This window comes from Prevotella sp. P4-67 (assembly GCF_002251325.1).
Classification (GTDB): Bacteria; Bacteroidota; Bacteroidia; order Bacteroidales; family Bacteroidaceae; genus Prevotella.
On record NZ_NPJL01000021.1, the window covers coordinates 1 to 57,671 of the forward strand.

The 57,671-nt window shown below is 54.3% G+C and carries 40 protein-coding genes and 1 pseudogene; 21 read left to right on the forward strand and 20 right to left on the reverse strand.

Features of this window, described 5'->3' with window-relative positions; all coding sequences use genetic code 11:
- Positions 1 to 874 (reverse strand): annotated as a pseudogene (locus CIK92_RS03270) (hypothetical protein); the annotation flags it as partial.
- A 398-nt stretch (positions 875 to 1,272) separates the two neighbouring features.
- Here CIK92_RS03270 and CIK92_RS03275 point away from each other — a divergent pair.
- The 4 genes from CIK92_RS03275 to CIK92_RS03290 all read left to right on the forward strand — a co-directional run bounded on the left by CIK92_RS03275 (position 1,273) and on the right by CIK92_RS03290 (position 3,977).
- Complete coding sequence (locus tag CIK92_RS03275; RefSeq protein WP_094384828.1) at positions 1,273 to 2,397, forward strand: ATP-binding protein; 1,125 nt, start codon at positions 1,273 to 1,275, stop codon at positions 2,395 to 2,397.
- Between the two features lie 80 nt (positions 2,398 to 2,477).
- Positions 2,478 to 2,717, forward strand: a complete 240-nt coding sequence (locus CIK92_RS03280) for a hypothetical protein (protein ID WP_144289319.1) — start codon at positions 2,478 to 2,480, stop codon at positions 2,715 to 2,717.
- A 93-nt stretch (positions 2,718 to 2,810) separates the two neighbouring features.
- Positions 2,811 to 3,161 carry a hypothetical protein gene (locus CIK92_RS03285; protein ID WP_094388159.1) on the forward strand — a complete coding sequence of 117 codons (351 nt, stop codon included), beginning with the start codon at positions 2,811 to 2,813 and terminating at the stop codon, positions 3,159 to 3,161.
- A 3-nt stretch (positions 3,162 to 3,164) separates the two neighbouring features.
- The gene (locus CIK92_RS03290; protein ID WP_094388160.1) at positions 3,165 to 3,977 is read left to right on the forward strand and encodes an agmatine deiminase family protein; all 813 of its coding nucleotides are present in this window, start codon (positions 3,165 to 3,167) and stop codon (positions 3,975 to 3,977) included.
- A gap of 190 nt (positions 3,978 to 4,167) precedes the next feature.
- Here the strand turns inward: CIK92_RS03290 and CIK92_RS03295 are convergent, their stop codons facing one another.
- A complete protein-coding gene (locus tag CIK92_RS03295) occupies positions 4,168 to 6,636 on the reverse strand; it encodes a leucine-rich repeat protein (protein WP_094388161.1) in 2,469 nt (822 codons plus the stop codon).
- A gap of 835 nt (positions 6,637 to 7,471) precedes the next feature.
- Between CIK92_RS03295 and CIK92_RS03300 the strand changes: the two genes are divergently transcribed.
- Complete coding sequence (locus CIK92_RS03300; protein WP_094388162.1) at positions 7,472 to 9,667, forward strand: alpha-galactosidase; 2,196 nt, start codon at positions 7,472 to 7,474, stop codon at positions 9,665 to 9,667.
- Between the two features lie 363 nt (positions 9,668 to 10,030).
- Here the strand turns inward: CIK92_RS03300 and CIK92_RS03305 are convergent, their stop codons facing one another.
- The 5 genes from CIK92_RS03305 to CIK92_RS13665 are packed head-to-tail and all read right to left on the reverse strand — an operon-like array spanning position 10,031 to position 16,232.
- Entirely contained in the window at positions 10,031 to 11,029 is a 999-nt protein-coding gene (locus CIK92_RS03305; RefSeq protein ID WP_022311711.1) for a glycoside hydrolase family 130 protein, read from the reverse strand.
- A gap of 28 nt (positions 11,030 to 11,057) precedes the next feature.
- Positions 11,058 to 12,338, reverse strand: a complete 1,281-nt coding sequence (locus CIK92_RS03310; RefSeq protein ID WP_022311710.1) for an MFS transporter — start codon at positions 12,336 to 12,338, stop codon at positions 11,058 to 11,060.
- Positions 12,339 to 12,353: 15 nt separating this feature from the next.
- Positions 12,354 to 13,847, reverse strand: a complete 1,494-nt coding sequence (locus CIK92_RS03315; RefSeq protein WP_094388163.1) for a glycoside hydrolase family 125 protein — start codon at positions 13,845 to 13,847, stop codon at positions 12,354 to 12,356.
- Between the two features lie 12 nt (positions 13,848 to 13,859).
- Complete coding sequence (locus CIK92_RS03320; protein ID WP_094388164.1) at positions 13,860 to 16,025, reverse strand: GH92 family glycosyl hydrolase; 2,166 nt, start codon at positions 16,023 to 16,025, stop codon at positions 13,860 to 13,862.
- Between the two features lie 48 nt (positions 16,026 to 16,073).
- Positions 16,074 to 16,232 (reverse strand): hypothetical protein, encoded by a 159-nt coding sequence (locus tag CIK92_RS13665; protein WP_022311707.1) that lies wholly within the window; start codon positions 16,230 to 16,232, stop codon positions 16,074 to 16,076.
- Positions 16,233 to 16,325: 93 nt separating this feature from the next.
- On the opposite strand from CIK92_RS13665, the gene CIK92_RS03325 reads away from it, so the two are divergent.
- From CIK92_RS03325 to CIK92_RS03345, 5 genes are all read left to right on the forward strand, one after another.
- A complete protein-coding gene (locus CIK92_RS03325; protein WP_094388165.1) occupies positions 16,326 to 17,141 on the forward strand; it encodes a prolyl oligopeptidase family serine peptidase in 816 nt (271 codons plus the stop codon).
- Between the two features lie 9 nt (positions 17,142 to 17,150).
- Positions 17,151 to 17,939, forward strand: a complete 789-nt coding sequence (locus CIK92_RS03330) for a Cof-type HAD-IIB family hydrolase (protein WP_022311705.1) — start codon at positions 17,151 to 17,153, stop codon at positions 17,937 to 17,939.
- Positions 17,940 to 18,069: 130 nt separating this feature from the next.
- Positions 18,070 to 18,972 (forward strand): YitT family protein, encoded by a 903-nt coding sequence (locus tag CIK92_RS03335; protein WP_022311704.1) that lies wholly within the window; start codon positions 18,070 to 18,072, stop codon positions 18,970 to 18,972.
- Positions 18,973 to 18,985: 13 nt separating this feature from the next.
- Positions 18,986 to 19,618, forward strand: a complete 633-nt coding sequence (locus tag CIK92_RS03340; RefSeq protein WP_094388166.1) for a helix-turn-helix domain-containing protein — start codon at positions 18,986 to 18,988, stop codon at positions 19,616 to 19,618.
- Between the two features lie 149 nt (positions 19,619 to 19,767).
- Positions 19,768 to 21,933, forward strand: a complete 2,166-nt coding sequence (locus CIK92_RS03345) for a M3 family metallopeptidase (protein ID WP_173823798.1) — start codon at positions 19,768 to 19,770, stop codon at positions 21,931 to 21,933.
- Between the two features lie 249 nt (positions 21,934 to 22,182).
- Here the strand turns inward: CIK92_RS03345 and CIK92_RS03355 are convergent, their stop codons facing one another.
- Together CIK92_RS03355 and CIK92_RS03360 are read right to left on the reverse strand one after the other, a co-directional pair.
- Positions 22,183 to 23,193, reverse strand: a complete 1,011-nt coding sequence (locus tag CIK92_RS03355) for a class II fructose-bisphosphate aldolase (RefSeq protein WP_094388169.1) — start codon at positions 23,191 to 23,193, stop codon at positions 22,183 to 22,185.
- A gap of 194 nt (positions 23,194 to 23,387) precedes the next feature.
- Positions 23,388 to 24,617 carry an MFS transporter gene (locus tag CIK92_RS03360; protein ID WP_094388170.1) on the reverse strand — a complete coding sequence of 410 codons (1,230 nt, stop codon included), beginning with the start codon at positions 24,615 to 24,617 and terminating at the stop codon, positions 23,388 to 23,390.
- A gap of 399 nt (positions 24,618 to 25,016) precedes the next feature.
- Here CIK92_RS03360 and CIK92_RS03365 point away from each other — a divergent pair, with 399 nt between their 5' ends.
- Positions 25,017 to 25,799: a ZIP family metal transporter gene (locus CIK92_RS03365; protein WP_094384962.1), complete on the forward strand. Its 783-nt coding sequence runs from the start codon at positions 25,017 to 25,019 to the stop codon at positions 25,797 to 25,799.
- A gap of 175 nt (positions 25,800 to 25,974) precedes the next feature.
- On the opposite strand, the gene cysK is transcribed toward CIK92_RS03365, so the two are convergent.
- From cysK to CIK92_RS03420, 10 genes are all read right to left on the reverse strand, one after another.
- The gene (gene cysK, locus CIK92_RS03370) at positions 25,975 to 26,922 is read right to left on the reverse strand and encodes a cysteine synthase A (protein WP_094384855.1); all 948 of its coding nucleotides are present in this window, start codon (positions 26,920 to 26,922) and stop codon (positions 25,975 to 25,977) included.
- Positions 26,923 to 27,012: 90 nt separating this feature from the next.
- Entirely contained in the window at positions 27,013 to 28,305 is a 1,293-nt protein-coding gene (locus tag CIK92_RS03375; RefSeq protein ID WP_022311697.1) for an O-acetylhomoserine aminocarboxypropyltransferase/cysteine synthase family protein, read from the reverse strand.
- Positions 28,306 to 28,788: 483 nt separating this feature from the next.
- A complete protein-coding gene (gene lpxA / locus CIK92_RS03385) occupies positions 28,789 to 29,571 on the reverse strand; it encodes an acyl-ACP--UDP-N-acetylglucosamine O-acyltransferase (RefSeq protein ID WP_022311696.1) in 783 nt (260 codons plus the stop codon).
- 31 nt (positions 29,572 to 29,602) lie between these two features.
- Positions 29,603 to 30,997 carry an efflux transporter outer membrane subunit gene (locus CIK92_RS03390; protein ID WP_094388171.1) on the reverse strand — a complete coding sequence of 465 codons (1,395 nt, stop codon included), beginning with the start codon at positions 30,995 to 30,997 and terminating at the stop codon, positions 29,603 to 29,605.
- 30 nt (positions 30,998 to 31,027) lie between these two features.
- On the reverse strand, positions 31,028 to 34,297 hold the full coding sequence (locus CIK92_RS03395; protein ID WP_094388172.1) for an efflux RND transporter permease subunit: 3,270 nt from the start codon (positions 34,295 to 34,297) through the stop codon (positions 31,028 to 31,030).
- 37 nt (positions 34,298 to 34,334) lie between these two features.
- Positions 34,335 to 35,546 (reverse strand): efflux RND transporter periplasmic adaptor subunit, encoded by a 1,212-nt coding sequence (locus CIK92_RS03400; protein ID WP_094384861.1) that lies wholly within the window; start codon positions 35,544 to 35,546, stop codon positions 34,335 to 34,337.
- Between the two features lie 435 nt (positions 35,547 to 35,981).
- Positions 35,982 to 37,094, reverse strand: coding sequence for an energy transducer TonB (locus CIK92_RS03405; RefSeq protein WP_094384863.1), 1,113 nt, complete (start codon positions 37,092 to 37,094; stop codon positions 35,982 to 35,984).
- Positions 37,091 to 37,597, reverse strand: a complete 507-nt coding sequence (locus tag CIK92_RS03410; RefSeq protein WP_022311691.1) for a DUF4251 domain-containing protein — start codon at positions 37,595 to 37,597, stop codon at positions 37,091 to 37,093. Before CIK92_RS03410 ends, CIK92_RS03405 begins: the two co-directional genes overlap by 4 nt.
- Before the next feature lie 218 nt (positions 37,598 to 37,815).
- On the reverse strand, positions 37,816 to 40,329 hold the full coding sequence (locus tag CIK92_RS03415) for an outer membrane beta-barrel family protein (protein WP_254045989.1): 2,514 nt from the start codon (positions 40,327 to 40,329) through the stop codon (positions 37,816 to 37,818).
- A 372-nt stretch (positions 40,330 to 40,701) separates the two neighbouring features.
- Positions 40,702 to 41,511 carry a helix-turn-helix domain-containing protein gene (locus CIK92_RS03420; RefSeq protein ID WP_094388174.1) on the reverse strand — a complete coding sequence of 270 codons (810 nt, stop codon included), beginning with the start codon at positions 41,509 to 41,511 and terminating at the stop codon, positions 40,702 to 40,704.
- Positions 41,512 to 41,617: 106 nt separating this feature from the next.
- Between CIK92_RS03420 and CIK92_RS03425 the strand changes: the two genes are divergently transcribed.
- The 3 genes from CIK92_RS03425 (at position 41,618) to CIK92_RS03435 (ending at position 45,671) form a co-directional block, all read left to right on the forward strand.
- Positions 41,618 to 42,928 (forward strand): TolC family protein, encoded by a 1,311-nt coding sequence (locus CIK92_RS03425; protein WP_094388175.1) that lies wholly within the window; start codon positions 41,618 to 41,620, stop codon positions 42,926 to 42,928.
- Positions 42,929 to 42,999: 71 nt separating this feature from the next.
- Entirely contained in the window at positions 43,000 to 44,034 is a 1,035-nt protein-coding gene (locus tag CIK92_RS03430) for an HlyD family secretion protein (RefSeq protein ID WP_371594010.1), read from the forward strand.
- A 20-nt stretch (positions 44,035 to 44,054) separates the two neighbouring features.
- The gene (locus tag CIK92_RS03435; RefSeq protein ID WP_094388177.1) at positions 44,055 to 45,671 is read left to right on the forward strand and encodes a hypothetical protein; all 1,617 of its coding nucleotides are present in this window, start codon (positions 44,055 to 44,057) and stop codon (positions 45,669 to 45,671) included.
- Between the two features lie 284 nt (positions 45,672 to 45,955).
- On the opposite strand, the gene CIK92_RS13670 is transcribed toward CIK92_RS03435, so the two are convergent.
- Entirely contained in the window at positions 45,956 to 46,108 is a 153-nt protein-coding gene (locus tag CIK92_RS13670) for a hypothetical protein (RefSeq protein ID WP_158214726.1), read from the reverse strand.
- Between the two features lie 155 nt (positions 46,109 to 46,263).
- Here CIK92_RS13670 and CIK92_RS03445 point away from each other — a divergent pair, with 155 nt between their 5' ends.
- The 7 genes from CIK92_RS03445 (at position 46,264) to mutL (ending at position 57,556) form a co-directional block, all read left to right on the forward strand.
- Positions 46,264 to 48,798, forward strand: a complete 2,535-nt coding sequence (locus CIK92_RS03445) for an outer membrane beta-barrel family protein (RefSeq protein WP_094388179.1) — start codon at positions 46,264 to 46,266, stop codon at positions 48,796 to 48,798.
- Between the two features lie 513 nt (positions 48,799 to 49,311).
- Positions 49,312 to 50,796: an IMP dehydrogenase gene (guaB, locus tag CIK92_RS03450; RefSeq protein ID WP_022311684.1), complete on the forward strand. Its 1,485-nt coding sequence runs from the start codon at positions 49,312 to 49,314 to the stop codon at positions 50,794 to 50,796.
- Between the two features lie 25 nt (positions 50,797 to 50,821).
- Positions 50,822 to 52,252 (forward strand): peptidylprolyl isomerase, encoded by a 1,431-nt coding sequence (locus CIK92_RS03455; RefSeq protein WP_094388180.1) that lies wholly within the window; start codon positions 50,822 to 50,824, stop codon positions 52,250 to 52,252.
- 3 nt (positions 52,253 to 52,255) lie between these two features.
- Entirely contained in the window at positions 52,256 to 53,704 is a 1,449-nt protein-coding gene (locus tag CIK92_RS03460; RefSeq protein WP_094388181.1) for a peptidylprolyl isomerase, read from the forward strand.
- Positions 53,701 to 55,374, forward strand: a complete 1,674-nt coding sequence (locus CIK92_RS03465; protein WP_022311681.1) for an OstA-like protein — start codon at positions 53,701 to 53,703, stop codon at positions 55,372 to 55,374. The genes CIK92_RS03460 and CIK92_RS03465 overlap by 4 nt, the downstream gene beginning before the upstream one ends.
- Positions 55,358 to 55,732, forward strand: coding sequence for a hypothetical protein (locus tag CIK92_RS03470; RefSeq protein ID WP_094388182.1), 375 nt, complete (start codon positions 55,358 to 55,360; stop codon positions 55,730 to 55,732). Before CIK92_RS03465 ends, CIK92_RS03470 begins: the two co-directional genes overlap by 17 nt.
- Before the next feature lie 12 nt (positions 55,733 to 55,744).
- A complete protein-coding gene (gene mutL, locus CIK92_RS03475; protein WP_094384889.1) occupies positions 55,745 to 57,556 on the forward strand; it encodes a DNA mismatch repair endonuclease MutL in 1,812 nt (603 codons plus the stop codon).
- The last annotated feature ends 115 nt before the right edge of the window (positions 57,557 to 57,671 follow it).

Sequence of the window (57,671 nt, forward strand, 5' to 3'; positions counted from 1 at the left end):
CCTTGTATGCTTGCGAAATCTGTTTTAATGTACTCAACGCGCCCAATATCTTACCATAAGTAGCATCAATATAAACCTTTATGTTTTCTTTCGGAAGACCTAATGTTTTATGACAATACTCAGAAAAGATCTTTGCATCATTGACTGCGAAAGGAACACTCGCAACATTCTGATAATTCTCATTGCCTATTATGAAGGCAAACGTATTCGAAGATTTTACAGAAGAGACAGGAATGTCTTTGTCTATCGTACGGTCTATTATAGCAACAGGCTGAGTTTTCGCTTTTTGTAATGATAGTGGTTTCGTTTGTACTTTATTGTCAGCTACGTCAACCATTATTTCTGGCAAATCTATATTTGCAGACAAATTCTGGTCAGGCACATAGTTGTTAAGCGATTTATATACATTGTTGCCCAGTTTGAATGAGAATGAAACAATAGCGGCTCTATCGTTTACAATATCGTAGTTCGGTGTTATTTTAACATCATTTTTCCATTTTTCCTTAAATGTCGGAGCTTGCGCAATAGGGACTTTTATGAATAACGTATCTACATTTTTGATATACACAGGAAAGGTTTCATTTTCAGGGTCATAGGCAGCAAGAACATATCTCAAATCTGCACGTTTGTTGGTGTTGAGGTATTTTGACTTATTCTCTTTTGTCAGTTCCTTTACCTTTAGATTCTGATTGACGGCGGTTACGCGTTTCTTCCACTCTGACTGTTTCTCAAATTCTGATTTTTTCTGCCAATTCTTTATATCTTCCTCTATTAAGGGTTTGGCATAGTTAAACTTAATTTTTACATGCAACCCAAAGCAGAGATGTGGCACATGAGGAAAGCACCATGAAAATCGGCTATAGACGTAGAGCACATTGGTGCTGACATGAAAAAGGGGAACTCCAGTTGAGACGTACAAGTACAATAATGAATAGACGTAAGCATTGAAATTGCACATCGAGCAAGCATGATTCACGTAACAAGTGGCAAAGTGGAAAAGTGGAGTTGCAATATGCTGCAGCCATATTAAAAAGAGAATAATGTCATCCTGAAGTATAAGACGGTTTTGTTCGCTTTTGCGTTTGGCGAATGGATTGACAGATATGATTATAAAAGGAAGAGGCGACGCGGACAAACAGAGGTGAAATATATGAAGAGGGAGTCTATTTTATGAGATTTTTCAATCAAGTTCACAAAGTTGTGGGCCACAACCTTGTGGACTACTTCTTTTTTCATTACCTTTGTAATCTAATTAAGTAAGGAGTAAAGATTATGGAGAAAGCTTTTGTATATGGTATGTCGGTCGGAGGTAATAACTTTACAGACCGAATTGAAGAAACCAAGCGTATCAAGCTTGACTTTGAAAATGGCGTTAATGTTATTCTTATATCTCCAAGACGCATGGGTAAGACCTCTCTTATAAAAAAGGTGATTTCCGAGATTGACAACCCTATGCTAAAAATCGTCTATATGGATATATATGACTGCAGAAGTGAATATGATTTCTATAACCGATTTGCCGAAACAATCATGAAGTCCACTGGCAAACATTTGGAGCAAGTAATGGAGAACATCAAGCGTTTTTTGGTTAGAATCTCGCCCAAAATTTCATTTAGCCCAGAACCTAACTCTGAGTTTTCTGTATCATTGGGTATAACGCCTAAGGATTATTCTCCAGAGGAAATTTTGAATCTTCCTGAACGTATTGCCAAGGAACAGGGCGTTCGCCTTGTAGTATGTATTGACGAGTTTCAGCAGATAGGAGAGTTCACAGACTCGCTGACTATACAAAAACATCTACGCGGTGTTTGGCAGCATCATCAAAATGTGTCTTATTGTTTCTTTGGCAGTAAGAAGCATCTGATGGAAAATATTTTCCAAAGTCGTCGTATGCCTTTTTATCAGTTTGGGGAGATGCTGCATCTCAAGTGTATTCCTACGGAATATTGGGTCCCCTTCATCTGTTCTCGATTCGAGAAGTACGGCAAGAAGATAACAGAAGAGTATGCTGGCAGAATATGCCAAGTGGTAAAGAATTACTCATCTTATGTGCAGCAACTTGCATGGAACGTTATGGCAGAAACAGAAAAAGAAGTAAACGAGGAGAATTTCGAAGAAGGCTTGAAGGCTCTGTTGGAGCAAAACAGCAGTCTCTTTATACAACAGACAGAGGGGCTTACGACCTATCAGCTCAACTTCATTCGTCTTTTGTGCAAAGGCATACATTCAGGATTTACCACTCAAACGGTTTCTGAAATATATCCTTTGGGTAGTAAGTCAAATATAGACCGTATAAAGAAAAGTTTGGTTGACAAAGAGATTATCACCATTGAGAAAGAGGGTATAGTCCTTGCTGACAGTGTATTTGAACTTTGGTTTAAAAGAGAAATGATGTAGTCTATAGACGACACTATGGTTTTCCCTTCACCAGCTTGACAATTATAATTAATCTGTTTATTAGCCAAAAGACAGAAAATATGAACGAGTATAAAACAATAGACTCTCTTTTGAAGAAATTTGCTGATCCAATAAAAGAGGATTACGAAGCATTGGCAGTTAGTCTGATGAAAAACTTTTCCATCGCTAAATGTGAAAAAGATAGTGAAGGAGTCAGAAACGTGAAGTACCGAATAGCTGATTTGGAAATATATCTATATTCAACAGACGATACTGAAGACGTAGCAACTTTGAGTAGAGACTGTATCGAAGGGCAATGATTCTTTCATCGATTTGGAGTAGATGTCGCATTTCGCACTTTACGTGGAGATAACAATGAACTGATACGGTTTGGCGGTGTGCTGATTCGTGGATTGGAGAAGTACGAAAACGGAAAGCATGTCGGCAATATATCAGGTAGCCAAAGATGTTTGTTTGACATGTTTAATGCGTCAGATGATATGCCTAAACTTATTGAAGACAAACCTTTGGATCATATCGAGATATTCAATACTTATAGAGTAGAGAATCAACCTCTACCTTATCGTTATTTCAAAGGCGGTATTGATTGGCAAATGAAAAGAAAATACGTTTTTCAGACCCAGAAGACAACCAATGGGACGACCGAATATCACATATGGCACGACTATAAGGATTTGCCAAAGAATATGTATGAAAACATTCCTAAAGATTTTGATGTAATAAAGAAAATATATCCAAGATAAATCATGATTACTGATGATCAAACAAACAAAGTATACTTTTCTGAATATCTGAGGGCTTACAAATGTTGGAAAAGCATCAAAGAAGCGTTGCTTGAACATGAAATAAACTTCGAAATGCTGCCCAGTACAAAAGATATATGGGTAAGAGATTTCATGCCGATTCAAAAGGATGTAAAATCTTTCATCGGGTATGAATATAATCCAGATTATCTCAAAGAAGAACAACAGTACATCACACATGATGTGCAAAATTGCTTTGAATTCACGCACAACAATCTAATGATAATGGACGTCATCGTAGATGGCGGCAATGTGATAAAGTGTAATGACAAAGTAATCATGACAGACAAGGTCTTCGTCGAGAACAAGGAGAAAAACCGTGAGTTCTTAAAGACGATTCTCGAAGAAAGTTTTGGCTGTGAAGTTGTTTTCATTCCATGGGACAAGGCTGAGAAATGCGGACATTCAGATGGAATGGTACGCTATGTTGAACCAGGGCATATTGTAATAAACAATTATGCAGATATAGATGAGCAACTTCGCGAAGAATTATTGAAGGTTTTGCGTCTACACTTTTCGAAAATAAGCGAGTTACAATATGGCAAGTATGCGCAAATGAATAGTTGGGTGCATATTAATTTTCTTCGTGTTGGCAATTTCTTGCTTGTACCGCAAATAGGTATTGCCAGTGATACCGTGGCTATTGAACAATTGAAGGAGATATATCGAGACTGTGAAGTCGTGCCTTGTGAAGCAAAAGGCATTGTTGCTAAAGGTGGCGCTTTCAATTGTGTATCATGGAATATAAAAGAATAGCTGAGGTATATAAAAAGGATATAAAGAGGTTATGAAGCCCAGTTTGAAACTTTAGCAAAATGTTCCGACTTGTTTGTTATAATTGAGCCCCTTCTTTAAGGGGCTCAATTATTGATTTGATTTTTTCACCTTATATTATATATGGCATATCCAGAAAGAGGACGCAACCTGCATAACGGATAATCATATTTTATTTCCTAAACAGTTTCATCGTGCGCCATACATCCTGCATTTGGGCAGATGATGAAATGGTAGGAGTCTGTGATTTGTTGTTCACAACTATTGACTTTTGCGATACATTGGTCTTAACGTAATCTGCCAAATCGCCAAGAGTTACATTTCCACGTGACTCCTTTAACTTTTTAAGCAGGAAATACGTAAACAAGCCATGTCCTTTCTCTTTATATGGATAAGCTGTTTCGCTCCCATCTGCAGCAGAAAAGACTACTACATTACCAGTCACTATGTCTTTCTTTGGCTTGATAGCTACACCTCGTGCAGAAACAATCATACCGTTTTCTCTACGGCTACCACTGAAACAGGCATCCATAAAAACTATGACTTGCTTGGCATCGATGCTTCCGATTGAAGAATACAGACTACTTAATGGTAAACATGCCTCCAACATAGATGGTGTAGCATCTGCTGGCAGCAGATAGGCTTCATTGTTCTTTTCATTTGGCACTCCATGACCGGCATAGTAAAAAATAACATTTATATCACCCTTGTATGCTTGCGAAATCTGTTTTAATGTACTCAACGCACCCAATATCTTACCATAAGTAGCATCAATATAAACCTTTATGTTTTCTTTCGGAAGACCTAATGTTTTATGACAATACTCAGAAAAAATCTTTGCATCATTGACTGCGAAAGGAACACTCGCAACATTCTGATAATTCTCATTGCCTATTATGAAGGCAAACGTGTTCGAAGAGTTGACAGAAGAGACAGGAATGTCTTTGTCTATCGTACGGTCTATTATAGCAACAGGCTGAGTTTTCGCTTTTTGTAATGATTGCGGTGTCGTTTGTACTTTATTGTCAGCTACGTCAACTATTATTTCTGGCAAATCTATATTTGCAGACAAATTCTGGTCAGGCACATAGTTGTTAAGCGATTTATATACATTGTTACCCAGTTTGAACGAGAATGAAACAATAGCGGCTCTATCGTTAACAATATCGTAGTTCGGTGTTATTTTAACATCATTTTTCCATTTTTCCTTAAATGTCGGAGCTTGCGCAATAGGGACTTTTATGAATAACGTATCTACATTTTTGATATACACAGGAAAAGTTTCATTTTCAGGGTCATAGGCAGCAAGAAAATATCTCAAGTCCACACGTTTGTTGGTGTTGAGGTATTTTGACTTATACTCTTTTGTCAGTTCCTTTACCTTTAGATTCTGATTGACGGCGGTTACGCGTTTCTTCCACTCTGACTGTTTCTCAAATTCTGATTTTTTCTGCCAATTCTTTATATCTTCCTCTATTAAGGGTTTGGCATATTCGCTAAATGTCTTAAAGAGGCCACCATACTCAAAGTTGTTGGCTTTTAATGTATAAAATGCAGAACTAAATGGCGTATAACCCCAGCTGTCAAACACCCCGTTATGAATTGTAATTTTGGAAGTGAGTCCATAAATTTCAGTTAGTTTATAACAAAATGCAAAAGCCATATCTCCTATATAGGTCACTTTAGATGGAATAACAATCTTTGACAGACTATGGCAATTATCGAAAGCATAATTACCTATATATTCCAATTGTTTTGGCAGTTCGATAGAAGGAAGTGACATACATCCACTAAAGGCACCATCCTCTATTCGTTTAGTACCTTCGAAACGGACTTTTCGAAGTCTTGTGCAATCACGCACCATGTTTTTTTCTATCACGGTTCTATAACCCAAATCCAGAGTGTCAAGATAGTTATCCTTATAGTCCCCAAAGATTTGTTTCATGGTCACTCCATGTACATTAACATACGCATAAGTAAGAGATTTGCAGTTGGAGAAAGCGCCATTTCCTATTTTCATGTTCTCATTAAACAAATATATCTTGTTTAGTTTATCACAGTATTTAAATGCAGCGGTTCCTATTTTCTTTATTGATTCAGGTAAATGAATATATTCCAGGTTTGGTAATTGATAAAAGGCGAAATTTCCAATTTCTTCTACTCCATCTTCGAAATCAACGGATACTAAAGACGTATATTTGGTAAAACTATGGTCGCCAATACGTAATGTTTTAGGTATCGTAAGGTAACGAATATTCTTGGCGACATCACTATTAAGGGAGCAAAACAATATAGGATAACTCTTACCTTTATAAGATACATAGGCAGGTATATCTAAGCAAGTAGGGTCTTTCATTTGTTCCGGGTACAAATTATCCACGGAACCATATAGAATACCTACGCTTGTGGTAAGACTATATTCAATACCCTGTATAATGACACGTTTCTCCTTCTTCGCCTCTATTTGGGAGGTGATTCCCCACAAAAAGACAAACAACATCAAATAGCGAAATAAAATCTTTTTTTGTAACATATCATGATAGTGATAGTACGTCCATACTTTGAGAAATTTGGTAGTTTGAGCAGCCACATTTGTTACTAAACAAAAAAGGGAAACCGTAAATGCAAATAATTTTTTCATTGTGATAATCGTTAGTTATTAAATGTTTTTAGTACAATACACCTTAAATGGAAAGTTCTATAAGTATCAGGACAACAACAGCCTGTCCATGATATGCTCATGCCAGACATTTCGCTTGTCTTAGTGTTACACTAAAGATGACCAAAACCTGACTATTGGCAAAAATACAAATTAAATCTGAATAGCCCGCCTCTTTTGATGCTTTTTTTGCAAATATAGTACATTTTTTTGCAATCATGGTTCAACTTGGTATTCTTTTATTCTAAATCACCGCCCCAACCTTAGACTTGCTAACTACCTTTGGTGCATGAATAAAATATCTAACCGCAGTTGCGGGCTCGTATCAATAGTTACGTGGTTGCGTGTCGTAAGTCACGAGCCCACGTATCGTAAGTCACGGGCTCTCGTGACTATTGATACGAGCCGACAACTGTGGTCAGAGGCGCGGCCGGCGTAGTTGCTGCGGTGGCTGGCTTAGTCGCTGCAGTGGCTGGCGTAGTTGCTGCGGTGGTCGGCATGGTCGGCGTAGTAGTGGCGATGGACTCTAAAGAAACCATGATAATTGACAATCATCATGGATGGAGTGAAAATAATCGCCCTTTTCTTTTGCCATGCACCAACCTTTGGCTAACTTTGTAGAAAGTTAGGTCCCTGCGCCCTGCCCCGATGGCTGCCCTGGTCGCAGACACGATGAGCGCTCGGGCCATACCTTATTAATATATCGGTGAACACTATCTGTATATAGGTGAACACCATCTGTATATAGGTGAAAAATATCAGTATATCGGCGAACACTATTAATATATATAAGTGAACAATAACCCAAAAACTTATAATGATGAGAAAAATCTTTGTGATGCTGTCGTTGCTGGCAGCGGCTGTGACCCACGCCGCCGAACAGCCCCAGCGCGTGTCGGTGGAGACTCCCCACATGTCGTTAGTCCTGGAAGTGTCGAAAGACATGCAGCCCCGCTATGTCTACCTTGGCGAGCGTCTCGGCAAGCATGACCTCGACAACGCCGTACCTCTGGCGCGCACCCCCATCTATCCCACCTACGGGTCGGAACTGGTGCATGAACCCGCACTCGCCATAACCCACGCCGACGGGGCTATGGCCACCGACCTGCGCTATACAGACACCAAGGTGGTGGCAGAGCCCAAAGCCACGGTGACCATCGTGCGCATGCAGGACAAGGTGTACCCCGTGGTGGTAAACATCTGCTATCGCGCCTATAGCGACGTGGATATCATCGAGACATGGACCGAGATAGAAAACTATGAGAAACGCCCCATCACCCTCAACCGCTTTGCCAGCGCCATGCTGCCCATACGCCGCGGCGATGTGTGGATGACACGCTTCCACGGAGCATGGGGCAACGAGGCAAGGCTCGTAGAACATCCGCTGCAGCGTGGATTTGTGACCGTAAAGAACAAGAACGGTGTGCGCAACTCGCAGACAGAGCATGCCGAGGTGATGTTCTCGCTCGACGGCAAGCCCGCCGAAAACCACGGACGCACCATCGGGGCAGCCCTCTGCTATACCGGCAACTACCGTCTGCAGGTGGAGACCTACAACACCGACTACCATTATCTGCTGGCTGGCATCGACGAGGAGTGCTCTGCTTACCATCTGGCTCGGGGCGAACGCTTTGTCACCCCCGTGCTGGCGCTCACCTACAGCAATGAGGGCAAGGGCGGTGTGAGCCGCACGTTCCACCGCTGGGGCCGCGAGTACAAACTCTGCCATGGCAACCAGGTGCGCGACATCCTACTCAACAGCTGGGAGGGCGTGTATATGAATGTCGAAGAGAAGAAGATGGACCAGATGATGGCCGATTTCAAGGCCCTCGGCGGCGAGCTCTTCGTGATGGACGACGGATGGTTTGGCGGCAAGTATCAGCGCACCGACGACGCTGCTCTGGGCGACTGGGTGGCCGACACCCGTAAACTGCCCGGTGGCATTGAGGCTCTGCTCGACGACGCCAAGCGCCACGACATCAAGTTTGGCATCTGGATTGAGCCCGAGATGACCAACGAGCGGAGTGAACTCTACGAGCGTCACCCCGACTGGATCATCAATGCCAAGAACCGTCCGCTCGTGGGCGGACGCGGCGGCAACCAGCTGGTGCTCGACATGGGCAATCCCAAGGTGCAGGACTTCGTCTTCGGCGTGGTCGACAATCTGCTTACCCGCTATCCGCAGATAGCCTATATCAAGTGGGACGCCAACATGTCTATCATGTCTCACGGTTCGCAGACGCTCTCTGCCGCCAACCAGAGTCACCTCTATATCGCCTATCACGCGGGCCTGAAGAAGGTGCTCGAGCGCATACGTGCCAAGTATCCCGACGTGGTGATGCAGAGCTGTGCCAGCGGTGGCGGCCGCGTCAACTGGGGCATACTGCCCTACTTTGACGAGTGGTGGGTGAGCGACAACACCGACGCCCTGCAGCGCATCTACATGCAGTGGGGTACCAGTCACTTCTTCCCCGCCATCGGCATGGCTTCGCACGTGAGCGCATCGCCCAACCACCAGACCATGCGCCGTCTGCCCATCAAGTATCGCTTTGATGTGGCTATGACAGGCCGTCTCGGCATGGAGATGCAGCCCTGCGATATGACCGACGCCGAGCGCGACTTTGCCAAGCGTGCCATCGCCGACTACAAGACCATACGGCCTGTGGTGCAGATGGGCGACCTCTACCGCCTGGTGAGCCCCTACGACGACCAGCACATCGCTTCGCTCATGTATGTGACTGAGGCCAAGGACAAGGCTGTGTTCTACTGGTGGAAGATGGCCAACTTCGTAGACGACCATCTGCCCCGCGTGTGCATGGCTGGTCTCGACCCGCAGCGCATGTATCGCGTGCACGAGTTGACCCGCATCGACAAGGACCCCCTCTTCTGCGAGGGCCGTCTCTATAGCGGCGCCTTCCTCATGAACCACGGCCTCGACTTCCCCTACAATCACAAGACCGACGTAGAGACCAACGGATGGTCAAGCCGTGTGCTCTATCTCACAGCCGAGTGATCCCTGGGCGCACAGCCCGTGACAGATAACTTACAAATACATAGATTGCAACGCATTGCGCGTTGCAATTTATGTATATGGCAGCAGGAAATAATCTTTTCGTGCTATGATTTCATTGTCTCTAACCGTTACTTGATCTTAATTTAGGCTATTTCCGGTTTTGAGCAGATTGGCTCTGGTCTGGGTGAAGCCATAGCGAGTTATGCCTCCATCAGTATGGCATGAATATGAGTCAGAAGACCTGTCGGGGTTAGACCGTTTGGTGCTAATGCGCAAAAAAAGAGGATGACGGCGCTGTGCCGACATCCTCTCGTAAGAGTTGTGATGACGGCTCCGCAGAGGAAGCCGACATAATGGGTGCTATCAGATGATACTGTTCTTGCGGGTCCACTCGATAATCTCGGGGATGTAGCCGAAGGCCAGTCCGGTGACGGTGTCTGCACAACCGTAGTAAACGGCTACGCGTCCGGTCTCGGGGTCGTGAAGCTCGGCACAGGGGAAACATACGTTTGGCACGTCGCCGGTGAGCTCATACTGCTTCTGCGGAGAGATGAGGTAGGGACCGCTGCGGTAGATGGGCTTCCAGGGCTGCTCGAGGTCGAGCAGAGCCGAACCGAAGCTGTATACATAACCATTGCAAGAGTGGAGCACGCCGTGATAGAACAGCAGCCAGCCCTCGCTGGTCTCGATTGGGATAGGTCCGGCACCAATCTTCATGCACTGCCATGCGCTCTGCTCGAATGGAGCGGGAGCCATCACGTGGCGGTGCTTGCCCCAGAAGCACATATCGGGCGACTCGCTATAGAAGATGTCGCCGAAGGGAGTGTGGCCAGTGTCAGAAGGACGAGAGAGCATGGCGAAGTTGCCATTGATCTTCTTGGGGAACAACACGCCGTTGCGGTTGTAAGGCAGGAAGGCGTTCTCCAGCTGGTGGAAGGTCTTGAAGTCGGTGGTCCATGCCACGCCGATGGTTGGGCCGTAGTAGCCGTTGCACCATGTGACATAGTACTTGTCCTCTATCTTGCACACACGTGGGTCGTAGCCATACACCCACTGTCCCACTTCCTCGTTGTCGCACTGGAAACGGAGCGGTTCTTCATTGATGTTCCACTTCTTGCCATCCTCAGAGAAGCCTACGTGAAGCACCATGCGGCGGTTGGTATCATCGCAGCGGAAAACGCCAGCGAAACCATTGCCGAAGGGTACTACGGCACTGTTGAAGATACTGTTGCTGGTGGGCAGCAGGTCGCGGGGGATGATGGGGTTGTCGCTGCAACGCCACATTACATTCTTGCAGTCTTGCGGACGCTCTTCCCAAGGCATGTTGGGCAGGGCCTGTCCTTCAATAATCAGTTTGCTCATAATCGTGATGATTTTGGTTGTATCAATATTATTGTTTCTTGTCTGGATAGGTGAATGGCACAAACCAGGTGATAAGCAGTGCGGGTATGATGAATATCAGCACAAAGAGGAAGAAGCCCTCATAGCCCAACAGCGTGGTGAGCTTGCCGCTCGACATACCGGTGACCATCACGCTGAGGTTCATGATACCCGAGGCGATGGCATAGTGGGACATCTGGTTCTTGCCGGGAGCTATCTGGTGCATCATAAACATGGTGAGGCCCACGAAGCCAAATCCGTAGCCGAAATACTCTATCACGATGCCGCCGCCGATGAGCCAGAGGCTGCTGGGCTGGTAGATGGCGAGGAAGGTGTAGACCAGGAAGGGCAGGTTGAAGATAAGGGCGAGGACAAACAGCACCCGCTTCAGACCGAAGCGTGCGATGACGTTGCCGCCGAGGATAGAGCCCACCACGAAGGCTGCGGCTCCGAAGGTGCCATAGTAGGTGCCAATCTGCTCATTGCTCAGTCCGAGTCCACCCTGGGAAACGGGGTCGTGGAGGAAGAGGGGCACCACCTTCATCACAAATCCCTCGGCGAGGCGATAGATGATGATGAAGAGGATGTAGTAGATGATGTGTGCCTTCTGGACAAACTCCTTGAGCACATCCCACAGTTCCTTCAGCGTCTCGCTGGCACTCTTCTTGTCGTCGTTGTGCTTGCCGTCGGTGGGCAGGATGAAGTAGTGGTAGATACCCAGCGCGGTCATCACCACGCAGAGGAAGACGAGGATGGCGGTCCAGGCATTGAGCACTCCCACCATGGGGGTGATGATGCCGGCTATCCATACCAGCAGTCCGGTGGCAAAAATCTTGGCGATATTGTAGAACGCACCTTGCCAGCCTATCCACCGGGCTTGGTCCTCCTTGGACAGCACGCCCATATAGGTGCCGTCGGCAGCAATGTCGTGGGTGGCACCACTCAGTGCAACTACGGCAAAGAGGGCTATAGAGATGGCGAAGAAGTCGGGGAGGTGGAGCGAGATGGCTGCCAGACCGAAGACGACGCCACTGACTACCTGGGTGAGGACTACGAAGAACTTCTTGGTCTTGTAGAGCTCAAGCAGGGGGCTCCACAGGAACTTCAGGGTCCAGGGCAGCATGATGAGGCCGGTCCAGAAGGTAATCTCTGCATTGCCTATGCCCAGGTCCTTGTACAGGAGAGACAGTACCATATTGAGCACCACAAAGGGCATGCCCATGGCAAAATAGAGGGTGGGCACCCAGGCTACGGGGCTCACCTTCTTATTGGCTAAATTGATTTCTTTCATTGTTGTTATCAGGTTCTATTTCTTGCATGAGATAAGCAGGTCGGTCTTGCCGTCCTTGACGAGCTTCAGGATAAGCTCGCCGAAGAGAGTGTTCTGCCAGGCAAACCAGGGACGGGTGTAGTGCATCGAGTCCTTGATGTCGAACGACTCGTGGATGACTCCCGTGTTGGCGTCGGTGTCCATAAGCATCTGCACACACTCCTTGATCTCCTTGTCGTCACGGCTGGTCATGGCGCGCATGATGAGGCTCATAGGCCAAGCCATGTCGTAGCCCATGTGGGGACCACCGATGCCTTCGCCAGCCTTGCCGCGGAAGAAGTAGGGGTTGTCTTCGCTCCACACGAAGCGGCGGGTGTTCTGGTAGATGGGGTCATCTATGTCGACATCACCCAGATAGGGCATGGCGAGCAGACTGGGCACGTTGGCGTCGTCCATGAGCATGTGGTTGCCCATACCGTCGACCTCGTAGGCGTAAATCTTGCCATACTTGGGATGGTCGTAGACGGCATACTTCTGCAGCGCGGCCTTCACCTCGTTGGCCAGGTCTGTGCACTGGCTGGCCATCTGGCTGTTGCCGTTGACACGGGTCAGCACGTCGGCCATCTTGTTGAGGGTGGTCACTGCCATGAAGTTGGAGGGAATAAGGAAGAGGAAAGTGGTGGCATCGTCGGATGGACGGAAGACCGATGCGATGAGTCCGACAGGACGCACGGGGGCTCCAAGGCCCACGTTGCAGACGGTGTCGAGCTGTCGGTCGGTGACGCGCAGGAACCTATAGGAGCCAGGGCCATTCTTGCGCTGCTGCTCGTGGAAGGTGGCAAGGATATTCTTGACCACATCCTGCCAGAGCTGACCCTCGAAGATAGAGGCGTCGCCGGTGACGAGCCAGTACTCGTAAGCCAGACGCAGCGGATAGCACAAGCTGTCTATCTCATACTTACGCTCGTGCAGTCCGGGCTTCATGCCGCTGTCGTCGCTCATCCAGCGGCTCTTCTCGGCGAAGTCGCGGTGGAACGCATTGGCGTAAGGGTCGTACTGGATGTTCTTGAACTGACGCAGGATGACACCCTTAATCATCTGCTGGATATTCTTGTCCTTCTTGGCAAACTGGAGATAGGGCCATACCTGGGCTGCAGAGTCGCGGCCCCACATGGCGTGGATGTCGCCGGTATAGACAAAGGTGTCGGGGTTGCCGTCGGCGTCTTCCTCGTAGTGCACGGTGGTGTCGAGGGTGTTGGGGAAACAGTTCTCAAACATCCAGGCGAGATAGGGCGAGTCCTTCAGACGCTTCTTCATGTCCTTGATGCACTGCTCGATGACCTTGGAACGGAAGAGGCGTTCCTCGACAGCCGGGCGCTTGGACACGTAGGGTGTGGCGACGGCTATGGCGTCGATATACTCCTGTCCGAACTCTTTCTGGTTTACCGAAGCCTGGGCCTGGGCCGAGGTCGTGGCAGCAAAGGTGAGCAATCCTGCGATTGCCACCTTTGTGATATTGCTGATGTTCATAGATAGTGTCATTTAGGGACGGTCCTTAACCTTGGTGCCGAACTTAGAGGGCTTGGCACCCATTACAAACTCGAGCACACCGCCCTTCATCAGGTCGGCATAGTCCATATACGACTTGGTATAAGGACGGCCGTTCCACTTGACGCTCTGGATGTACATATTCTTCTTGCTGTTGTTGCGGGCAACGATGTCGAGAGTCTTGCCTTCGCCGACATTGAGTGTGGCGCGGTCGAAGATGGGTGAGCCGAAGATGAACTTGCCGCCCTCGGGCTCTACCTGATAGAGACCTACGCTCGACAGGATGTACCAGGCCGACATCTGGCCTACGTCTTCATTACCGCTGAGACCGTCGAACTCGTTCTTGTACATCTCGTCGAGTGTCTGGCGGATGAGGCGTGCACCCTTCCAGGGCTGGCCAACGTAGTTATACATATATAATATATGGTGGCTGGGCTCGTTGCCATGGGCATACTGTCCGATGAGGCCCGAGATGTCGGGAGAAGCCTCGGCGCCCATGTCGCCGTTGACGATGAAGAGGCTGTCGAGTTTGGAGACAAATCGCTTCTCGCTCTTGAAGCAGCTCACGAGACCATGAACATCGTGGGGAACGAGCCAGGCATACTGCCAGGCATTACCCTCGGTGTAGTCGTCCTGACGGTGTACGGCGTGGAAGGGGTTGAAGGGCTCGCGGAACTTGCCCTTGCTGTCAACGCCACGCATGAAACCGGTGGCGGGGTCGAAGAGACGGCGGTAAACCTGGCTGCGGTTGTAGAAGTACTGGTAGTCTTCCTCGTGACCGAGCATCTTGGCCACCTTGGCCACGCCGGCGTCGGCGAGGGCATACTCCAGAGCCTTTGCCACAGTCTCATAAGTGGGGTCGAGGTCGCAGGGGATGTAGCCATACTTCTTGAGCAGGTCCATGCCACGGTCGTCCTTCATGGCCGAAGCCTTCATGGCCTCGTAGGCTGCCTCTTTGTCAGCCACCAGACCCTTGAGCACGTAGTCGGCGAGGATGGCCACGCCGGGGTTGCCCACCATACAGTCGGTCTCGTTGCCCATAAGATGCCAGATAGGCAGTTTGCCCTGCTGCTTGTAGATATGGATAAAGGTCTGTGCCATATCAGCAGCCTTGTCGGCATGGATGAGCGACATCAGAGGCATGTTGGCACGGTAGGTGTCCCAAAGAGAGAATGTGGTATAGTTGGTGAACTTGCCACGGTGTATCTTGTAATCGGCACCACGGTATTCGCCATTGACGTCGGAGAATACAGAGGGAGCGGTCATCGAGTGATACATGGCGGTGTAGAAGATGGCGCGGTCGTTGGCGTTGCTGGTCTCAATCTTGATTTTGCCCAACTCGGTGTTCCAAGCCTCGTCGGCAGCCTTGGCTACAGCGTCGAAGTCCCAACCGGGCACCTCGGCCTGCATGTTGAGCATGGCGTTGCCCTCGTTGACGGCTGAGAGACCCACCTTGACCAGCACGGGACGGGTGGCGTCGGCGAGCTCGAGCACGGCGATGGTGTCATTGCTCTGCACCATCTTGACGGGAGTGGAGAACTCGGCTGCGAAATACACCTGCTGGTTCTTGGCCCATCCTGTAGACTTGCGATAGCCTGTTATCAGTGTTGGGCTCACCTGGCGCATGCCGCATACTTTCATCGTATCCCATCCGATGCCCTGCAGCAGGTCGAGCTTCATCAGCGCCTTCTTGGCATTGGCGAATGTGTAGCGATGCATACCCACGCGCTGTGTAGCGGTGAGCTCTACCTTGACATTGGGGTTGTTGAGCTTCAGGCCATAATAGCCGGGGCGGACGGTCTCGTCGCTGTGGGCGAAGATTACAGAGTCCTGCGCAGCGGTAGATACGGGCAGCAGAGCGATGTCGCCCAGGTCACCGATGCCGGTTCCGCTGAGGTGGGTGTGACCGAAACCGATGAGTACATTGTCGCTATAATGATAGCCCGAGCACCAGTCCCATCCACGGGTCTTCTCGGTAGGACCGAGCTGGATGTAGCCGAAGGGAACATTGGCACCGAGGAACACGTGGCCATGGCCGCCGGTTCCCACATAGGGATTCACATACTGCGTAAGATTTTCAGCGTGGACAGCCGTGGTGGCACCACACATTACGCTCAAAGCCAGGAAGGCCTTGACAGATAATTTTCTTAATATTTCCATTGTTAAAGCTAATAGTTTTGTACAAAGGTAGCAATAAATTGGCAGAATTTAGGCCTTAGGGATAAAAAAAACACTTGCAGAGGCATATCCGGCGCTATTTTTTATAAAAATAGCCTTCGCAGCGGCAAGCACCGTGATGATGGCGGCGTCGGCAGCGTTTGTGTAAGCCTCGTCGGGGTGCGGGTTGACCTTTGTCAACATCATCATCGATTATGGCGCGATTTATAAAGATTAACGCTATTGTCACATATTATTGCTGGTTTATCATTAACTTTGCAATAACGTATAAAGACATAGCTGATGAAACTGAAGACGATATTCCTGGCCTTGCTGTGGCTCACGACGCTTGCCGCCCATGCAGCCACCGACGGTCAGGGCAAGATGGAGGCCATGCGCGGCAAGGTTCCGGGAAGCTACAACTTCTGGATATTCACTCCCGAGGAGTACGAAGCAGAGGGACGTGGCGTGCCGCTGGTCATATTCCTCCACGGCGCCAGCCTGTGTGGCAACAATTTGGAAGAGGTGCGCCGCTACGGGGTGCTCCACGCCATACAGAAGGGTAAGATTGTGCCTGCTGTGGTGCTGGCGCCGCAGAACGGAGGTGGAGCGTGGAACCCCAAGAAAATCAACGACCTGCTGGAGTGGACCGTGGCACACTATGCCATCGACACCACCCGCGTCTATGTCCTGGGCATGAGCCTGGGAGGCTACGGCACGATGGATTTTGTGGCAGCCTATCCCGACAAGGTGGCAGCTGCCATGGCGCTCTGCGGAGGCTGTTCGGTGAAGGAGCCCGCGGGGCTGGGCCAGGTGCCCTTGTGGATTATGCATGGTACCGCCGACCGCGCCGTGCCTATAGCCCAGTCCAAGCGAGTGGTCGACTATCTGCAGCAGAGCGGCAACGACCAGCTGCTGCGCTACGACTGGATAAAAGGGGGCAACCACGGCACACCCGCACGCCTATTCTATCTGCAGAAGACCTACGACTGGCTCTTCTCTCACTCCCTCCACGACTCGCCGCGTACGGTCGACCGCACCTTCGACATCGATATGGACGATATCCGCCAGACCTACGACGAACTGAGATGGTTCAGAGGAATGTATGACAACGATTAGACGACGATAATGAATATCAAAGCACTCTTTTTCGACATCGACGGCACGTTGGTGAGCTTCACCTCCCACACCGTGCCCGCCTCTACCGTAGAGGCGCTCGAGGAAGCCCACCGGCGTGGCGTGGGCATCTATATATCCACGGGCCGACCCATGGCCTTTATCACCAACCTCAAGCCCATCGCTCACCTCATCGACGGATATATCACCACCAATGGTGCCTACTGCGTGGTGGGCGATACGGTGGTGAGCCGTCACCCTATGGACCCCGACGATGTGGCCACCGTGCTCGCCGACGCCATCGACAACCACTATCCGGTGGTGGTAGACGGTGAGCGGACCATCGTGGTCTACAACAACTCCGACCTCGTAGACCGTATCTATGTCAAGGGGCTTGGCGTAGATGTGCTCGACTACAGCCTGACACTCAAGGACCTGGGCACAGAGGGCATCCTGGAGTTGTCGCCCTTTATGACCCGCGCCCAGGAAGCTGCACTCAGCCCACGTCTGCGCCATGTCACCTCGGGCCGTTGGCACCCGGAGTTTACCGACTTTACCCGCCAGGGTGTCGACAAGGCACTTGGCTTGCGCGAGATGGCCGGTTTCCTGCACCTTGACATCAGCCAGACCATGGCCTTCGGCGACGGTGGCAACGACATCGCCATCCTCAGTGCTGCTGGCATTGGCGTGGCTATGGGCAACAGTGCCGACGATGTCAAGGCGGCTGCCGACTTCGTCACCACCGATGTCGACAACCACGGCATAGCCCACGCTTTGCGCCACTATAAGATTATAGACTGAAAGGTAGGGACAAAAACTATCTCCTTTTAATCAAGAATTAGAGAAAAAAGGATAACAATCAAACATATTATCGTGGAAAACTGCGTAACTTTGCACACACTTTATAACCATAATAAATACATCGACGACAATGACCTTGACTATTGAAAGAAAGAAGGCAATACGCAAAGAGATACGTGACTATGTGATGATAAGCATAGCCATGATTTCCTATGGATTGGGCTGGACCATTTTCCTGCTGCCCAACAAGATACCTACGGGCGGTGTGCCGGGTGTATCATCGGTACTCTACTGGGGTATGGACATCCCCGTCCAGATGTCCTACTTTGCCATCAACGCCACGCTGCTTCTCATTGCGCTCCGCATATTGGGCTGGCGCTTCTGCGTGAAGACCATCTACGCGGTGTCGTTGCTCACGGCGCTTTCCGCCGTCTTCCAGGAGCATCTGGAGAGCATCCATCTGCTGGAGGGCGACCCCTTCATGACCTCCATCATCGGCGGTGTGTTCATGGGTAGCGGTATCGGCTTGGGACTGGCTTTCAACGGCTCTACCGGAGGCACGGATATCGTGGCAGCCATCATCAGCAAGTATCGCAACATATCTTTGGGCCGCGTGTTCCTCGTGGTCGACCTTACCATCATCACCTCGAGCTATTTTGTGCTGCACGACTGGGAGAAAATCATCTACGGATATGTGACGCTCATCGTCTCGTCGCTCTGCATAGACTATGTGGTCAACTCCATGCGCCGTTCGGTGCAGTTCTTCATCATCTCCGACAAGTATGAAGAGATTGGTGCCCGCATCATCAATGACCCCCACCGTGGCGTGACCGTGGTCAACGGCCATGGCTTCTACTCGGGCCGCGACGTCCACATGCTCTTCGTGCTGGCTAAGAAGAGCGAGTCTCACAAGATATTCATGCTCATCAACGAGATAGACCCCAAAGCCTTTGTGTCACAGAGTGCTGTAATCGGAGTCTATGGCGAGGGCTTCGACAAGTTCAAGGTACGCACCAAGCGTTATCAGGAATAATCCTTCATCCACCATGCGCGACGACAGTCAATACATACACGACCTCACGGCTCAGGGCGAGCACCGGCAGCAGGACTTCAAGTACGAAATCACCGACGCTGGCAAACTGGCGCGTTCGGTGTCGGCATTTGCCAATACCGTGGGCGGCCGCCTGCTTATCGGCGTGCGCGACGACGGTACCATAGCCGGAGTCAAGACCGAAGAGGAAATCTACATGATGACCCGTGCGGCCTACGGATGTTGTGAGCCCGAGGCCGACATCAACTTCAAGACCTATCATGTCGATGGGCGCAATGTGGTGGTTGCCACCATCCCCCCCGCCACTGCCAAGCCGGTGTGCGTCTTCGACGACGAGGGCCACAAGACCGCCTATATACGCATCAAGGATGAGAATGTGGTGGCGTCGCCCGTAATTATAGAGATGTGGAAGCAAGAGCAGCGCGAAGAGAACGTGATGCCCTACACCGATACCGAGTCGGGGCTGATGGAGATGATGCGTCTCAATCCTCACCAGCCTCTCCAGGTCATCTCCAAGATAGCCCATATCAAGCGTTTCCTGGTCATCAAGATACTGGCACGCCTCATCCGCTACGACATCGTGGGCTGGGAGTGGGACGGCGAGGACTTCCTTTTCTATCTGAAATAGGCTGCATCCGTGGCAGGGTACTCTGTGCATGTGCGGGTGCCCCAGTTGGCAACAAATTGCCACGCAAGACAAAAATGTTAATGGTTTTTGTCTTTTATACCAATAGTATTGAGTAAATTTGTAGGCACAAGACTCAAACAATCATCAATATGGAAATCAACAAGGCTTTTATTACCATCGGACTGGCAACAGCTTTGCTGCAAATGCCTGTCGCCGCAGATGCCCAGCACGCCGGTAGTGCATGCTGTGACCACGGCAACAAGACCTGTCGACAGAACCCGCTGCTCCAGAAGAGCACTCTCCCCTTTGGAGCGCCCGACTTCGCACGCATCAAGGAGACCGACTACCTGCCTGCTATCGAGGCGGCGGTCAAGCAACAACGTGAGAACATCCAGAAGATAGTGGACAACAAGGCCAAACCTACCTTTGCCAACACCATTCTCGCCTACGAGAACAGCGGTGTGCTGCTCGAGAATGTCAGCAATGTGTTCTTCGGACTCTGCAGTGCCCACAAGACGCCCGTCATCGCCGACACCGAGAAGAAGGTGACTCCCTTGCTCACCGACTTGGACAACGAGATATCTTTCAACCAGAAGCTCTTCGAGCGCATCAAGTATGTATACGACCACGAGTACAAGAACCTTACCGGCGAAGACCAGCGACTCACCGAGGTGATATATAAGGGCTTTGTGCGTTCGGGCGCCATGCTCTCTGCCGACAAGATGCAGCGCATGAAGCAGATTAACTCGCGTATCTCCGACCTCCAGCAGCAGTGGGGCAACCTCCTGCCCGAGGCGACCAACAACGCTGTGGTATGGGTCGACAGCAAGGAGAAGCTCGACGGTCTGAGCGATGCCGACATCGCTCAGTGCAAGAAGGATGCCGAGAGCCGTGGTGCCAAGGCTCCCTACTGCATCGTAATCATCAACACCACACAGCAGCCCATCCTCGCCAGTCTGCGCAACCGCGACCTGCGACGCCAGGTCTATGAGGCCAGCATCCACCGCGCCGACGGCACGCGTCCCGAGTTCAACACCTTCTCCATCGTGGCCGAAATGGCTCGTCTGCGTGCCGAGAAGGGCAGCCTGATGGGTTATGCCAACTATGCCGACTACTCGCTCGAGAAGACTATGGCCAAAAACTCGCAGAATGTCAATAACTTCCTCGCCCAGCTCATCAAGAAGTATTCGCCCAAGGCCGACGCCGAGACTCGCGCCATCGAAGCCTATGCCCAGAAGACCGAGGGTGCCGACTTCAAGCTCCAACCCTACGACCGTTTCTACTACTCTGCGCTCATGAAGAAGGAGGTGCTCAATATCAGCGATGACGAGGTGAAACCTTACTTCAACCTTGACAGCGTTGTAGAGAAGGGTGTCTTCTATGCAGCCCAGCGCGTCTACGGTCTCCAGTTCAAGCTCCGCCCCGACATCCCCACTTATCATCCCGATATGAAGGTCTTCGAGGTAAGCAATGCCGATGGCAGTCCTCTGGCTTTGTTCTATTGCGACTACTACCGTCGTCCCACCAAGCGCGGTGGCGCATGGATGAGCGCTTTTGCCAAGCAGAGCAGAGAGCGTCATCAGTTACCTATTATATATAATGTATGCAACTACGCCAAGGCGCCCGAGGGCCAGCCTTCACTCCTCACCTGGGACGAGGCCACCACGCTCTTCCATGAGTTTGGTCACGCCCTGCATGGCATGTTGTCCGACTGCCGCTACAACACGCTCTCCGGTACAGCCGTAGCCCGCGACTTCGTCGAGATGCCTTCTCAGTTCAACGAGTCGTTTGCCTCCATCCCCGAGATATTCGACCACTACGTGCGCCACTCCGTCACCGGAGCTCCCATGCCTGCCGACCTGAAGAAGCGCATGCTCGAGAGCATCAATTTCCAGACCGTCTACGCTCTGGGCGAGAACCTTGCCGCCACCAGCGTCGATATGGCTTGGCATCTGATGAAGGCCGACGAGGTGCCCACCGCCGACAAGGCTCCTCTCTTTGAGAGCCAGGCGCTCAAGAAGGTGGGCCTGCTCAACGCGCAGATACCTCCACGCTATTCCACCTCTTACTTCAACCACGTATGGGGCGGTGGCTATGCTGCCGGTTACTACAGCTATCTGTGGACCGAGGTGCTGGCAGTCAACATTGCCGACTATTTTGCCAAGCATGGCGCCCTTGACCCCGCAGTGGGCAAGGCGTTCCGCGAGAAAATCCTCAGCCGTGGCAACACCAAGGACCAGATGGAGATGTTCACCGACTTCACAGGCATGACCTCTCCCGACGCTTCCGGACTGCTCAAGGCCCGTGGCCTGTAGCCCTTCCATTGCCGCCGGTCTTCGTCTGTGGGCGAAGGCTGGCGGTACACAATACGACAGATGACAAGAGTCCCGGCGAAGACGACCATTGCGTCTTCACCGGGGCTCTTCTTTGATGCGCCTGTTGCTGTCTTTGCGCCATCCATCCATCTCTCCAGTGCGCATCTATACAGAGAGGCGGAGCCCATAGGTTATGGACTCCGCCTCATCATTTGGGTTATCATTGTTGCCGTCTATGCGGCGCGATGATTAGTCGAGGTTTGCGAGCTTGTTGTCAGAACCGAGCACGTCAGTAATCTTGTGCTTGTACATCTGCTCCATGAGGTCGCGAGCGGGACCGCAGTACTTACGTGGGTCGAACTCTCCTGGTTTGTCGTGGAATACCTTGCGAACGGCAGCGGTGAAGGCCAGACGAGAGTCAGAGTCGATGTTAATCTTGCAAACGGCGCTCTTAGAAGCCTTGCGGAGCTGCTCCTCGGGGATACCAACTGCGTCAGGCAGCTTGCCACCGTACTCGTTAATCATGTCTACATACTCCTGAGGAACAGAAGAAGAGCCGTGGAGAACGATTGGGAAGCCAGGCAGCTTAACCATAATCTCATCCAGGACGTCGAATGCCAATGGAGGAGGAACGAGCTTGCCGGTCTTGGGGTCGCGGGTGCACTGCTCGGGAGTGAACTTGTAAGCACCGTGAGAAGTACCGATAGAGATAGCCAGTGAGTCTACGCCAGTGCGTGTGGTGAAGTCGATAACTTCCTCAGGCTTTGTATAGTGGCATACGTCTGAAGAAACCTCGTCCTCAACACCTGCCAATACGCCGAGCTCACCCTCAACGGTTACGTCATACTGGTGAGCGTACTCTACTACCTTCTTGGTAAGAGCGATATTCTCCTCGTAAGGCAGAGCAGAACCGTCAATCATTACAGAAGAGAAGCCCAGGTCAACGCAGCTCTTGCAGAGCTCGAAGCTGTCTCCGTGGTCGAGGTGGAGAACAATCTCAGGATGCTTGCAGCCCAATTCCTTGGCATACTCTACTGCACCTTCAGCCATGTAACGGAGCAGAGTCTCGTTAGCATAGTTACGGGCACCCTTAGAAACCTGAAGGATAACCGGTGACTTCAGCTCAGAAGAAGCTTTGATGATAGCCTGCAGCTGCTCCAGGTTGTTGAAGTTGAATGCAGGGATAGCATAACCGCCATTGATGGCTCTCTTAAACATCTCGCGGGTGTTAACGAGGCCTAATTCTTTGTAGTTTACCATAATTGTTATTTGTTATAAAAAATGTAGTCATTTACGGACTATGCCCGTATCGTGATGATACAGGCCTTATTCCGACTGCAAAAGTACAACGAAAAATCGTCAATCCAAAGGTTGACAATGATTTTTTTTGGCTCGTTGTGGTTGTTTTTCACATTATTTTCCTATTGGCTGCGGTTAGGCGCAGAAATGCAAAATCAACTTTGCAAAACCGAGCCGTCACCACCGTGGCTTCTGCCGTGGCGGAGGCGCAGCGCATAGGCGGTCACCACGGCAAAGCCGATGAGGGGTATCACAAAGGGAACCACCAGGTTGACGTGGTCGGCTATCAACCCCATCAGCAGAAAGCCACAGCCGCCGATGGGAGTCATCATCAGCAGCGACGAGGCGCTCTTGGTGTAGGCGCCGAGTCCGCGCAGCGACAGGGCGAAGATGGTGGGAAACATGATGGCTTCGAAGAGATAGATGGCCACCAGCGCCACCATCGATACCATGCCTATATCGGCAAGCACCAGCGTCGTACACGCCACGGCGCCAGAGCCGCAAGTCAGCAGCATGGTCTCTGCCGCCACGCTGCGCATAATCCAGCTGCCCACAAAGCGTCCCACCATGAAGAAGGCCAAGGCACAGGTGATGACCATCGATGCCGTCGAGTCGTCCATCCATCCCTGCCCGGTCACAAAGTTGATGAAGTAGCTGTTGATGGATATCTCGGCAATCTCATAACACAGCAGTGCCGCCAGTCCGAAGACGAAGAGGCGTCGGTGCAGCAGCAGTTCGGCGATATGGCTGCGGCTCAGCCGGGCACTGGCGTCGTCGGCATGGGCTATCTCGGGCAGATTGGCGCGGGTGAAGATTAGTGCCACCACCAGCACGGTGGCTCCCATCACCGCATAGGGCAGCACTACGCTCTCGATGTTGCCCGAGCCGAAGAACCACTGGCCCACGGCAAAGGTGGCGAAGAGGCAGCCCAGTCCGTTGACCGACTGTGAGAGGTTCAGACGGCTCGTCGATGTCTCGGCGGGGCCTAACTCGGTCACGTAGGGATTGGCGGCAGTCTCCAGAAACACCAGTCCGCAGCCTATCACGAAGAGTGCCAGCAGGAAAGCCCTGAATGTGCCTGCCTCGACGCCGGGGATCATCAGCAGCGACCCTGCCCCGAAGAGCAGCAGACCCAGTACTACGCCGCGCCGGTAGCCATAGCGGTTGATAAACAGGCCCGCGGGGATGGCCATCAGGAAGTAGCCCAGATAGGTGGTCACCTGGATGAGCGACGACTGGGTGATGCTGATGTCCATCTGGTTCTGCAGATGCTTGTTGAGTACATCGAGTATGGCGCGCGCAAACCCCCACAGGAAGAACAGTAGGGTTACCAGTACCAGCGGTACCAGATAGCGGCGGTGGGTGAGCGGTGACAGTCTTTTCATCTTTTATTGGTTCCAATAAAGTGGGGCGCACGTCGGTAGAGTGCGCCCCTGTGAGTGATAACTAAAATCAAAGGGCAGATTAATGCCCATTCATCATCTGCTTCTTACTGGTGGCGGATGTGGCGTGCATCACGTGCATCGTGGCAATGCCGCCCGCCGATGGGGCAAAAGTAATGAAAATCGGCGAATTGCCCAACACTATTCCCGATTATTTGTTCACAAAGTTTCCGTTGGCAGTTGTCCTCTATCAGTAGTCCCCGGGGGCAGTCGCTGACAGACCTCTGTATTTTGTCCTTGCCGCCATGGCGAAAAAAAATCACATCAGGGTATTGCCAGACTCGCGATTTCACCGTATCTTTGCAGCAGGAACAAATAATAATAAGGTAGAATATGACAGCTATGACACTTACAATAATCGTGGGGCTTCTGCTTCCGCTGCTGGGTACGATGCTCGGCTCCGCATTTGTCTTTATGATGAAGCGCGATATGTCTGTGCGACTGCAGAAGTCGTTGTTGGGCTTTGCTTCGGGCGTGATGGTGGCAGCATCGGTATGGTCCTTGCTCATCCCGGCTATGGAGATGGTGGCTGGGCGTGGAGCGTGGTCGGTGGTTCCTGCTGCGGTGGGTTTTCTTCTGGGCATTGGCTTTCTGCTGGTTATCGACGAGTTTACTCCCCACCTCCATATAGGCACCGACAAGCCCGAGGGCGTCAGGTCTCACCTGTCCAAGACAGCCATGCTTGCCTTTGCGGTGACTATCCACAATCTGCCCGAAGGCATGGCAGTGGGTGTAGTCTTTGCCGGTGCCGAGAATGATGCATCATACATCTCTTTGGCCAGTGCCGTCACGGTAGCGTTGGGCATAGCCATCCAGAACATCCCCGAGGGCGCCATCATCTCCATGCCCATGAGGGCGGCTGGCAACAGCAGGTGGAAATCGTTTGTCTTGGGGACGCTCAGCGGAGTCGTCGAACCCATCGGAGCCATAGCTGTCATGGTGCTGGCCTCGCTGCTGCTGCCCGCTCTTCCCTATATGCTCGCCTTTGCAGCAGGAGCCATGCTCTACGTGGTGGTCGAAGAACTGATACCCGAAGCCTCCAGCGGTGCGCACAGCAATCTCAGCACGATAGGTTTTGCCATGGGCTTCGTGTTGATGATGGTTCTCGATGTCGTGATGGGATAGCCGTCAGCAGGGCTGCCATTGCCCAGACCCATCGGCAGTCATGCCGTGGGCGATGCCTTGATACTGATTGGAATATACGAAACAAGCCGCAGCGGTACAGACCTGCTGCGGCTTTGTCTTTTTGATGCCAGGCTGCGGCTTGCGCCGTGTTGCCGTGGCTGTAGAGGGTGGGGGGTTAGAGCGGATATTCGTCGAAGGCGTAGAGCACGGTCGAGAGATAACGCTCGCCGGTATCGGGCAGCAGCGTCACGATGCGCTTGCCGCGGTTTTCGGGGCGTTGGGCCAGTAGGGTGGCGGCATATACGGCGGCTCCCGACGAGATGCCCGTGAGCAGTCCTTCGTTGGCAGCCAGTTCGCGACCGGTGCGGATGGCGTCGTCGTTGTCGATGTCAAGCACCTCGTCTATCACCGTCGCGTCGTAGGTCTTGGGCACAAATCCGGCACCGATGCCCTGTATCTTGTGCGGACCGCTGGGCTTGCCGTTGAGCACTGCCGACGAGGCGGGTTCTACGGCGACTACCTTGACATTGGGGTCGTACTCCTTCAGACGGCGGCCGATGCCCGAGATGGTGCCTCCGGTGCCCACGCCAGCTACAAAGATGTCTATCTTGCCCTCTGTCTGCTCCCATATCTCCTTGCCGGTGGTGAGGTAGTGGGTCTGTGGGTTGGCGGGGTTCTCAAACTGCTGCAGTATCACGCTGCCCGGTATCTCGCGCTTCAGCTCCTCGGCGCGCCTGATGGCTCCCGTCATGCCGTCTTTGCCACTGGTCAGTTCTACCCGTGCCCCATAGGCTTTGACGAGGTTGCGACGCTCCACGCTCATGGTCTCTGGCATGGTGAGGATGAGGTGATAGCCTCTCACGGCCGACACCAGAGCCAGGCCCACACCCGTGTTGCCGCTGGTGGGCTCGATGATGGTGGCACCGGGTTTGAGGATGCCACGCTGCTCGGCGTCGGTAATCATGGCGAGGGCGATGCGGTCTTTGACGCTGCCGCCGGGATTGAAATACTCTACCTTGGCAATGATGGGGGTGTCAAGGTGCTTGGTGGCCGAATACTTGTTAAGTTCCAAGAGGGGGGTGTTGCCGATGAGGTCGGTCAACTGTTTTGCAATTTTTGCCATAGTGTTCTTCTTTGTGGTTGGGTCGGCAGCCTCTCCCCACTATAGCGGAAAGAGACGAGGGGAGAGGCCGGCTGACAGTTATTGTGATTATTACTTGACGTAGGTAAGTGCCTCGTCGAGGGCATCGATGAGGTCGTCTACATGCTCGATGCCGATACTCAGGCGTATGGTCGAGGGATAGATGTGCTGCTCTTCGAGCTCCTGGGGAGTCATCTGTGAGTGGGTGGTGGTGGCGGGGTGGATGACCAGACTCTTCACGTCGGCCACATTGGCAAGGAGCGAGAAGATACGCAGGTGGTCGATAAACTCCCAAGCCTCTTTCTCACCGCCCTTGAGCTCGATGGTGAAGATAGAGCCGCCGCCGTTGGGGAAATACTGGTTGTAGAGCTCGTGGTCTGGATGTGAGGCGAGCGAGGGGTGGTTTACCTTGGCCACCTTGGGATGGTGGGCGAGATGCTCGACGATGCGCAGCGTGTTGTAGACATGGCGCTCCACGCGCAGCGAGAGGGTCTCGAGGCCCTGGAGCAGTATCCAGGCGTTGAAGGGGCTGATGGCGGCTCCCGTATCGCGCAGCACCACGGCGCGGATGCGGGTGACGAAGGCGGCAGCGCCAGCCACGTCGGCGAAAACGGCACCATGGTAAGAGGGGTCGGGCTGGGCGAGCGTGGGATACTTGTCGGCATTGGCCTTCCAGTCGAAGCGGCCGCCGTCGACGATGACACCGCCGAGCGAACTGCCGTGGCCACCGATGAACTTGGTGGCAGAGTGTACCACGATGTCGGCGCCGTGCTCGAGCGGACGGAAGAGATAGGGGGTGCCAAAGGTGTTGTCGACCACCACGATGGTGTTGTGGCGGTGAGCTATCTCGCTGATGCGGTCTATGTTGGTGACGCTGGCGTTGGGGTTGCCGAAGGTCTCTACGATGATGGCCTTGGTGTTGGGACGGAAGGCTGCCTCGACCTCGTCAAAGTTGGCGGGGTCTACGATGGTCGATGTCACGCCCTGAGTGCTCAGCGTGTGTTCTATCAGGTTGAATGTGCCGCCGTAGAGATTGTTGGCGGCTATGATGTGGTCACCGTTGACGGCCACATTCTGCAGGGCGTAGGTCACTGCAGCCGCTCCCGAAGCCACTGCCAGTGCTGCCACTCCGCCTTCGAGTGCTGCCATGCGCTTCTCAAATGCCTCCTGGGTGGGGTTGGTCAGTCGGCCGTAAATGTTGCCGGCATCGCGCAGGGCAAAGCGGTCGGCGGCGTGCTGGGAGTTGCGGAACACGTAAGAGGTGGTCTGGTAGATAGGCACGGCGCGGGCGTCGGTGGTGGGGTCGGCCTGCTCCTGGCCTACGTGCAGTTGAAGGGTCTCGAAACGGTACTTCTTGTTGCTCATAATACTTTCCTTTCTAATCGTTTTTGGCTCGTCTGTGGACCTAAATGAGAGGGCAGACAGAGCGCGGTAATACATTTATTGATATTGTCGATGCAAAGTTACGGCGATTTTCACTTTCTCGCAATAGCATACATGGGTTATTTGGACTACCACGATTGTGGTATATTGCATCAGGGGCGGCAATCAGAGGGCTGGAGACGGCGTCAGCGGTCGATGGAGATGGCGTCAGCGGTCGATGGAGATGGCTTCTCCGAGGGGCTGGAGCCATCGTCGGTGGCTCGTGACTTATGATACGTGAGTCCGTGCCTTTTGAAACGTGGGCGCGTATCATAAGGCACGAGCCCACGTGACTTCCGTCACGAGCCGCCAACCGTGGTCTGCGCTCCCAGCAGAGGCGGTGTCTGCCTCGGCGGGGACAATAAAAGAGGGAGCCCGCTTCTATCAGCGAACTCCCTCGGTGTGATAACACTAATTAGGTATGGATTATATCTTGGTAATGATACCTGCTTTGCTTTGGCTCAGAAACTCCACCACCTTGCGCACCTCGGCGCCGTCGGGCACCTGGTCCTTAATCTGGTTGATGGCGTCAAAGAGCGAGGTCTGGCCGTGGAATACCAGTCGGTAGGCATTGGCCACGTGCTTGCGCACCTTCTCGTCGATGCCGGCAGCCTCCATGATGACGTTGTTGGGACCGCCGTAAGCCACCGGTTTGCCACCGGCGAGGATGTAGGGAGGCACGTCTTTGGAGAAACTGGTGCCGGCCTGTATCATGGCCATGTCGCCCACGCGGGTCTTGGCGTTCTCGATGACTGAGGTAGAGAAGATTACGCTGTCGCCTATCTCGCAGTCGCCGGCAATCTTGGTACCGTAGCCGAATACGCACTTGTTGCCCACCACGGTGTCGTGGGAGATGTGGGCGCCCTCCATGAGGAAGTTGCCGTTGCCCAGCATGGTCTTTCCGCCGGCATGGGTGCCGCGGTTGATGACCACATTCTCGCGTATGGTATTGTTGTCGCCTATCACCACATGGCTCTCTTCACCGGTGAAGTTGAAATCCTGGGGAAGGGCGGCAATGACGGCTCCTTGGAACACCTTGTTGCCGCTGCCCATACGGGTACCGTTGAGGATGCTCACGAAGGGATAGATGACGCAGTTGTCGCCAATCTCTACATCGTCTTCGATATAGACGAAGGGATATATGCGGCAGTTGTCGCCTATCTTGGCTTTGGGCGACACGTCTGCCTTGGGACTTATTATACTTGCCATATTAGTTGTAATCTTGATTAATGGGTTAATATTACTTGGCTCCACCGCCGAGGGCGTAGTAGAGGTTGACCACTGCCTGCATCTTGTTGAAGTCGTCGGCCACCTTGGACAGCTGCACATTGAGCAGTGACGACTGGGCGGTGATGATGTCCAGATAGTTGCTGCCGGCGTCGCCCACGAGCTCGCGGGTCTGCTCGACGTTCTTTTGGAGCACCTCTATCTGCTTGGCCTCAATCTGGCTCTTCTCCTCCGATGAGTTGTAGAGCACCAGGGCGTTGCTCACCTCGCTGCCGGCCTTGAGCACGGCGTTCTGCCAGGTGTTGTAGGCCTGCTCATACTGAGCCTTGGCCACGCGGAGTCCGGCGATGAGGCGTCCGTTCTGGAAGATGGGCTGCACGAGCGAGCCTACGGCAGAGAGCAGCCACTTGCCGGGGTTGACGATGCCTGCGCCGGCAGAGTTGGTGAAGGCGCCTGTGCCCGAGATGGTGATGGAGGGATAGAAACGGCTGCGGGCGGTCTCTACGCCATAGAAGCACTGGGCCAGGGCCATCTCGGCGGCATGGACGTCGGCGCGGTTGTTGAGCAGCTGCACGCCCACTCCGGTAGAGAAGCTGGTGGGCAGGCTCTGGGCCTCTATCTTGCCACGGGCTATGGTCTGCGCCTGTTCGCCCAGGAGCAGGCTAAGCGTATTCTCGGTCTCGCGGATTTGGCGTTTCAGGTCGGCCTTCTTGGTCAGCACCGAGTAGTAGTTGGACTCGGCGGCCTGGACCGATACCGAACGGTAGCCGCGGCGGCTGTCGATGAGCACCTTCATGGTCTCCCAAGTGTCCTTGGTGAGGGTCTCCATGTCGCTTACGAGCTCGAGCTGCTTGTCGAGCATCAGCAGGGTGTAGTAGAGGTTGGCGATGTTGGCTATGAGGTTGGTCTTGACCGTGACCTGATAGTCCTTCATCTGCAAGAGCGACATCTGGGCGCCACGCTTCACGGAGAGCAGGTTGCCGAAGAGGTCGAGCGACCAGCTGGCGGTCACGGGCAGGCTGTAGGTCTGGGTGGCCTTGTTGCCGTCCCACGAGGCGATGGTGCCTTGGGGCGTAAAGGTGAGGGCGGGCACAAAGGCGAGCTTGGCCACCTTGAGCTGGTCTTCAGCCATCTTCACGTTGAGGGCGGCGTTGAGCAGGTCGGGGTTGTTGGCCAATCCCTTCTCGATGAGGCTCTGCAGCTGGGGGTCGGTAAACACCGAGCGCCAGGGGATGTTGGCAAACGAGGTGGTGTCGGTGACGGCCAGCGTGTCGGTAAGCGACGCAGAGTCGCGCACCAGGCCGGCAGTCTTCACATCAGGACGCTCGTATTTGCCGTAGAGGCTCTTGCAGCTGCTCATGCTGAGCACTGCAAGACCTACGAGCAATATATTCAAATTCTTTTTCATTGTCTTTACTTCAAGTTATTGGTCGGTTTACTACTTCTTGGTCAGTCCTCTGTGGTGGGCGGCAGAGGCATACTGCTCCAGCTCGGCGGCAGCTTCCTCGTTGGTCTCGTCCTCGAACTTGAGCGGACTAATGCGCTCCTGGAGCCACTGGAATACCACGAAGAGGGCGGGCACTACGAATACCTGGATGGCGGTACCGATGAACATACCTCCCACGGCGGCGGCACCCAGAGTCTGGTTACCGTTCTTGCCTACACCCGAAGCAAACATCAGTGGCAGCAGACCGATAACCATGGCCAGTGAGGTCATCAGGATAGGACGCAGACGGGCTGCGGCTCCCAGGATGGCCGAGTACTTGATGGCCATACCCGTGCGGCGGCGCTCAAGGGCGAACTGCACGATAAGGATGGCGTTCTTGGCCAACAGACCGATAAGCATAATCAGCGAAATCTGCATGTAGATGTCGTTGGAGTGGCCGAAGAGGTTGGTGAAGATAAACGCACCAGCCAGACCGAAGGGGATGGACAGCACTACCGACAGAGGCAGGATGTAGCTCTCGTACTGCGCACTCAGAATCAGGTAAACGAATACGATACAGAGTACGAAGATGATGGCGGTAGAGTTGCTCGACTCTGCCTCAGAGCGGGTAAGACCAGAATACTCGTAGCCGTAGCCGTCGGGCAGATTGTCCTTGGACACCTCAGAGATGGCCTTGATGGCCTCACCGGTAGAGTAGCCCGTATTGGGGGTAACCGACACGTTGATAGAGGTGAAAAGGTTGAAACGGTTCACGTTGGACGGTCCGTATACTCGGCGCAGGTTGATAAACTCGCTTACAGGCGACATCTGGCCCGACGAGGTGCGCACGTAGATGTTGGACAGATCCTCGGGGCGCATACGGCTCGACACGTCACCCTGTATCATTACACGATAGAGCTTGCCGTAGGCGTTGAAGTTAGACGCATACATACCTCCGTAGTAGCCCTGCAGGGTGGCGAGCACCGTAGAGGGTGAGATGCCGGCCTGCTTGGTCTTGGCTACGTCTACATCCACCATGTACTGGGGATAGTTGGGGTTGTATGAAGTCATGGCGTTCTGTATCTCGGGGCGCTTGTTGAGCTCGGCGAGGAAGTTCTTGGTCACCTCGAAGAAGCGGTTCAAGTCGCCACCGGTCTTGTCCTGCATGGTCATCGTCACACCGCTCTGGGCAGAGAAGCCAGGAATCATAGGAGGGCCGAAGGCCAGAATCTGGGCGTCCTTGATGGTCGCGGTCTGCTTGTAGATCATGCCCAGCACTGAGCCCGACTCCATAGGATTGACGAAGAGGGCCTCGATGCCGCCGCCGGTAATCGCGCTCTTGATGCGGTGGAAGAAACCGCCAGGGCGCTCGTCGAATGGCTTCAGCTTGATGATGAAGGTGGCCTGGTCTGAGCCCTGGCCTGCGATGAAGTTGTATCCGATGATGGCCTCACGCCGCTGGATGGCGGGGTTGCCTGCCAGCATCTTGTCTACCTGGTCCACAATCTTCAGCGTGCGCTCCTGGCTGGTACCAGGGGCTGCCGAAATGGTCACAAAGAGGGTACCGGTATCCTCGTCGGGCACAAGTCCGGTCTTGGTGGTAGCCATCAGGATGACCAGCACGGCAATACCTGCGACTATCGTACCGGCGGTTATCATGCCGTGGCGGATAATCCACTCGACACCACCTTTATACTTATTGGTAATCTTCTCAAACTGGTAGTTGAAGCCAGCGTGGAAGCGGTCAATGAACGACTTGGCCTTGTGGCTGTCGGCGTCGTCGGCATGGGGCTTCAGCAGCATGGCACAGAGGGCTGGCGACAGGGTGAGGGCGTTGATGGCGGAGATGACGATAGATACGGCCATGGTCACACCAAACTCGCGATAGAAGGTACCGGATGTGCCGCCCATGAATGACACGGGGATAAACACAGCCGACATTACCAGCGTGATGGAGATGATGGCACCCGAAATCTCGTTCATCGCGTCGATAGAGGCGGTCAACGCGCTCTTGTAGCCCTGGTCCAGCTTGGCGTGGACGGCCTCGACTACCACGATGGCATCATCGACCACGATGGCGATGGCCAACAGCAGCGCCGAGAGGGTAAGCAGGTTGACGGAGAAACCGAATATCCAGAGGAAGAGGAAGGTACCTATGAGCGCCACAGGTACGGCAATCATAGGGATGAGGGTCGAGCGGAAGTCCTGGAGGAAGATATACACTACCATGAATACCAGCAGCAGCGTGATGATGAGGGTAAACACTACCTCCTCGATAGAGGCGTAGAGGAACTCGGTCACATCCTGCTCGATGGTGTACTCCAGTCCGGGAGGGAAGCTCTTGCTGGCTTCAGCCAGGGCTTTCTTCACGTCGGTGGCTATCTGGGTGGCGTTAGAGCCGGCAATCTGCTGTACCATACCCATCACGGCGGGCTGGCCGTTGTTCTTCAGACTTACGGCGTAACTCAGACCGCCCAGTTCGATGCGTGCCACATCACCCAAGCGCAGGGTCTGACCTGTGGTGTTGCTCTTGAGCAGTATGTTCTCATACTCGGGCACGGTCTTCAGACGACCCTTGTAGCGCAGCACATACTCGTAAGCCATATCCGAGTTCTCGCCAAACTTACCTGGGGCAGCCTCGATGTTCTGCTCACCCAGGGCGGTTGAAATATCAGAAGGTACGAGTCCGTACTCCTTCATCTTCTCGGGCTTGAGCCATATACGCATAGAGTAGTTACGCATAGAGGGACTCTGCACATCACCCACACCGGTAATACGCTTAAGCTGGGGGATGACGTTAATCAGCGCGTAGTTGGTAACGAACTCGTCGTCGTAGCGGCCGTCCTCGGAGGTGATAGAGAACATTATCACGTTGGATGTCTGGCGTTTCGACACGGTCACACCCACGCGGGTTACTTCGGCGGGGAGCAGCGCCTGTGCTTGAGACACGCGGTTCTGCACGTTTACGGCTGCCATATCGGGGTCAGATCCCTGCTTGAAGAATACGGTGATGTTGGCCATACCGTCGTTGGTGGCCGACGAGGTCATATAGGTCATGTTCTCCACACCGTTGATGCTCTCCTCGAGCGGTACGATGACAGAGTTGAGCACCGTCTGGGCATCAGCACCGGTATAGGTGGTCGATACCGAGATGGTAGGCGGTGCGATATCGGGGTACTGCTCCACTGGCAGCGATATCAGACCGATGGTACCCAGCAAGACGAAGAAGATGGAGATTACCGTCGAGAGTACCGGTCGTTTGATAAAGTTTGTAAATGTCATGATTTACTTGTTTTCTTATACCTTATTATATATATGCTTACTTCTTCTTGCCGCTCATGGTGGCAGCGAAGTCGTGGGCGTTGCCCTGGCTCTCGGCCAGCTTGGCAGCCTCGTCTATCTTCTGCTCATAGCGTTGCTCGGTGATGGGGACAATCTCCATACCGTCGGTGAGCTTGGTGATACCCTTGGTCACGATGCGGTCACCCACGTGCAGACCCGAGGTCACGATATAAGTCTGGCCGTCGTTCTGGGGATTTATGGTTATCTCGGTATATTTCACCTTGTTGTCCTTGGTCACTACATACACGAAGGTCTTGTTCTGTATCTGTGAGCAGGCCTCCTGAGGTATCTGGATGGCACCCTGGTCTACCGAGGGCACGATGATGGTGCCGGCGCCGCCGCTCTTCAGCAGCTTGTCGGGATTGGCAAAGTGGGCTATCAGAGATACCGAACCGGTAGTGGCGTCGAGCACACCGCTCATCTTGACTACCTTGCCGGGATGGTTGTAGATAGAGCCGTCGGCCAACTTCAACTTCAGTTCGGGGAAGGAGGCGATGGCAGCCTGGGTGCTACCGTTGGTCTTGCTCAGAGCCAGCAGCTCGCTCTCAGAGACTGAGAAGAACACCTCTACGGTGCTTACATCCGACACCGTGGTCAATGCCTGACCCGACGCGCTTACCAATGCGCCAGCCTTGAAGGGCAGACTGCCCACTACACCGGCTGCCGGGCTCTTCACACTGCACCATGCCAACTGCTCGCGGGCAGCGGCAAGAGCGGCCTCGGCCTGGGCAAGTTGAGCCTGGGCTGTGGCGTAAGAGTTGGCAGAAGAGGTATACTCATACTGGCCGATGATGGCCTTGTCATACAGTTTCTTGTTGTTGTCCATGGTCAGCTTGGCGGTGCTCAGCTGAGCCTTGGCGGTGCTGACGGCTGCCTTGGCCTGACGCACGGCAGCGGCATAGGTCTCGCTGTCGATGGTGAAGAGCACCTGACCAGCAGCTACGGTCTGACCCTCATGCACCAGCACCTTGGTGATGAAGCCTGACACCTTCGGACGTACCTCTACATCCTGAATACCTTTGATGGTGGCGGGGTAGGTGGTCTGCAGCGCAGCGTTCGACGATGCTATCGTGCGTACGGCAAACTCGTTGTCACCGAAGTTGGGCATTCCGCCACCACTTTTCCCACATGAAGCTAAAAGAGTAGCCCCGATACAGGCTACCACAAGCGAGAATTTTCTTACTTTCATACCTAATTATGCTATTAATATTGATGTTTCAATTGTATCCCTAAACACGACGCTGTAGAAAACCTACAGCGGTCAAAAAGTTTTTTGACACTGCAAAGTTAATAAACTTCTCAGTAACGTAGTTCAGTTTTGTGCGTATTTTAACAATAATTGTACACTTTTTTCTGATTTTTGTGCCATTTGTCGTATGTGATTGACATGGCGCAATTTGCGTGGCTTTTTCGCCGCCTGTCGCCAGGCTTGTCACCACCGCTTTCGGCACCCTTTTCTGCCGCTTCCCGACCCTTGGAGACAACACCAGCGGCGTGGAGCATAACTCTGCGTCGCTGGAGGATGTCTTGGCGTCGCTGGAGGATACCTCTGCGTCGCTGGAGGATGCCTCTGCGCAGCTGGAGGATGTCTCTGCGCAGCTGGAGATGACCCCCCGTGCGATTTCTATTTCTTCAGCACTATGGGCAGCATGCACCACACGTTGGCTGGCTTGCCTCCCACCGTTCCTGGTGCCCATGCGGGCATGAGTCGGGCTGCGCGCATCAGTTCGCGGTCTATCCCGGGCGTGGCACTGCTCACCACGCAGGGGCGGCGTATGTGTCCGCTGGCGTCTACGATGAAGGCAATGACAGCGCGAGCCCCTGCAGGGAGCCGCTCGATAGCCACAGGGTCGAGTCTGAGGTTGTGAGCCAGATAGTTCATTAGGCTCTCGCCGTTGAAGTCAAATCGGGGAGCCTGGTCGGCATGGGTGTATACCGTGTCGCCATCCACGCGCGTGGGCAGCATATACTGGTCGGTGAGGAGAGTGACGCTGCCGCTCATGAGCCGCTTCACGTTCTTGGTCACGATACTCCTGATGCGGTCGGGAGCTACCAGCGTGGTGAAGGGGGTGATGCGCTCGCCGTCGGTGCAGCACATGTCTATCAGCAGTGCGTCGTCAGCGAGACAGGCATCGTTTACCTGTAGCGTATAGATGTTGTCGGGCAGCGGGGTGTGGGTTCCGGCGAGCAGGTTGTAGACGACGTCGTCGCCGTAGTACCCGTCGCGCAGTCGGTTGATGCGCAGCAGGTCGGCATCGCGCATGATTGTGCCGCTGCCGAGGTCATACGTGACCAGCATCGACACCGTATCGCCCTTTTGCGTTGAGTTCTGCTCGGGCGAGCATACATAGCTGGCTCTCATCGAGATATAACTGTCGGCACGGTGACCTATCAGCTTGAGCGTACAACTGACGTAGCAGAAGCGGCTGTCGTCGGGGATAGAGTCAAACTGCCGAGTCACGGGCTTGCCAAAGCGTGCGAGAAAGCGGGTGTAGGCACTGTCGAGCGTCGAGTGCTCGTTGCCGAGCAGGGTGCGTGTCAGCAGCCGCTGCAGAGGCACCGCCGCCGACCCGTCGACCATCTCGGGCCACTCCATGTCTATGTCTATCACGTTGGTCTCAGCCCCCCGCTGGTAGAGCAGATGCTCCTTGACATAGCGGGCACAGTAGCGAGGATTGGCGTGGGCGCCCATAGCCGTCACCACTATACCTATTATATATAGTATAAGGCGTCTCATCGGCGCGCCTCCTTGGTGATGTTACCGTTATAGCGTATGCGGTCGCGCTGCCGGCTGTCTACCGTCAGGTCTACCACGCCCGACGGATAGATGTGGAGCGTGTATACGTACGAGTCTTCCTCGTTCTCCACCCATATCTTCATCTGCTGCTCGCCTTTCTTCATCTCTGTCAGCGTCCATCGCTTCATCGGCTCCGAGAAGTCGAGCCCCTTGCCGCCGCCGTAGGGCACCTCGTAGGCACGGCCGAAGTAGGGGAGATACGAGCGCAGCGTGTCGCCGTGAACCTGGATGCCGTAGTCGTAGTTGAGATGGCGCATCGAAGCACCCTGGGGGAATACAGCCGACACCTCTACGCCGAAGCGGCGGCTTTTTACCAGGCTGTCGGTCTCCTGGGCTATCAGGGTCTGCCTGACGAGTTTCTCCGTCTGGCTCAACTTCTGCACGCCACAGGCGGTGAGTGCCAGCGTGGCGATGATGATTGTCAGTGTCTGTTTGGTTTTCATGCTTGTTGTCGTTATCTGAATGTCGGTTTCAAAGATACTCACATTTATCTTACCGACAAAGGTTTGGCACAAAAAAAATGCAGCCGTGCTGCATTTTTCTGAGTGTCGCGTGTCGATGCGCGATGTCCCTTGCCGTCTTTCCGGCCGCTTTCGCCGTCTTCCAGCCTGTCGCTGGTGGCTCCGATGTCAGCCAGAGCCGTGCCGGGGCAGGCTCTGCGCTAACCCTTGCCGCCTCCGCCGCCCTGCTTCACGTCGTTGTTCTCCACGGTGCGCTCAGTGTGCTTCACACTGGCTTTGAGTTTGCCAATACGGAAGCGCACTGACACGCCGTAATACAACTGGCACCAGCTGCTGCTGGCCGTAGTGCGGAAGTTGTCGGCCACGGTCTCGCTGCGATAGCAGAAATAGCGCTTGCCAAACGGATTGATGATATAGGCTGTCAGGGTGAGCCGCTTGTCCATAAACGACTTGCTCAGCGAGAAGTTGTACCACTGGTATCGGGCTTCCTTGCCTTGCAGGGTCGGCTGCGGGGTCTGCACGTAGTACGACGCGTTGAATATCCAGGTCTTGGCAAAGGTCTGTTGCAGGCTGGCATCAATGTTGGTACACCAGCCATGGTTGCGTAGCGACTGGCCGTCGCTCATGTGACTATAGCCCACGCTGCCATTGAGGGTAATACGGGTATTGGTAATGGGTGTCCAGTTGGCATACGCCATCAGACCGGCATACTGGATGTGGCCTATGTTGGCGTACGATGAATAGATGACGTCCTTGCCGGTAGGATTGGGCAGGCCCTCTATATTGCGGTCGTTAACCAGGCGGTCTACACTCTCTATACTGTTATTGACAAACCGGTAGGTGCCTGTGAGGGTATAGGTGAGTTTAGAATTGTAACTGCTGAACTGCAGGTCTACAGCGTGGCTTTTCTCAGTGTCCAGGTTGGGGTTGCCCTGCGATATGGCATCGGGGATGCGGTCATCGAGATAGGGATTCAGATACCATATACCGGGGCGGTTGATGCGCATCTTGTAGCCTAACGACAGGTTGGTGGCATCGCTGAACTTGTAGCCCAGGCGGGCCGAGGGCACCAGGTCGTCAAAGTTCTTGTGGAAGTTGGTACCACGGCCCAGGAGATACTCTACCTTCTGCAGGGTGTGCTCGTAGCGCAAGCCCAGGCGAGCCGACCACTTGTCTAACGTAAGGCCATAACCCGTATAGGCAGCCAGGATATCGTTGTGGTGACGGTAGTGCGAACTATTGTCGCTGTCGTAGGTCTCATCCTTGTCGCCGGTGCCGAGGTTATAGCGGTCGTTGTCCGACTTGTTACGGCGCAGTATGTACTTGACGCCCGCCTCCCACGTGTGGTGCTTGGCAAAGGGCGTGGTGTAGTCTATCTGGAAGGTATGCTCCATGGTGTTCTCATCGCCGTCCATGCGCTGGTCGCGCATACGGTCTATGAAAGTCTGCCAGTCATCAGCGGCCTCGCGGTCAGTATAGAGATAACGGCTGTCTGAGGTCGACGGACTACTCTCAAGCCGGTATGACAGGGTGAGCAGCCGATCCTTGACACTGAAAGAGCGCTGGTAGTCCAGACTGGCACTGTAGTCGTCCCAGCTTTCCTTACTGTACGAGGGCGAGCGATAGCCATAGAGCCGCTGCCCCGTGGCCGGCACCGTCGAGAAGGCCGTGTTCAGGGCGTCTCTTTTAGAGGAAAACTTGCTGAGCGAGAACGACCCCGTTATCAGTCGCAAAGTATCTATCTCGTAACTGGCCTCAACGTCACCGCCCTGCCACAGGCTATGTCCCTTGGTGTAGCCATCGGCCACGGTAGACGAGGTAACGGTGCCATCGGTGCCTATCTGGCTACGGTCGGAGTAAGTGTAGCCCTTAGGCGAGTGGTTACTACTGGCATTATAGTTGACGCTCATAGTCAGTTTACCCTGCTTCACCGTGGCATAGAGGCCACCACCATAACTACTGTTGTTGGCACGGCCCGAGAAAGTGGCGTTATAGCCCTCGGGACCCTTACCCTCGGTGACAATGTTAAGGATGCCGCCCACGCCCTCGGCATCGTATTTCGGGCCAGGGTTGGTTATCACCTCTATTTTCTTGATGCTCGACGCAGGCATACTCTTGAGCACCTCCTTGGGGTTCTTGGTCATCATGTTATTGGGCTTGCCGTTCACATAGATTTTGAACGAGCTGTTGCCGTTGACCCGTATGTTGTCCTGCCCGTCTACAGTCACCATGGGCACCTTCTTGAGCATCTCTATCACTGTGTTGGTGTTGGCCTCGGGGTCGTCTTCCACACTGTAGGCTATCTTGTCTACATCGGCCTTGACCAGCGGCTTGTAGGCCACCACCTCGACCGTCTCCAGCTGGTTGCCGCCGTCCTGCAGGAGCAGCGTGCCCAGGTCTATGGTGCGTGTGGTAGCGTCTACGGTGTAGGCGCGCTGCATCGGCTTGCGCCCCATCGACCTTACCATGAGCAGATAGCTGCCCGTGCCGTTTGAACTGATGCTGAAGCGCCCCTTGATGTCGGTGAGCGCTTGCTTTACGGGCTTGGCTGCCGAGTCGGCTCTCGCTATAGTCAGCGTGGCGTAAGGCTCACCCTCGTGGGTGACCGAGTCTGCCACCACGCCTGTGATGGTGTAGCTGTGCTGGGTGTTCTGTGCTTTGGCGCATAGCGCGAGCATCAGTATGAGCGCCATGCTTATCAGGGTCTGTTTCATTGTCATGTCTGTTTTGGTTGTTGCAGCGTAGGGCATCGTGGCCATCGGTGCCATCGGCGCGGTTACACTACTAAAGACGATTGAAACGCCGATTATGGATGCCGCAGCCCCGTTTCTTAAGATTGTTTAACGCTGACAGCGCGCCCGCCGCCATGTCTGTCGCCGTGGAGGTCATGGCTGTCGGCTCGTAACATAAGTCACGAGCCCGCGTGCCTTATGTCACGAGCGCACGTATCGTAAGTCACGAGCTCTCGTACCTATTGAAACGAGCCGGCGGGGGCGCTCCCCACGTCGCCCATGAGGGTTGCCCCACCATCTGGTCATGCACGCTCTGCCGGGCTGCGTGGCTTGCGGCTCCCGCTGCCGTGCAGCCTACTGGCGCAGACGGTACTGCTGTGGCGACAGCCCCGCATGATGGCGGAAGTAGCGGGTAAGAGCGCTCTGGTCAGAGAAGTTGTAGTCGTCGGCTATCTGCTTCAGACTGCGCTTGGAGGTACGCAGGGCGAGCTTGAGCCTCAGCATGATGTACTCGTCGATGATGCGCTTGGGCGATACGCCAGTCCTGTCGCTGACGATGAGCCCCAGATACTTGCGCGAGATGTTCATGCGCTGCGCATAGTAGTTTACCTCGTGTCCCAAGCGGTATTCGTCTTCGAGCAGCTGCATAAACCGGTTGAACAGCTCTACCTTGCGCTGGGTGCCGCGGTCATTGCCCGGCTCGCGGGGATTGGCGAGCAGATAGTCGTAGAAACCCAGGAAGAACGCCTGCAGCTGCAGGGTCACGATGCGGTCGGTGAGCGTGTAGTGCTCTACGGTGAAATAGAAGCGGAAGATACGGAACATGCTGTCTACGACATGGGCGATGAGCTCGGGGTAGCCACACCGGCGGTCGGCCCTGAGCGTATCGTAGACCGTGTGCTCGATGTTGAGGCTCGCCGTACGCAGTATGTCGCTGCTGTAGATGATGGCGTCGGCAGAGAAGTCGTCGTCCATCATTTCCCATTTTATAACATCTCCAGGAAACATGATAAGCACGCTCTCGCCCTGCATATCCCAGTGGTCGAAGTTGATACGCACCGAGGCGATGCCCCTGTGGCTGTAGATGATGGCTCCCCGGTCGAGGGAGTGGCTCTCGCCGTCGAAGACGGCACTGCTGATGGTGGTAAGTTGGGTCTCTTGCATGCTGCAAAATTACTCCAAGTTTCCCAAAATGTCAAATTCTGGCGTATTTTTATTCACTGTTGCTTCCCAAATAGTAACTACCTTTGCACCGATTTTTAGAAAAGATATGAACAGAAGACTATTCTATGCGATAACCGTGTGTATCGCCATTACGACCAACGCTCATGCTCAGAATGAGCACAGGATGACCATCGGAGACATGTTTGGATTGATAGACCAGCACAACCGCACCATCCGCGCGGGCAAGACTGCTGTGGCAGCTGCCGACGAGGGTGTCAGGGCAGCCCGCAGCCAGCGTCTGCCCGATGTGGGAGCCCAGGTTTCTGCCAGCTATATCGGCAATGCAGTGCTCACCGACCGCGACTTTGCCCATGTGCATGGCCTCCATTCGCCCCACTTCGGCAACCAGCTGGTGGTAGATGCCCGCCAGACCGTCTATGCCGGCGGAGCCATCGATGCAGGCATCCGTCTGGCACAACTGGGTGCCGACCAGGCTCGGGCCGAGCTGGCTCTCAATCTGCAGAACCAGCGCTTCATCGCTCTGGGCCAGTATCTGGACCTGATGAAGACCGCAAACCGCGAGAGGGTGGTAGAGAACAACATCGCGCTCACCCAGAAGCTCATCGACAACATTACCGAGAAGCAACAGCAGGGCGTGGCGCTCAAGAACGACATCACCCGATACGAACTGCAGATGGAGCGGCTCCGTCTGAGTCTTACCCAGCTGCACAACAGCCGCCGCATACTCAACCACCAGCTCTGCAACACGCTCGGACTGCCTATAGACTATGCGATAGAGCCTGCCGACGATGCCTGCTCTGCCCTCTATGGCAAGGATGGCGAAGCCTACTGGCAGACTGCAGCCGTGGCGGCAAGCCCTAAACTGGTGATGGCGGGCGTGGGCGAGCAGATGGCACGCCAACAGGAGCGCATCGCCAAGAGCGAACTGCTGCCCAAGGTGGCTCTCGTGGCGCAGAACAACTTCAACGGCCCCATCACCTTTGAACTGCCGCCCGTAGACAAGAACCTCAACGTGTGGTATGTGGGCGTGGGCGTGCAGTATCAGCTGTCGGCGCTCTTCAAGAGCAACCGCAAGCTGGCGCAGGCCCGGCTCAACTCCCGCAACGCCGCCGAGCGCAAGGAGGTGGCTGCCGAGCAGGTAAACAACGACATACAGGCTGCCTACACCCTCTACCTGCAGAGCTATACCGAGCTCGAAACCCAGCAGAAGAGCGTGGAGCTGGCGCGCCAGAACTATCAGGTGGTCAACAACCGCTATCTCAACCAGCTGGCGCTCATCACCGACATGATAGACGCTACCAATATGAAGCTCGACGCCGAACTGGGCGAGGTCGATGCGCGCATCAACATCGCCTATGCCTATTATAAGATGAAGTACATAGCTGGGCAACTGTAGCCACCGGCACCCCTACGCCCCATACCCTATACACCAACCCAAGGGTCGCCACCGGCTGACCCGCAACAACCATCAAGATGAAGAATATCAAGAAATACGTTTACAACAGCGTGGTGCTCCTGCTCATTGTCATCGGAGCCAGTATCGTCATTGTCAATTTCGGCCACTTCGGCCATGTAGAGTTTACCGACAACGCCCGTGTGCGACAGCACGTCACTCCACAGAACACCCGTGTGCAGGGTTTCGTCAAGGAGGTAAGGTTTGAGGAGTTCCAGCACGTCAAGAAGGGCGACACCCTGGTGGTCATCGAGGACACCGAGTTTCGTCTGCGTCTGGCCCAGGCCCAGGCCGACCTTGCCCGCGCCGAAGAGGGCTCCAAGGCCACTGGCTCCAGCATAGCCACCACCGAAGCGGGCATGCAGGTGACCGATGCCAGCATCGAGGAAGCCCGTGCCCATCTGGACAACGCCCGTCGCGAGGACGCCCGCTTCGAAGCCCTGCTCGCCAAGGAGGCTGTGACCCGCCAGCAGTATGACAACGTGCATACTGCCTACCTCAGTGCCAAAGCCCGATACGAGCAGGCGGCTCGCTCGCGTGCCACCCAGACCAGCGTCAAGACCGAACAGGGCCACCACCTATCTGCCTCTATCAGCACGCTGCGACTCGCCCAGGCTGCCGTCCAGCTGGCCCAGCTCAACCTCTCCTACTGCTACATCATCGCCACCTGCGACGGCGTGGTGGGTACCAAGGACATCCAGGAGGGCATGCTCGTGCAGCCCGGTCAGACCCTGGTAAACATCGTCGATGCGGGCAGCCTGTGGGTCGAGGCTAACTACAAGGAGAGCCAGCTCGACCATATCCACGAAGGGTCTGAGGCGCGGCTCACCGTCGATGCCGTGCCCGGTATCGTCTATCGGGGTCGCGTGGAGCGCATCAGCCGTGCCACGGGCAGCGCCTTCTCGCTCCTTCCCGTCGACAATGCCACCGGCAACTTTGTCAAGGTAGAGCAGCGCGTCACCGTGCGCATCGCCCTCGACGGCAACAGCGCCAAAGACCTTGCCCGCCTGCATGCCGGGTACAACGTGGAGTGTGAGGTGAAATACTGATTACGACGCCAAGGACGATTATGATACCAATGCCTCCTCCCCCACAGACAGCAGGCATGGGCTTCAATATGCCCATGTTCCGCGACTGGGTGCCACGGTGCATCCGGCCGTGGATATATGTGCTGTGTGCGTTCTGCATCCAGTTCTCTGGCAGTATGTACCTGGGTTCGCTTGAGGCCATCCAGGGTTCCACCAACTTCATGATAGAAGACCTGATGATGCTGCTCTATGCCAGTCTTGCCGGCATGGCCATCTACTTCCCCATGCTCTTCCGCATGAAGTTCAGCTTTACCAACCAGCAGCTGCTCATCACCTCGGCGGTGGTCATAGCCGTGACCAACCTCGTGACCATCCATACCACCTTCATGCCGCTACTGCTGGTGGTGTGCTTCATAGGCGGCATGGCCAAGCTGCAAGGCACCTTTGAGTTGATGAGCAACATCCAGCTGTGGATAACTCCCCGCCGCGACTTTGCCGTGTTCTTCCCCGTGCTCCACATCGTGCTGCTCACGTCTATCGAGGGCAGCGCCTTCCTGGCGGCGTGGTTCGGCTATCACTTCACCTGGCAGATGATGCACGTATTCATCATCGGCGCCATGTGCGTGGTGGTGGGCGTGCAGCTGGTGATGTGCCGCCCCTTCTGCCCCATGCCCAACAGGATAAGCCTGCGTGGCATTGACTTCTGCAACGGTCTGCTTATCAGTCTGCTCATGCTCGTGCTGTCCTACATCTTTGTCTATGGCGACTACAAGATGTGGATGGACAGCCGCACACTGCGCATCCTGACGGGCGTGGCGCTGGCTCTGGCGGGCGTGGTGGTACACAGACTGCTCAGGGTGGCCAATCCCTATGTAGACTTGAGAATCTTCAGGCTGCGCAACATAGTGCCCATCATGGTGGTGGTGACTATGGGCGAGCTGCTCTTAGGCTGCGAGCACACCCTCGAGGAAATACTCTATACCGAGGTGATACGGCTGGAAGAGCATACCAAGGCACAACTGCTCTTATGGGCGCTGCCCGGCGTCTATCTGGGCATAGCCATCGACCTGTTGTGGCTCAAGGTGATGAAGTGGAAGGTGTGGAAACTCTTTGCCCTTGGCTTCGGCTTCATCCTGGCTTATGCCCTGCTCATGTACTTCAGACTCGACATGCAGGTCAACATCGAGCAGTTCCGTCTGCCTATCATCTGCCGTGGTGCGGCTTATGCCATTCTCGCCGCCACGCTCATGTGGGCTCTCAACGAGTCTGCCCCCAGTCTGGAACAGTTCTTCATGGGGCTCTTCGTGTTCAATATCTTTCACATGTATCTCGCCGGTGCTGCCGGATATGGCATCTACACCCACTGGTTCTCCTGGTTCATGAACGACGACATAGCCCGCTACGGCCAAGGGCTCACGCTGACGCGTCTGGACCTGTCGCAGATGAATTTCCCTGCCTTTATGGAGCAGTATATACACAGTATAATGAGCGTAGCCCTCAAGCAGATTTACGGCATCGTGGTCTGGATGAGCGGCAGCATGACTCTGCTCTTCCTGGCGCTCGACATACCGGCGGTAAGGACCAATGTGCGCAAGGTGCCGCTATGGCCTGTCTATGGCATAGAGTATCTCGGCAGATTGGCGCAGCGTCTGAAATAGGCTGCCCATACACCCGGACCGCCTCTTGTCGCCTCTGGCAAGAGGCGGTGGCTGCGTGTGTGTCGTCTGGAAACGCATAAGACCGACAAGGGTAGTGGCGCGTCTATATATAATATAATGTATATAGGGCGGGCGCAACGACAAGCGGCTTGAAAGGGTGGGCAATGCCACTCTTTCAAGCCGCTCTTCCTGTATAGTCAGCCAAGGAGTGAGGTTCGCTGGCGGCTCAGAACCTGAGGTGGCTCATCCATAAGCCTAATCGTTTGCAATAACTTTTCTGCCGGTTACACGGTGCAGTCTGTGGTCATCCTCTCGCCTGGGCAGAGCCATGCGGCATCTCTGCAACGGCAGCAGAGGGTGGCAGAGCAGGTCGGCAGCCGTCGCCCGATGGTGGAAGTGGCTGCCGGAGTGGTCATCGGCGACACAAATGGCCACATAATCAGCGTGGAAATGAAAAAAATGCACGGGGAACGTAAAAAAACGAGGAAAAAGACTGCCGTATCGTTTTTTCTTTTTACATTTGGACATTCCTTTCTAATCCAGGAGTTTTGCGGAGCTACGCTTTGTGAATGTGTAATAAAACTATAAGCCTATGAAACCACTATCAATGATGCTGACAGTACTGGCTGTCATGTTTGCGATGCCGATGGGCGCCCAGACGCCCGCCACTGCCCCGACGTGCAAGGTTACGGGAACGGTGATGGACAAGGAGACCGGCGAGCCCGAGATGATGGCTACCGTATGCGTGGCACACAAGTCGCTGCCGGGCACCGGCGTGAAGAAGGTGCTGGCCGATAGCGTTGGCCGATTTGAGGTGGTGGTGCCCGTCATGCCCGGCCCATACACCGTCACCGCAGCCATGGTGGGCAGAGTGGCAGAGCCCCGTCGCTTCGCTCTGACGGAGGGACAGGAAGTCATGGACATAGGAGCCGTCTATGTCGCCGATGATGTGAAGATGCTGAAAGAGGTAACGGTGGATGCACAGAAACCGCTGGTGACGATGGATGTGGACAAGCTGACCTACGATGTGGCGTCGGACCCCGACGCCAAGATACTGCGACTCTCGGAGATGATGGGCAAGGTGCCACTGATAAGCGTAGACGGCGACGGCAATATAGAGATGAACGGCACCAAGAAGTTTCTCATCCTGCAGAACGGTCGCAAGACCGCCGTCACGCGCAACCCCAAGGAGGTGCTGCGCAGTCTGCCTGCCGAGATGGTCAAGAGCATTGAAGTCATCACCTCGCCGGGTGCCCGGTATGATGCCGAGGGCATAGGCGGCGTTATCAACATCGTGATGCGCTCGCAGTATGAGGGCCATCTTACCACCCTGTCGGCCGATGCAGGTACGACGGCCTACAACGGCAGCGTGATGACGATGAGCAAGATAGGACGGTTTGCCTTTGACGCCGACTTCTCTTACAACCGCATACTGGCGCCCGAGGACAGGACGTCGCTGCTGCGCAATGGCTACGGCGCGGGTGGCACCACCCAACTCAAGAGCGTGAACAGCACCAAGCCGCAGGACAACACCGAGTTTGCCTCGGTCAACGCCAGCTACGAGATAGACAGCGTGCAGATGATTACCTTCTCGCTGACGGGTATGGGCGCCCAACAGCACATGATGAGTGACGAGCGTACCGGCATGTGGAGCCAGGGCAACAGTCAGGCAGACTACTCGTATCTGCGCCATGGCAATCTGAAGAACTCGATGCTCAACGGCACCCTTAATCTGGACTACCAGCGCAACGGAAGGCGCAACCACCAGCGCGTCACCACGCTGTCGTATCAGCTGAGTACCGGTCCGTCGCACAGCAAGGACATCACCCAGTATGCCGACATCGTGAGTGGCGGCACGGCGAGCCTGATAGAACAGCTCCAACTCTATGACAACCGCTCCAACCGTGACAACAAGACCAACGAACACACCCTGCAGCTGGACTATAGCACACCGCTGGGGCGGCAGCACACGCTGGAAGTGGGCGCCAAGTACATCCTGCGCAACAACGAGAGCCAGAACGACCTCTATGACAGCAGGGCCATGTCGGGGCAGTGGGCTCACAACGACCTGCGGAGCAACCACTACAAAAACCGCAATGACATCGTGGGCGGTTATCTCAGCTATACCTACCGCGGAAAGACCGTCTCGGTGATGCCGGGCCTGCGCTACGAATATACCTATCAGGACATCAAGTATCTGGCAGGGCCCATAGGCGCAGAGGGCAACTACTCGAGCCACTACGCCAACGTGGTGCCGTCGGTGAGGGTCAACCTGAAGCTCGCCAAGGCCCAGTCGCTGAGGCTGGAGTACGGCAAGAGGCTGGCACGCCCCAGTATATACTATCTCAACCCCTACTTCAACAACCAGAACCCGCAGTACATCGTGCAGGGCAACAGCAGCCTGGATGCAGAAAACAGCTATAACCTGGGCGCCACCTATGGATGGTTTACCCGCAAGACCAACCTCAGTCTGAGCCTGAGTTACCGCCATCTGAGCAATGGTATCGAGAGCTATAGCAGACTGATAGGCGACGGGGGCGAGTATTTCGACAACGGCAAGCACTATGCCGCGCCCGGTGCCGTCTATACCACCTATCTCAATGTAGGCAAGGTGGAGCGTACGGCTGTGAATGTCTACTACAAGTGGAACCTCACCTCCAAGCTCTGGCTCACGCTGAGCATGGGAGCCGCCTATATAGACCTCAGAGCGCCCAGCCGCCAGCTGCAGAACCACGGATGGACCGGCAACGCAGACCTCAACCTGTCGTGGAGGCTGCCCGCAGACATCTCGCTCTATGCCATCCTGTCGGCGCGGTCGAGAGACATCACGCTGCAGGATAGGGTAGACGGTCTCGTGTATAACTACTTCTCGCTGTCGCGTCCGTTCCTGCGCAGCAAGCGGCTCATCGTGTCGCTGCGTGCCGCCGACCCGTTTCATAAGTGGCTCACCCGCACTACCTATACTCAAGGCCCCGGCTATCAGAGCCAGTCGGACAGACGCTATTCGCGTCAAGGTATCAGCATAGGCGTCAGCTATCGTCTGGGCGACATGAAGTACTCCAAGACCAAGCGCTCGCGTCACTCTATCTATAATGACGACCTGAAGAAAGCGCCCACGGCGAAGTAGCGCCGTACACCCCACCGCGGTGGGCAAGGTGTAGACGGGCAAGGAGATGGACAAGCACCGGGCAGAGGACTGTGGCAAAGGTACGCCGGCGACCGCAGACTCTGCCGGGATGCTGAATAATGTAGATGCGCGGCGCGATAGGAGTATTTCGCGGCAGGATATGACGATTGCAGACTGTGAAATGACTGTTTCGCGGTCTGCAATCAGTCTGATGATGGTCACGGCGACATCTGAGGGTGTCGGCTTTGCGGTGTCTTGCTGCTCCTTGATAATGTCTCGCCGCTTCCTGCCAGTGTCGGTGCGCTCCCTGCTGCCGTCAACCACCGCGGTCTGGATAGAGACTACGGTCGTGGTCGTAATCGTCGTGAGGCATCTCGGATGTGTCAGAGCGGGCCTGATGGGAGTCGCCCTTTCAGCGTTAAATACAATTAATTGTGATAGAAAATCGGGAAAACACACTCGTGAATGAATTTTTATTGCTAAATTTGCATGCAATAAATTTCAAAAATACATATGTCATCATTTGTTGCAGATAAAGTAGTGATGGACGGTCTCACTTTCGACGACGTCCTCTTGATTCCCGCTTATTCAGAAGTGTTGCCCAAGACGGTAGAGTTGAAAACCATGTTTTCGCGCCATATTGAGCTCAATGTGCCTTTTGTGACGGCTGCCATGGACACCGTGACCGAGTCGTCGATGGCCATCGCCATTGCCCGCGAGGGAGGTATCGGTGTGATACACAAGAACATGAGCATCGACGACCAAGCCCGTCAGGTGGCAATCGTGAAGCGTGCTGAGAACGGTATGATCTATGACCCCGTGACCATACGCAAGGGCCGCACCGTGCAGGATGCGCTGGCCATGATGCACGACTACCACATCGGCGGCATACCCGTAGTGGATGAGGAAAACCATCTGGTAGGTATCGTCACCAACCGCGACCTGCGCTTCGAGCGTCGCCTGGACAAGACCATCGACGAGGTGATGACCAGCGAGAATCTGGTGACCACCCATCAGCAGACCGACTTGGCTGCGGCTGCACAGATACTGCAGGAACATAAGATAGAGAAACTCCCGGTGGTAGATGCCGAGAACCATCTCGTGGGTCTTATCACCTATAAGGATATTACCAAGGCCAAGGACAAACCTATGGCCTGCAAGGACGACAAGGGTCGTCTGCGTGTGGCTGCCGGAGTGGGCGTCACCAAGGACACGCTGGAGCGCGCTGCAGCCCTGGTGGGCGCAGGTGCCGATGCCATCGTGATAGACACAGCCCACGGTCACTCACTGGGCGTGGTAGAGAAGCTGCGCGAGGTCAAGGCTGCCTTCCCCGGTATAGACATCGTGGTGGGCAACGTGGCTACAGGTGCCGCAGCCAAGATGCTGGTAGACAATGGTGCCGACGCCATCAAGGTGGGCATCGGCCCGGGCTCAATCTGTACTACCCGTGTGGTAGCCGGTGTGGGTGTGCCCCAGCTGAGCGCTGTCTACGACGTCTACTCTGCACTCCAGGGTACTGGCGTGCCACTGATTGCCGATGGCGGTCTGCGCTACTCGGGCGACATTGTCAAGGCTCTCGCTGCCGGCGGTTCGTCGGTGATGATAGGTTCGCTCGTTGCCGGTACCGAGGAAAGTCCTGGCGATACCATCATCTTCAACGGTCGTAAGTTCAAGAGCTATCGCGGTATGGGTTCGCTCGAGGCTATGGAGCAGAAGAATGGCTCTAAGGACCGCTACTTCCAGGGCGACACCACCGACGTGAAGAAACTGGTGCCCGAAGGCATCGCCGGCCGCGTGCCCTACAAGGGAACTGTACAGGAGGTTATCTACCAGCTCATTGGCGGTCTGCGCTCGGGTATGGGCTACTGTGGAGCTGCCACCATCGACCTGCTGCACAATGCCAAGTTTACCCGTATCACCAATGCTGGTGTGCTGGAGAGTCATCCCCACGACATCACCATCACCAGTGAGGCGCCTAACTACAGCCGCCACGAGTAATATATATAATAAGGTATAGAGCAAGATGAAACAAACAACAATACTACTGATGGCTGCCGCACTCTGGTGGGGCAGCCCAGTTCATGCTCAGAGCGACCCCGTCATCATGACGGTCAACAACAAGCCTGTGCTGCGCTCGGAGTTTGAGTACTCGTACAACAAAAACAACAATGCGGGCGTCATAGACCGCAAGAGCGTGAAGGAGTATGTCGATTTGTTCATCAACTACAAGCTGAAGGTAGAGGCGGCTCTCGACGCGAAACTGGACACGATGGAGTCGTTTCGCAAGGAGTTTGCCACTTACCGTGACCAGCAGATACGTCCATCGTTTGTCACACCCGAAGACGTGGAGGCCCAGGCCAAGAGCGTCTATGCCGAATACCGGCAGCGTGTGGATGGCAACGGCGGACTGGTAAAGCCGGCGCATATCCTCGTGATGCTGCGCCAGAAGACCACTCCGGAGAAGGTGGCTGCAGCCAAGGCGCGCATAGACTCAATCTACAGCGTGCTGCAGGCGGGAGCCGACTTTGCCGACGTGGCTCGCCGTCTCTCTGACGACAAGGGCTCTGCCCAGCAGGGTGGTGAACTGCCGTGGATAGAGCACGGACAAACGCTCAAAGAGTTTGAAACCCAGGCTTACGCCCTCGAGAAAGGGCAGATGAGCCGTCCCTTTGAGTCGCCGGCAGGATGGCATATCATCCTGATGAAAGACCGCCGCATGTGTATGCCCTACGACACACTGCGCGCGTCAATCCTGCAGTTTGTAGAACGCAGGGGAATGGTCGAGGCCATCATCAACCAGCGCATCGACTCGATAGCGCGCCAGCAGGGCAGCAAGGTGTCGCACGAAGAGGTGCTCACCGCCCGCATGAAGGAACTCGAGGCCAAGCAGCCCGAGCTGCGCTACCTCATCCAGGAGTATCACGACGGTCTGCTGCTCTTTGAAATGAGCAACCGCACCGTATGGGAGAAAGCCCAGAACGACAAGGAAGGTCAGGAGAACTACTTCAAGGCCAACCGCAAGCGCTACAAGTGGACTGAGCCTCACTACAAAGGCATTGCCTATCACACCCGTACCAAGGCAGACATCGCCGCGGTGAAAAAGGCGGTGAAGGGGCTGCCCTTTGACAAATGGGCTGAGCGGCTGCGCACCACATTCAACAATGACAGCATCCTGCGCATACGCGTAGAGAAAGGTATATTCGTCAAAGGCGACAACAAAACCATCGACCGACTGGTCTTCAAGACCGGCGATGAGGCCAAGCCCAACAAGGACTTCCCCTTCGACGCCGTCTATGGCAAGAAACTCAAGGCCCCTAAAGAGGCAGCCGACGTGAACGCCCTCGTGGTGGCCGACTATCAGGAGTATCTCGAGGAGAAGTGGGTCGGGGAGTTGCGTAAGCGGTATACTTTCACGGTCAACGAGGATGTGGTAAACACGGTAAACAAACATTAGAAGATGAAGAATATATATAAAATAGGTATAGGTGCCGCCGCCCTCACGCTGATAGCCGGCGGCAACGCGATGGCTGGCAAGGGCCAGTGGGTCATGAAAGGCCAGGCGCCCAAAGATACCGTCAAGGTAGCTAAAGACACAGTGGCCAACGTGCCCGAGTCGGCTGTGGTCGACGAAGTAATCTGGGTGGTGGGCGACGAGCCCATCCTCAAGTCGGATGTCGAGACTATGCGCCTGCAGGGACAGATGGAAGGCATGCAGTGGAAAGGAGACCCCGACTGTGCCATCCCTGAACAGATGGCAGTGCAGAAGCTCTTCCTCCATCAGGCCGAGATAGACTCTATCGAGGTGTCTGAGAGCGAAGTGACCACAAGCATAGACCAGCAGATCAACTACTGGATTTCGATGGCGGGCTCAAAGGAGAAGCTCGAAGAGTATCGCAACCAGACCGTAGCCCAAATGCGCCAGCAGATGCGTGATGAATTCAAGAACCAGCAGCGTATAGAGAAGATGCGCAAGGAACTGGTAAAGGATGTGGCGACGACTCCGAGCGAGGTGCGCAAGTACTTCGACAAGCTGCCCGTAGACAGTCTGCCCTTCGTGCCAGTAGAGGTCGAGGTGCAGATTATCACCCGCCAGCCCAAGGCTACCCGTGAAGAGGTAAACAAGGTCAAGGAGGAGCTGCGCAACTTCACCGACCGCGTAACCCGTGGCGAGACATCGTTTGCCACGCTGGCGCGCCTCTACTCAGAGGACCCCGAGTCAGCCCGTCGTGGCGGTGAGCTCGACTATGTAGGTCGCGGTATGCTAGACCCAGCCTTCGCCAATGTGGCATTCAACCTCACCGACCCCAAGAAGATTTCCAAGATTGTGGAGTCTGAGTTCGGTTTCCATATCATCCAGCTCATCGACAAGCGAGGCGACCGTATCAAGGTGCGCCATATCCTGCGCAAACCCAAGGTAGACCAGGAGGTGGTCGAGAAGACGCGCCTGCGCCTTGACTCTATCGCCGACGAAATCCGCGAGGGCAAGTATTCGTTTGAAGAGGCTGCCTCTTACATCTCGGACGACAAGGATACCCGCAACAACAATGGACTTATGGCCACAAGCCAGACAGAGGAAGGCCGAACATCACGTTTCCAGATGAAGGCGCTGCCCACAGAGGTGGCACAGCAGGTGGAAAACATGCAGGTGGGCGATGTGTCAAAAGCCTTTGAGATGATTAACGCGAAGGGACAGAAGGTCTGCGCCGTCATCAAGCTCAAGAGCCGCATCCCCGGTCATCGCGCTACGCTGGCAGAGGACTACCAGCTGCTCAAGAACATCGTGCTCAACAAGATGCGCGAGGAAAAACTGCACAACTGGGTGGTCGACAAAATCAAACATACGTATGTTTGGATGGCCGACAGATACAAGAACTGTGATTTTGAATACCAAGGTTGGGTGAAATGACGAAAGGTAAACAAGTAAAGATATATTTATCAGGGCATAGAATTGCATTGGTCGCAGTTCTATGCTTTTTTGCGCTTTGCGTGCAGTCGGTGGTGACGCAGAAGAAGCACAAGCCCAAAGGCAAGGATGAGAAGATTTATCTCATCCATTCCGATGAACTCAAGTTTGACCACTATGGCATGAACCCCGATGCGCAGATAGCCAAGGGACGTGTCCACTTCCGCCACCAGGGTGCCGAGCTCTGGTGCGACAGTGCCTACTTCTTTCAGGAGTCCAACTCGGTGAAGGCCTTCGGCAACGTGCGCTTCCGCCAGGGCGACACGCTCTCGCTCACTTCCCGCTATGCCGACTACGACGGCGTGGAGCAGCGTATGGCGGCACGCTACAATGTGGTGCTGACCCACCGCAAGCAGGTGCTCAGAACCGACAGTCTCAACTACGACCGACTCTACAACTACGCTTACTTCCTTGAGGGCGGTGTGCTCGAGGACGGCAAGGACAAGCTCGTGGCTGACTGGGGAAAGTACAACCTTGAGACCCGCGAGGCTGTCTTCTACTACAATGTGCGTATGCGCAGCGAAGACACCGACATCGCCACCGACACTCTCTATTACGATACTCGCAAGTCGCAGGCCCATATCGTTGGCCCAGGTTCGACGATACATACCAAGGATGGCGTGGTGCTCACCACCGATGCCTACTATGACACCAAGACCGACAAAGCCCAGCTCTTCAATCGCTCACGACTCGAGGACAGTCAGAAGGTGCTCGAGGGCGACAGCCTCTTCTACGCCAAGGATGGCGACAGCTACGGCTACGGACGCGTGGTCTACATCGACAAGAAGAACAAGAACTCGCTCGTCTGCGACAAGCTCAAGTACAACGAGAAGACCGGCGAAGGCTATGCCACCAAGCGTGCGCTGCTCAAGGACTTTTCGCAGAGTGCCGACACGCTCTACGCCCATTCCGACTCTATCCGCATCTACACTTTCAATATCAATACCGACTCTGTCTATCGCAAGATACACTGCTACAACCACGTCAGCGTCTATCGCACCGATGTCCAGGCCATCAGCGACTCTATCGTCTTCAACAGCCAGGACTCCTGCATGACCATGTACAAGGACCCGGTGGTGTGGAACGGCGGCAGACAGTTGCTCGGCGAAGTCATACGCGTCTACATGAACGACTCGACCATCCGCTTTGCACAGGTAGACGGCCAGGCATTCTCGGTAGAGCAGTTGCCAGACAAACAGCACTACAACCAGGTGTCGTCGCGACTGATGAATGCCTACTTCGAAGCAGGCAGCATACGCCAGACCGAGGCCATAGGCAACGTGAGGACCGTGTATTACTACACCGACGAGAAAGACAGTTCGCTTGTGGCGCTCAACTACATGGAGACCGACACCCTGCGCATGTTTCTCTCGCCCGAGCGTCAGTTGGAGAAGGTATGGGCAAGCAAGCCGCAAGGCACGATGTACCCCATGACGCAAATCCCGCCCGGCACGGAGCGCCTCGATGTCTTTGTGTGGCTCGAGGACCTGAAGCCCCGCGACAAGGATGACATCTTCAACTGGCGAGGTAAGAAAGCCGGCGAAGGACTCGTGGTGCGCAAGCGTCAGGAGGCCCCTCTCCAACATCTTGACCACGATGGGCTGGTTGAATAGCCGCAAGCCGCAAGGTTTCCACCATACCTATATTTATATAGATGAGCGCAACGAAGCCATGCGCCGTCTCAGACAGAGTAGGGTGGAAGCGGCGGCAGACGAGGCTTCCTTTACCGCTGCGGGGGATGGCGCTGTTTCATCAGCTGATGCCGCCAAGCCGTCAGCCGCCTCCGCCAAGCCATCAGCCGCCTCCGCCACTCCCGCGCCAGAGACCTCGCCAGCCGGACCGCTCTTCGTTTCGGCATTGGCAGAGCGACGCCGCCAGTCGCGCGATGCCGCCATGAGGTTGGTGGGCGCCATCGTCGTCCCGCTGCTCATGCTCTTTCTCGTTCTTACCATTTTTATCTTCCTCCTTTAGCAAATCATCATTATGAGCGATATTATCCAATTACTCCCCGACTCGGTGGCCAACCAGATAGCCGCCGGCGAGGTGATACAGCGTCCCGCCAGCGTCATCAAGGAACTTGTCGAAAACTCAGTCGATGCCGGTGCCCGTCACATTCAGGTGCTCGTGACCGACGCAGGTCGCACGGCGATTCAGGTAATCGACGACGGCAAGGGAATGAGCGAGACCGACGCCCGACTGTCGTTTGAGCGCCACGCCACGTCCAAAATCCGACAAGCCCAGGATCTCTTTGCACTCACCACGATGGGCTTCCGAGGCGAGGCGTTGGCTTCCATAGCCGCTGTGGCACAGATTGAACTGCGTACTCGCCAAGAAGCCGACGAGCTGGGCACCCATCTGTCTATCTCGGGCTCACGCTTCACAGGTCAGGAACCATGTTCGTGCCCGTCGGGAAGCAACTTCCTCATCGAAAACCTCTTCTACAACGTTCCCGCACGCCGCAAGTTTCTCAAGTCCAATTCCACCGAGCTCGCTAACATCGTCACCGCCTTCGAGCGCATTGCGTTGGTCTATCCCGACATTGCCTTTACCCTCTCGAGCAACGGCACCGAGATGTTCAATCTGCGCTCCGGAAGTCTCCGCCAGCGCATTGCCGACATCTTCGGACGCAAGATGGACAGCGACCTCATCCCCGTGGAGGTAGAGACCACCCTCTGCAGCATCAAGGGATATGTGGGCAAGCCCGAAACATCCAAGAAGAAAGGCGCCCAGCAGTATTTCTTTGTCAACGGGCGCTACATGAAGCATCCCTACTTCAACAAGGCGGTGATGGCAGCCTTCGAGCGACTCATACCGATGGGCGAACAGGTGCCATACTTCATCTATTTCACCATCGAGCCAGCCAATATCGATGTCAACATCCACCCCACCAAGACCGAGATAAAGTTTGAAAACGAGCAGGCCATCTGGCAGATTCTCTCTGCCGCTGTGCGCGAGTCGATAGGCGTCTTCAACGATGTGCCGTCCATCGACTTCGATACCGAAGACCGTCCCGATATCCCCGTCTTCACCCAGCACGCGCCCCAGGTCGAGGCCCCGCGCGTCAACTACAATCCCCACTACAACCCCTTTACCCCCGACACCTCGTCGCCGTCGTCATCAGTGCCCTGCGACTGGCAGCAGCTCTATGCCGACACACCCTCTGCCGACGCCAGCGAGGGCGAAGACTTCTTCGCCGCCAAGCCCGTGAGCAACGCCAATATCTCCGACGACCGTTCGCCCGTCCACTACCAGTACAAGGGCCGTTACATCATGACCGCCGTCAAGTCGGGCCTTATGATTATCGACCAGTGTCGCGCCCATTACCGCATCCTCTTCGAGAAATACCTCCTCCAGATGCAAAACAAGAAGGGTGACGCCCAGCGAGTGGTCTTCCCCGAGGTGCTGCAGCTCACCCCCGACGATGCGGCCATGTTGCAGGAGGTGATGCCCGAGCTCGTTGACATGGGCTTCGAACTCACCGACCTCGGAGCCAACAGCTATGCCGTCAACTCCATCCCCGCCGACATCGAGGGTATCAGCGTCACCGCCCTCATCACCGACATGCTGGCTGCCGCCCGCGAGAAGGGCAGTGGCATCAAAGACGATATCAATCATCGGCTTGCGTCGAGCATGGCCCGACATGCAGCCATCCCGCAGGGACAAGTGCTCAGCAACGTCGAGATGGAGAATATCGTCAACCAACTCTTCGCCTGCTCCAATGTCAACTATTCGCCCGACGGCAAAAACATCCTCTGCATCCTCAAACAGCAAGAGATAGAGAAACTGCTGGGCTAATCATCCCGCTCCAGCCTTACTCCAGCCCCGGTTCTGTCCTCTAAATCATCAAGAATGAGGCAGAACCGGGGGCTTTTGTTGCTCTTGGGTCCAGAAAATGGCGTCTCCAGGTTCA

Excerpts from the sequence above, each read along its gene's own strand:
- CIK92_RS03445 (WP_094388179.1), top strand. The coding sequence starts at position 46,264 with ATGAAACCACTATCAATGATGCTGACAGTACTGGCTGTCATGTTTGCG.
- CIK92_RS03315 (WP_094388163.1), bottom strand. The coding sequence starts at position 13,847 with ATGAACATCAGCAATATCACAAAGGTGGCAATCGCAGGATTGCTCACC.
- CIK92_RS03325 (WP_094388165.1), top strand. The coding sequence starts at position 16,326 with ATGAAACTGAAGACGATATTCCTGGCCTTGCTGTGGCTCACGACGCTT.
- CIK92_RS13670 (WP_158214726.1), bottom strand. The coding sequence starts at position 46,108 with ATGTGGCCATTTGTGTCGCCGATGACCACTCCGGCAGCCACTTCCACC.
- mutL (WP_094384889.1), top strand. The coding sequence starts at position 55,745 with ATGAGCGATATTATCCAATTACTCCCCGACTCGGTGGCCAACCAGATA.
- CIK92_RS03420 (WP_094388174.1), bottom strand. The coding sequence starts at position 41,511 with ATGCAAGAGACCCAACTTACCACCATCAGCAGTGCCGTCTTCGACGGC.
- CIK92_RS03460 (WP_094388181.1), top strand. The coding sequence starts at position 52,256 with ATGAAGAATATATATAAAATAGGTATAGGTGCCGCCGCCCTCACGCTG.
- CIK92_RS03360 (WP_094388170.1), bottom strand. The coding sequence starts at position 24,617 with ATGAAAAGACTGTCACCGCTCACCCACCGCCGCTATCTGGTACCGCTG.
- CIK92_RS03435 (WP_094388177.1), top strand. The coding sequence starts at position 44,055 with ATGATACCAATGCCTCCTCCCCCACAGACAGCAGGCATGGGCTTCAAT.
- CIK92_RS03470 (WP_094388182.1), top strand. The coding sequence starts at position 55,358 with ATGGGCTGGTTGAATAGCCGCAAGCCGCAAGGTTTCCACCATACCTAT.
- CIK92_RS03400 (WP_094384861.1), bottom strand. The coding sequence starts at position 35,546 with ATGAAAGTAAGAAAATTCTCGCTTGTGGTAGCCTGTATCGGGGCTACT.
- CIK92_RS03465 (WP_022311681.1), top strand. The coding sequence starts at position 53,701 with ATGACGAAAGGTAAACAAGTAAAGATATATTTATCAGGGCATAGAATT.
- CIK92_RS03280 (WP_144289319.1), top strand. The coding sequence starts at position 2,478 with ATGAACGAGTATAAAACAATAGACTCTCTTTTGAAGAAATTTGCTGAT.
- CIK92_RS03305 (WP_022311711.1), bottom strand. The coding sequence starts at position 11,029 with ATGAGCAAACTGATTATTGAAGGACAGGCCCTGCCCAACATGCCTTGG.
- CIK92_RS03405 (WP_094384863.1), bottom strand. The coding sequence starts at position 37,094 with ATGAGACGCCTTATACTATATATAATAGGTATAGTGGTGACGGCTATG.
- CIK92_RS03340 (WP_094388166.1), top strand. The coding sequence starts at position 18,986 with ATGCGCGACGACAGTCAATACATACACGACCTCACGGCTCAGGGCGAG.
- CIK92_RS03345 (WP_173823798.1), top strand. The coding sequence starts at position 19,768 with ATGGAAATCAACAAGGCTTTTATTACCATCGGACTGGCAACAGCTTTG.
- CIK92_RS03365 (WP_094384962.1), top strand. The coding sequence starts at position 25,017 with ATGACACTTACAATAATCGTGGGGCTTCTGCTTCCGCTGCTGGGTACG.
- CIK92_RS03355 (WP_094388169.1), bottom strand. The coding sequence starts at position 23,193 with ATGGTAAACTACAAAGAATTAGGCCTCGTTAACACCCGCGAGATGTTT.
- CIK92_RS03335 (WP_022311704.1), top strand. The coding sequence starts at position 18,070 with ATGACCTTGACTATTGAAAGAAAGAAGGCAATACGCAAAGAGATACGT.
- CIK92_RS03375 (WP_022311697.1), bottom strand. The coding sequence starts at position 28,305 with ATGAGCAACAAGAAGTACCGTTTCGAGACCCTTCAACTGCACGTAGGC.
- CIK92_RS03395 (WP_094388172.1), bottom strand. The coding sequence starts at position 34,297 with ATGACATTTACAAACTTTATCAAACGACCGGTACTCTCGACGGTAATC.
- CIK92_RS03455 (WP_094388180.1), top strand. The coding sequence starts at position 50,822 with ATGAAACAAACAACAATACTACTGATGGCTGCCGCACTCTGGTGGGGC.
- CIK92_RS03330 (WP_022311705.1), top strand. The coding sequence starts at position 17,151 with ATGAATATCAAAGCACTCTTTTTCGACATCGACGGCACGTTGGTGAGC.
- CIK92_RS13665 (WP_022311707.1), bottom strand. The coding sequence starts at position 16,232 with ATGATGATGTTGACAAAGGTCAACCCGCACCCCGACGAGGCTTACACA.
- CIK92_RS03425 (WP_094388175.1), top strand. The coding sequence starts at position 41,618 with ATGAACAGAAGACTATTCTATGCGATAACCGTGTGTATCGCCATTACG.
- CIK92_RS03290 (WP_094388160.1), top strand. The coding sequence starts at position 3,165 with ATGATTACTGATGATCAAACAAACAAAGTATACTTTTCTGAATATCTG.
- CIK92_RS03415 (WP_254045989.1), bottom strand. The coding sequence starts at position 40,329 with ATGAAACAGACCCTGATAAGCATGGCGCTCATACTGATGCTCGCGCTA.
- CIK92_RS03310 (WP_022311710.1), bottom strand. The coding sequence starts at position 12,338 with ATGAAAGAAATCAATTTAGCCAATAAGAAGGTGAGCCCCGTAGCCTGG.
- guaB (WP_022311684.1), top strand. The coding sequence starts at position 49,312 with ATGTCATCATTTGTTGCAGATAAAGTAGTGATGGACGGTCTCACTTTC.
- CIK92_RS03320 (WP_094388164.1), bottom strand. The coding sequence starts at position 16,025 with ATGGAAATATTAAGAAAATTATCTGTCAAGGCCTTCCTGGCTTTGAGC.
- CIK92_RS03390 (WP_094388171.1), bottom strand. The coding sequence starts at position 30,997 with ATGAAAAAGAATTTGAATATATTGCTCGTAGGTCTTGCAGTGCTCAGC.
- CIK92_RS03275 (WP_094384828.1), top strand. The coding sequence starts at position 1,273 with ATGGAGAAAGCTTTTGTATATGGTATGTCGGTCGGAGGTAATAACTTT.
- cysK (WP_094384855.1), bottom strand. The coding sequence starts at position 26,922 with ATGGCAAAAATTGCAAAACAGTTGACCGACCTCATCGGCAACACCCCC.
- CIK92_RS03295 (WP_094388161.1), bottom strand. The coding sequence starts at position 6,636 with ATGAAAAAATTATTTGCATTTACGGTTTCCCTTTTTTGTTTAGTAACA.
- lpxA (WP_022311696.1), bottom strand. The coding sequence starts at position 29,571 with ATGGCAAGTATAATAAGTCCCAAGGCAGACGTGTCGCCCAAAGCCAAG.
- CIK92_RS03410 (WP_022311691.1), bottom strand. The coding sequence starts at position 37,597 with ATGAAAACCAAACAGACACTGACAATCATCATCGCCACGCTGGCACTC.
- CIK92_RS03300 (WP_094388162.1), top strand. The coding sequence starts at position 7,472 with ATGATGAGAAAAATCTTTGTGATGCTGTCGTTGCTGGCAGCGGCTGTG.